This is a genomic window from Kitasatospora sp. NPDC093550 (assembly GCF_044764985.1).
GTDB lineage: Bacteria > Actinomycetota > Actinomycetes > Streptomycetales > Streptomycetaceae > Kitasatospora.
In genome coordinates this window covers 1-57,671 of sequence record NZ_JBIWJF010000004.1, presented here as the reverse complement: position 1 = coordinate 57,671, position 57,671 = coordinate 1, and the positions used below count along the sequence as shown (strand labels likewise).

Annotated in this window: 33 protein-coding genes (1 of these 33 running past the window's edge); 25 read left to right on the top strand and 8 right to left on the bottom strand. The window is 75.2% G+C overall.

Annotation, left to right across the window (positions count from 1 at the left end):
* The 14 genes from ACIRD3_RS07500 to ACIRD3_RS07435 all read left to right on the top strand — a co-directional run.
* On the top strand, positions 1 to 619 hold the end of the coding sequence (locus tag ACIRD3_RS07500; protein ID WP_402212931.1) for a methylaspartate mutase. The gene continues 674 nt to the left of window position 1, outside the view; only the last 619 of its 1,293 coding nucleotides appear in the window; the start codon falls outside the window, past its left edge; it ends in the stop codon at positions 617 to 619.
* Between the two features lie 91 nt (positions 620 to 710).
* Positions 711 to 1,712 (top strand): asparagine synthetase A, encoded by a 1,002-nt coding sequence (locus ACIRD3_RS07495; protein ID WP_402212929.1) that lies wholly within the window; start codon positions 711 to 713, stop codon positions 1,710 to 1,712.
* A 179-nt stretch (positions 1,713 to 1,891) separates the two neighbouring features.
* Positions 1,892 to 3,145: a glutamate synthase-related protein gene (locus tag ACIRD3_RS07490; RefSeq protein WP_402212928.1), complete on the top strand. Its 1,254-nt coding sequence runs from the start codon at positions 1,892 to 1,894 to the stop codon at positions 3,143 to 3,145.
* A gap of 143 nt (positions 3,146 to 3,288) precedes the next feature.
* Positions 3,289 to 8,052 (top strand): amino acid adenylation domain-containing protein, encoded by a 4,764-nt coding sequence (locus ACIRD3_RS07485; RefSeq protein ID WP_402212926.1) that lies wholly within the window; start codon positions 3,289 to 3,291, stop codon positions 8,050 to 8,052.
* Positions 8,053 to 8,084: 32 nt separating this feature from the next.
* Positions 8,085 to 12,578 (top strand): amino acid adenylation domain-containing protein, encoded by a 4,494-nt coding sequence (locus tag ACIRD3_RS07480; protein WP_402212924.1) that lies wholly within the window; start codon positions 8,085 to 8,087, stop codon positions 12,576 to 12,578.
* A 9-nt stretch (positions 12,579 to 12,587) separates the two neighbouring features.
* Entirely contained in the window at positions 12,588 to 14,357 is a 1,770-nt protein-coding gene (locus tag ACIRD3_RS07475) for a non-ribosomal peptide synthetase (RefSeq protein WP_402212922.1), read from the top strand.
* Between the two features lie 7 nt (positions 14,358 to 14,364).
* On the top strand, positions 14,365 to 15,150 hold the full coding sequence (locus ACIRD3_RS07470) for a thioesterase II family protein (RefSeq protein WP_402212920.1): 786 nt from the start codon (positions 14,365 to 14,367) through the stop codon (positions 15,148 to 15,150).
* Positions 15,144 to 16,328: a cytochrome P450 gene (locus ACIRD3_RS07465; RefSeq protein WP_402212918.1), complete on the top strand. Its 1,185-nt coding sequence runs from the start codon at positions 15,144 to 15,146 to the stop codon at positions 16,326 to 16,328. The genes ACIRD3_RS07470 and ACIRD3_RS07465 overlap by 7 nt, the downstream gene beginning before the upstream one ends.
* 110 nt (positions 16,329 to 16,438) lie before the next feature.
* Positions 16,439 to 16,651 (top strand): MbtH family protein, encoded by a 213-nt coding sequence (locus ACIRD3_RS07460; protein ID WP_402212916.1) that lies wholly within the window; start codon positions 16,439 to 16,441, stop codon positions 16,649 to 16,651.
* 8 nt (positions 16,652 to 16,659) lie between these two features.
* The gene (locus tag ACIRD3_RS07455; protein ID WP_402212914.1) at positions 16,660 to 17,655 is read left to right on the top strand and encodes a TauD/TfdA family dioxygenase; all 996 of its coding nucleotides are present in this window, start codon (positions 16,660 to 16,662) and stop codon (positions 17,653 to 17,655) included.
* 72 nt (positions 17,656 to 17,727) lie between these two features.
* Positions 17,728 to 31,008 (top strand): amino acid adenylation domain-containing protein, encoded by a 13,281-nt coding sequence (locus ACIRD3_RS07450; protein ID WP_402212912.1) that lies wholly within the window; start codon positions 17,728 to 17,730, stop codon positions 31,006 to 31,008.
* A gap of 6 nt (positions 31,009 to 31,014) precedes the next feature.
* Entirely contained in the window at positions 31,015 to 32,319 is a 1,305-nt protein-coding gene (locus tag ACIRD3_RS07445) for an MFS transporter (RefSeq protein WP_402212911.1), read from the top strand.
* Between the two features lie 73 nt (positions 32,320 to 32,392).
* The gene (gene ddaH / locus ACIRD3_RS07440) at positions 32,393 to 33,244 is read left to right on the top strand and encodes a dimethylargininase (RefSeq protein WP_402212909.1); all 852 of its coding nucleotides are present in this window, start codon (positions 32,393 to 32,395) and stop codon (positions 33,242 to 33,244) included.
* Between the two features lie 177 nt (positions 33,245 to 33,421).
* The gene (locus ACIRD3_RS07435) at positions 33,422 to 33,661 is read left to right on the top strand and encodes a hypothetical protein (protein WP_402212907.1); all 240 of its coding nucleotides are present in this window, start codon (positions 33,422 to 33,424) and stop codon (positions 33,659 to 33,661) included.
* A gap of 65 nt (positions 33,662 to 33,726) precedes the next feature.
* Here ACIRD3_RS07435 and ACIRD3_RS07430 read toward each other — a convergent pair whose 3' ends face one another.
* Positions 33,727 to 36,900 (bottom strand): AfsR/SARP family transcriptional regulator, encoded by a 3,174-nt coding sequence (locus ACIRD3_RS07430; protein ID WP_402212905.1) that lies wholly within the window; start codon positions 36,898 to 36,900, stop codon positions 33,727 to 33,729.
* Between the two features lie 293 nt (positions 36,901 to 37,193).
* On the opposite strand from ACIRD3_RS07430, the gene ACIRD3_RS07425 reads away from it, so the two are divergent.
* From ACIRD3_RS07425 to ACIRD3_RS07405, 5 genes are all read left to right on the top strand, one after another.
* The gene (locus ACIRD3_RS07425) at positions 37,194 to 38,267 is read left to right on the top strand and encodes a hypothetical protein (protein WP_402212903.1); all 1,074 of its coding nucleotides are present in this window, start codon (positions 37,194 to 37,196) and stop codon (positions 38,265 to 38,267) included.
* 145 nt (positions 38,268 to 38,412) lie between these two features.
* Positions 38,413 to 38,937, top strand: a complete 525-nt coding sequence (locus tag ACIRD3_RS07420; protein ID WP_402212901.1) for a hypothetical protein — start codon at positions 38,413 to 38,415, stop codon at positions 38,935 to 38,937.
* Positions 38,938 to 39,174: 237 nt separating this feature from the next.
* The gene (locus ACIRD3_RS07415) at positions 39,175 to 39,537 is read left to right on the top strand and encodes a DUF1304 domain-containing protein (protein WP_402213468.1); all 363 of its coding nucleotides are present in this window, start codon (positions 39,175 to 39,177) and stop codon (positions 39,535 to 39,537) included.
* Positions 39,534 to 40,133 (top strand): TetR/AcrR family transcriptional regulator, encoded by a 600-nt coding sequence (locus tag ACIRD3_RS07410; protein WP_402212899.1) that lies wholly within the window; start codon positions 39,534 to 39,536, stop codon positions 40,131 to 40,133. The genes ACIRD3_RS07415 and ACIRD3_RS07410 overlap by 4 nt, the downstream gene beginning before the upstream one ends.
* Positions 40,134 to 40,284: 151 nt before the next feature.
* Complete coding sequence (locus ACIRD3_RS07405; RefSeq protein WP_402212898.1) at positions 40,285 to 41,292, top strand: chitinase; 1,008 nt, start codon at positions 40,285 to 40,287, stop codon at positions 41,290 to 41,292.
* 28 nt (positions 41,293 to 41,320) lie between these two features.
* Here ACIRD3_RS07405 and ACIRD3_RS07400 read toward each other — a convergent pair whose 3' ends face one another.
* Positions 41,321 to 42,838 carry an MFS transporter gene (locus tag ACIRD3_RS07400; protein WP_402212896.1) on the bottom strand — a complete coding sequence of 506 codons (1,518 nt, stop codon included), beginning with the start codon at positions 42,836 to 42,838 and terminating at the stop codon, positions 41,321 to 41,323.
* A 244-nt stretch (positions 42,839 to 43,082) separates the two neighbouring features.
* Here ACIRD3_RS07400 and ACIRD3_RS07395 point away from each other — a divergent pair, with 244 nt between their 5' ends.
* Positions 43,083 to 43,796 (top strand): SDR family NAD(P)-dependent oxidoreductase, encoded by a 714-nt coding sequence (locus ACIRD3_RS07395; RefSeq protein WP_402212894.1) that lies wholly within the window; start codon positions 43,083 to 43,085, stop codon positions 43,794 to 43,796.
* 4 nt (positions 43,797 to 43,800) lie between these two features.
* On the opposite strand, the gene ACIRD3_RS07390 is transcribed toward ACIRD3_RS07395, so the two are convergent.
* Together ACIRD3_RS07390 and ACIRD3_RS07385 are read right to left on the bottom strand one after the other, a co-directional pair.
* Positions 43,801 to 44,670: an aldo/keto reductase gene (locus ACIRD3_RS07390; protein ID WP_402213466.1), complete on the bottom strand. Its 870-nt coding sequence runs from the start codon at positions 44,668 to 44,670 to the stop codon at positions 43,801 to 43,803.
* A gap of 83 nt (positions 44,671 to 44,753) precedes the next feature.
* On the bottom strand, positions 44,754 to 45,632 hold the full coding sequence (locus tag ACIRD3_RS07385) for an NAD-dependent epimerase/dehydratase family protein (protein WP_402212892.1): 879 nt from the start codon (positions 45,630 to 45,632) through the stop codon (positions 44,754 to 44,756).
* Between the two features lie 133 nt (positions 45,633 to 45,765).
* On the opposite strand from ACIRD3_RS07385, the gene ACIRD3_RS07380 reads away from it, so the two are divergent.
* The 3 genes from ACIRD3_RS07380 (at position 45,766) to ACIRD3_RS07370 (ending at position 49,351) form a co-directional block, all read left to right on the top strand.
* Positions 45,766 to 46,680, top strand: coding sequence for a LysR family transcriptional regulator (locus tag ACIRD3_RS07380; protein ID WP_402212890.1), 915 nt, complete (start codon positions 45,766 to 45,768; stop codon positions 46,678 to 46,680).
* Between the two features lie 133 nt (positions 46,681 to 46,813).
* On the top strand, positions 46,814 to 48,274 hold the full coding sequence (locus tag ACIRD3_RS07375) for an APC family permease (RefSeq protein WP_402212888.1): 1,461 nt from the start codon (positions 46,814 to 46,816) through the stop codon (positions 48,272 to 48,274).
* 93 nt (positions 48,275 to 48,367) lie between these two features.
* Positions 48,368 to 49,351 carry an ROK family protein gene (locus ACIRD3_RS07370; protein WP_402212887.1) on the top strand — a complete coding sequence of 328 codons (984 nt, stop codon included), beginning with the start codon at positions 48,368 to 48,370 and terminating at the stop codon, positions 49,349 to 49,351.
* A 135-nt stretch (positions 49,352 to 49,486) separates the two neighbouring features.
* Here ACIRD3_RS07370 and ACIRD3_RS07365 read toward each other — a convergent pair whose 3' ends face one another.
* From ACIRD3_RS07365 to ACIRD3_RS07350, 4 genes are all read right to left on the bottom strand, one after another.
* Complete coding sequence (locus tag ACIRD3_RS07365; protein ID WP_402212886.1) at positions 49,487 to 49,840, bottom strand: hypothetical protein; 354 nt, start codon at positions 49,838 to 49,840, stop codon at positions 49,487 to 49,489.
* A 251-nt stretch (positions 49,841 to 50,091) separates the two neighbouring features.
* The gene (locus ACIRD3_RS07360) at positions 50,092 to 51,369 is read right to left on the bottom strand and encodes a sugar ABC transporter permease (RefSeq protein ID WP_402212884.1); all 1,278 of its coding nucleotides are present in this window, start codon (positions 51,367 to 51,369) and stop codon (positions 50,092 to 50,094) included.
* Complete coding sequence (locus ACIRD3_RS07355) at positions 51,366 to 52,154, bottom strand: ATP-binding cassette domain-containing protein (RefSeq protein WP_402212883.1); 789 nt, start codon at positions 52,152 to 52,154, stop codon at positions 51,366 to 51,368. The genes ACIRD3_RS07360 and ACIRD3_RS07355 overlap by 4 nt, the downstream gene beginning before the upstream one ends.
* Before the next feature lie 189 nt (positions 52,155 to 52,343).
* A complete protein-coding gene (locus ACIRD3_RS07350) occupies positions 52,344 to 53,438 on the bottom strand; it encodes a sugar ABC transporter substrate-binding protein (RefSeq protein ID WP_402212882.1) in 1,095 nt (364 codons plus the stop codon).
* 577 nt (positions 53,439 to 54,015) lie between these two features.
* Between ACIRD3_RS07350 and ACIRD3_RS07345 the strand changes: the two genes are divergently transcribed.
* Together ACIRD3_RS07345 and ACIRD3_RS07340 are read left to right on the top strand one after the other, a co-directional pair.
* Positions 54,016 to 54,684, top strand: coding sequence for a cutinase family protein (locus ACIRD3_RS07345; RefSeq protein WP_402212880.1), 669 nt, complete (start codon positions 54,016 to 54,018; stop codon positions 54,682 to 54,684).
* A gap of 245 nt (positions 54,685 to 54,929) precedes the next feature.
* Positions 54,930 to 57,464, top strand: a complete 2,535-nt coding sequence (locus ACIRD3_RS07340; protein ID WP_402212878.1) for a penicillin acylase family protein — start codon at positions 54,930 to 54,932, stop codon at positions 57,462 to 57,464.
* Positions 57,465 to 57,671 lie beyond the last annotated feature (207 nt).

The following is a 57,671-nucleotide window of genomic DNA, read 5'->3' as shown; positions in this document are numbered from 1 at the left end:
CGCGGACGACCTGCTCGCGGACGTCGACCGGCACCTCGTGGTGTACGCCTACATGGGCGTGTACCCGCGCTCGCCCGGCGGAGCCCGGCTGCTGCTCCAGGACGCGGCGCGGCTCGCCGTGCGCGGCGGTGCCGCCCGGCTGATCGTCAAGACCACGGCCGAGGCGCACCGCATCCCGACCGTCGCCGAGAACGTGCGGGCGCTGGAGGCCGCCGCCGCGGCCGCCACCGCCGAGCGCGCCCGCCCCCGGCCCGCCGCCCCGCCGGACACCGGCATCGAGGCCGAGGCCAGGGCGCTGATCGGCGCCGTGCTCGACCTGGACGCCGACCTCGGACGGGCCCTGGTCCGGGCGTTCGCGGCCGGCTACCTGGACGTGCCGTACTGCCTGCACCCCGACAACGCCGGGCGCACGCGCAGCTCGCTGGGCCCGGACGGGCGGCTGTCCTGGTCCGCGATCGGCTCGATGCCGATCGCCGGACTGGTCGAGGGCGGCCGGCCGCCGATCCTCGGCTCGGCCGGGCTGCTGGCCGCGCTCTCCCACGTCCAGCGGCGCTACGACGGCGGGGACGCGCCGTCGGGCGCGGCGCCCGTACCCCGCGGCCTGCCCGCCGCGCGCTGAGCCGGCCACGCACCGGACCACCGCGCGCCGAGCCGCCCACGCCCCCGACGCTTCCCCGACAGACCCTCCCCGAGAGAAGAGGACCCCGACCATGCCCGACTCCACGCCCCAGCCCCCGGTGCCCCCGACCGATCCGGGCCGCCACCTGACCGCGCCGGCCACCCGGAGCACGCTCCGGATCCAGCAGCAGCTGCTCACCGCCGCCCGCGAGTTCCTGCGCGGCCGGGGCTTCACCGAGCTGCTGCCGCCGATCATCGGCCCGGTCACCGACCCCGGCGCGCGCGGCTCCAAGCAGGTGGACATCGACTTCTACGGCCACCGCTACAAGCTGATGACCAGCGCGATCCTGTACAAGCAGGCCTCGCTGCTCGCCTTCGACAAGATCTTCTGCATCGCCCCGAACGTCCGTCTGGAGCCGCTGGAGACCGCCGGGACCAGCCGGCACCTGGCCGAGTTCCACCAGCTGGACGTGGAGGTCGCCGGTGCGAGCCGGGACGACGTCGTCCAGCTGGCCGAGGACCTGGTGGTGCACATGGTCGACAGCGTGCTGCGCGAGCTGCCCAAGGAGTTCGCCGAACTCGGCCGGGACCCGCAGGCGTTCGCCGAGCTGCTCAAGGGCTCCTTCGGCCGGATCCGGCACGCCGAGGCGGTCACCGAGCTGCGCGGCATCGGGCACCCGCAGAGCGCTGACGCCGAACTCGACTGGGAGGGCGAGGCCCTGCTCTCGGCCCGGCGCGACCGGCCGTTCTTCGTCACCGACTACCCGAAGGGCTCGCGCGGCTTCTACGACCGCGAGCACCCGGACGACCCGGGCCTGCTGCGGAACTTCGACCTGCTCGCGCCCGAGGGCTACGGCGAGCTGTGCAGCGGCAGCCAGCGCACCAACGACTACGCGGAGATCATCACCCGGATGCGGGAGACCGGCGAGAACCCGCAGAAGTACCGCTGGTACCTGGACCTGGTGCGCGAGGGCGTGCCGGCCAGCGCGGGCTTCGGCATCGGGGTCGAGCGGCTCACCCGCTACGTCGCCGGGCTGGACGCGGTCTGGCAGGCCAGCGCGTTCCCGAAGGTCGCGGGGGTGGTGTCACCGTGAGTGAGCGTGGGGGGTACCCCCGGCCGGAGGCTGGGGGAGAGCGAACCGTTGGGAGGGGCGAGTGGGCGAACGCCCCTGCCGGGCGCAGCGAGGTGGGCGGCGTGAGGGAGCGAAGCGAGCGAACCGTTGAGAGGGGCGAGTGGGCGAACGCCCCTGCCGAGCGCAGCGAGGTGGGCGGCGTGAGTGACCTGTCGGCGCCCGGGTTTCCCGAGGAGGAGGTCCGGCGGCGGGCCCGGGCCGGTGCGGCGGCGGCGTTCCCGCCCGCCGAGGAGTACGGGCACGTGCTGTTCGGCGCCGACCGTGCGGACCGGGCGGCCGGGACCGGCGCGCCGGACGCCCTGGACGCGCTGCGGATCGTCCCGCCGCTGTTCCTGCCGCAACGGCTCGCCAAGCTGATCGACCTGGGCCGCGAGCCCGACTACCGGGACGTCGAACTCGCCACCGCCATCGGCGGGTTCGCCTCCGCGCTGCCGGTGTACGTGTCCGCGACCGGGTCCACCCGGGCGGCCGGCGGCGATCTGGGGCTGGCCCTGAGCCGGCAGGCCGGGGCGCTCGGGATCCCGATGGTGATCGGCGAGAACGTGGTGCCGGTCAACGGGTACGGCCGGCTCGGCGAGGCCGCCGACCGCACGCTGCTCGGCCGGCTGCGCGCCTACGCGGAGGAACTCCCGGACGGGCTCGGCGGCGTGGCCGTCCAGCAGAGCACCGAGGACGCCGACGCCGAGGTGTGGAACCTCGTGCACAGCGATCCGGCCGCCCTGCCGCTGCTCGAATCGGGCCGCCTGGCCTTCGAGTTGAAGGTCGGCCAGGGGGCCAAGCCGGGCCTGGGCGGGATGACCGTGCTGGACCCCGAGGCGGCCGCCGCGCTCGGCGACCGCTTCGGGCTGGACCCGCTGTTCCCCGACGGCCGGGTGCTGCGCGCCGCGACCCCGGGCACCTTCACCGCGGAGATCCTGCGCCAGCAGATCCGGCTGATGCGCAACAACTACCCGCGGGTGCGGATCTGGGTGAAGCTCTACCCCGGCCGGGACGTGGCCGAGGCCGCCCGGGTGGCGCACGAGGCCGGTGCGGACGCCGTCGTGGTGGACGGCGCCGAGGGCGGCACGGGCTGGGCGCCCGGGGTGTTCCTGCCGCACGTCGGTCTGCCGCTGGCGGAGTGCCTGCGCCGGCTGGCGGCCGACCCGCCGCCGAGCCTGCTGGTCTCCGGGCGGGTCTGGGAGGGGGCCCGGGCGGTCAAGAGCCTGGCGCTGGGGGCCCGTGCGGTGGGCCTCGGACGCGCGGCGCTGTTGGCCGTCGCGGAGGACCGGGAATCCGGCCTCCGGCGTTTCGCGGAATGCCTGGCGCTGGAACTCCGACTGCTGATCAGTTCGCTCGGAAAGTACGCTCCGCAGGCCCTCGACACGGAAGACGTCTGGTCGCCCGAGGGATTCTGAGAATCCTCGGCCGGTAGCTCCGGCCTGCCCGGGAAGCGGCATGAAGAAACTGCCGATTTCCTTCCGCTCATTCTGCCGATAGGGCCTTCCGGTTCCCCCTATCGTCGCTTTCGTCGCCGATTAATCTCACGATCTGGGGTTGGATGATGTCCTCTCGCGGTTTCCCCCTCGAATCCACGGCAAATGAATCCACGGCCACCGAACCCACGGCCACCGAATCCACGGCAGCCGAATCCACCGCCACCGCCTTCGCGCCGTTCGCCGCCGCCGTCCGCCGCTTCCCCGAGCGGCCGGCCGTCCGGACCGGCGGGCGGACCGTCAGCTACCGGGAGCTGGACGGCATGACCGCCGCCCTCGCCGCCCGGCTCGCCCCCGGGCGGACGGTCGCCGTCACCGGCCGCGACCGGCTGGACCACGTGGTCGCGCTGCTGGCGGTCCTGCGGGCGGGTGCCACCTACCTGCCGTTGGACCGGGAGGCCCCCGAGGAGCGCAACCGCTGGATCGCCGAGGACGCCGGGGCCTCCCTCGCCCTCCACGGCGAGGAGCTCACCGCGATCGGGGAGGGGGCGGACGCCGGCGCCGGCTACGTCATCTACACCTCCGGCACCACCGGCCGTCCCAAGGGTGTCCACGTGCCGCTCGCCGCGCTCACCGGCCACCTGGCCGCCGTGGTCGGCGCCTTCGGCCTCACCGAGCGGGACGTGGTGCTGCAGTTCGCCCGCCCGACCGTGGACGTGGCGGTGGAGCAGGTGCTCGGCGCGCTGTCCGCCGGGGCCTGCCTGGTCCTGCCGGAGCAGCAACTCCTCGCCCCGGCCGAGCTGCTGGACCTGCTGGACGCCGAGGGCGTCACCGTCGCCAACCTGGCGGCCGGCTACTTCCAGGACGTGGTGGCGGCGCTCGGCGGCCGGGTGCCGCGCACCCTGCGGCTGATGATCTCGGGCAGCGACAAGCTGGAGCCCGCCACCGCCGCCGCCTGGTGGGCGGCGACCGGGGTGCCGCTGCTCAACGCGTACGGACCGACCGAGACCGTGGTCACCGCCACCACCCACCGGCTGGCCGGCGAGCAGGACGGCCCGGCGGACCGGGTGCCGATCGGCGGCGCGCTCGGCGCCCGGCGGCTCTACGTCCTGGACGAGCGGCTGCGGCCGGTCCCGCCCGGCGAGAGCGGCGAACTGTACGTCGGCGGGCCGCTGTTGGCCTCCGGCTACCTCGGTCGCCCCGGCCTCACCGCCGACCGCTTCGTCGCGGACCCGTTCGCGGACCCGGCTGGCGGAACCGCACGGTCCGGCGCCCGGATGTACCGCACCGGCGACGTGGTGCGCCGCACCGCCGCGGACGGCCCGCTGGAGTTCCTCGGCCGCAGCGACCACCAGGTGAAGATCCGCGGCTTCCGGGTCGAGCCCGGCGAGATCGAGCAGGTGCTGGCCGGGTACCCCGGCGTCACCGGCTGCGTCGTGGTGGCGCACGAGGGCCGGCTGGCCGCGTACGTGACCGGCGCCGCCCCGCAGTACGCCGAGGCCCGGCCCTGGCTGGCCGAGCGGCTGCCCGAGCACATGGTCCCGGCGACGCTCACCGCGCTGGAGGCCTTCCCGCTGACCGCCGGCGGCAAGGTGGACCGCGCGGCCCTGCCCGAGCCACAGGCCGCGCCCGTGGGCAAGCCGGCCGGCCGCCCGCCGCGCACCCCCGCCGAGCAGCTGATCGCCGCGGTCTGGGCGGACGTGCTCGGGGTGCCCGAAGTCGGCGCCGACGACAACTTCTTCCACCTGGGCGGCGATTCGCTGACCGCCGTACGCGTGGTGGGCCGGGTCTTCGACGTCTTCGGCATGGTGTCGCCGTACACCATCTTCGACGCGCCGACCCTGGCCGAGTTCGCCGCCGCGGTGAGTTCCGCGAGCGCGGGCGAGCGCCCGGAACTGGTCCGCACGGGCGCCACCGAGGCGCCGTTGTCCAAGTTCCAGCGGGGACTGTGGTTCCTGGACCAGTGGAACCCGGACGCGCCGACCTACGTGGTGCCCTGGGTGTTCCGCTTCGCCGGCCCGGTCGACCCCGAGCTGCTGCGGCGGGCGCTGGCCGGGGTGGTCGAGCGGCACGAGAGCCTGCGGACGACCTTCGCGCTCGGCGAGGACGGTCCGCGCCAGGTCGTCCACCCCGCCGTGGAGCTGCCGTTCACGCTCGTCGACACCACCGCCGACGCGGTGGACGGGCTGGTCGCCGAGGCCGCGCTGGAGCCCTTCGACCTGGAGCGCGGACCGCTGGTGCGGGCCCGGGTGTTCCGGGCCGAGGGAGCGACCACGCTGCTGCTGCTCCTCCACCACATCGTCTGGGACGAGGGCTCGCTGGCCGTGCTGGAGGCCGAACTCCAGGAGCTGTACGACGCGCTCGCCGAGGGCCGCCCGGCCGAACTGCCGGAACTCGCCGTCCAGTACGGCGACTACGCCGCCTGGCAGTACCGGGACGACACCGCTGAACGCCAACTCGACTACTGGCGAGAGCAGTTGCTCGGCGCCCCGACCGCCCCGGCGCTGGCGCCGGAGTACCCCCGCCCGGAGGAGCAGGCCTTCCGCGGCGCCTTCCACCGCTTCACCATGCCGGACCCGGTGGCCGAGGCCGTCCGCTCGCTCGCCCGCAGTGAGGACGCCACCCCGTTCATGGTGCTGCTCGCCGGGCTGGCGCTCACCCTGCACCGCCGCTCCGGGCAGCGCGACCTGGTGCTCGGCTCGCCGGTGAACGTCCGCGGGCGGGCCGAACTCGACGGCCTGATCGGCTACTTCGTCAACCTGCTGCCGCTGCGGCTGAAGCTGGAGGAGGGCGCCTCCTTCCGCGAGCTGGTCCGGCACGTGCGCGAGGTGTCGATCGGCGGCTACCGGCACCAGGAGGTGCCCTTCGACGACATCGCGAGCGCGGTGCTGGAGGAGCGGCCCGAGGACCGCAACCCGCTCTGCCAGGTGCTGCTGGAGCTGCACCCGCTGGACACCCGGCCGTTCACCGTCGGCGGCCACCCGGTCACCCGCGCCCTGCACTCCAACCCGGTCTCCCGCTTCGACCTGTCGGTCTCGGTGGACGACCTCGGCACCGGCTTCACCGGCCGCTTCGAGTACGACAGCGACCTCTTCGGCGCGGCCACCATGGCCGGTCTGTGCGAGGAGTGGCTGGGCACCCTGGCCGCCGCCGTCGAGGTGCCGGTGCACGCCCTGTTCGAGGCCAGGGCCGCCCGCTCCCCGCAGGCCACCGCCCTGATCGCCGGCGAACGGACCGTGACCTACCGCGAGCTGAACACCGGCGCGAACCGGCTCGCCCGCCATCTGGCCGGCCTCGGCATCGGCCGCGGCGACACCGTGGCCGTCCTGGCCGAACGCGGGCCCGAGCTGGTCACCGCGCTGCTGGCGGTCCTGAAGACCGGCGCCGCCTACACCCTGCTCGACCCGGACTTCCCGGCCGAGCGGCTGGCCGGCGCGGTGGCCGACACCGGCGCCGCCGCGCTGGTCACCCACCGGCACGACGCCGAGCCGTTCACCGTCCGCCACCGGGTGGACCTGGACGCCTCGGCGGCCGAACTCGCCCGGTACGCCGGGCACGACCTGGGCCTGCCGGTCGGCGGCGACGACCTCGCCTGCGTGATGTTCACCTCCGGCTCCACCGGCCGCCCCAAGGGCGTGGCGGTGCCGCACCGGGCGCTCACCACCACCTACCTCGGCCAGGACTACGCCCGCTTCGGCCCCGAGGAGGTCTGGCTGCAGTGCTCGCCGGTCTCCTGGGACGCCTTCGCACTGGAGCTCTACGGCGCGCTCTGCTTCGGCGGTGTCTGCGTCCTGCAGCCCGGCCAGCGGCCCGACCCGCAGACCATCGCGGAGCTGACCCGCCGCCACGGCGTCACCCAGCTCCAGCTCTCCGCCAGCCTGTTCAACTTCCTGCTGGAGGAGTTCCCGGAGACCTACGACGGCCTCAAGCTCGCCTTCACCGCCGGTGAGCGGGCCTCCGTCACCCATGTCGCCAAGGCCCTGGAGAACCACCCGGGCCTGGCGGTGGCCAACGGCTACGGCCCGGTCGAGAGCCTCGGCCTGACCACCTGCCACCGGGTCGACCCGGCCGGACCTACCGGCGGCTCGGTGCCGATCGGCAGCGCGCTGAACGGCAAGGGCATCCACGTCCTGGACGAGAACCTGTGCCCGGTCGAGCCCGGCGCGACCGGCGAGCTGTACGCCTCGGGCGGCGGCCTCGCCCACGGCTATCTCGGCCGGCCCGGCCTCACCGCCGAACGCTTCGTCGCCTCCCCGTTCGGCAGCCCGGGCGAACGCCTCTACCGCACGGGGGACCTGGGGTACGTCAACGCCGAGGGGCTGCTGGAGGTCACCGGCCGGATCGACGACCAGATCAAGATCCGCGGCTTCCGGGTCGAACCCGGCGAGATCGAGGACGCGCTCACCCGCCACCCGGCCGTCCAGGAGGCGGTGGTCACCGTGCACGAGCCCGCCCCGGGCGACCGCCGGCTCGCCGCCTACGTGACCGTCGGCGCCGACGCCCCCGACCCGGACGCCCTGCTCGACCACCTGGCCGCCCTGCTGCCCGAGCACATGGTGCCCGCCACCCTCGACGTCCTGGACGCCCTGCCGCTCAACCACAACGGCAAGGTCGACCGCCGGGCGCTGCCCGCCCCCGCCGGGCGCCGGGCCGCCGCCCCCGACCCGCTGACCGAGGCGGAACGGCTGGTCGCCGAGGCGATGCGCGAGGTGCTCGACCTCGCCGAGGTCGGCCGCGAGGACAACTTCTTCCGGATCGGCGGCAACTCGCTGGCCGCCGTCCGGGTCGCGATGCGGCTGTCCCGGGAGACCGGCACCCGCGTCCCCCCGCAACTGGTGTTCCGGGCCAGGACCGTGAGCGCCATCGCCGAACGGCTGGCCGCCCGATGACGGGCCGAACCGCACACGAAGGGAACGAGGCCGTGAGCCCGTCCGACCACCCGGGGCGCACCGCGCCCGTCTCGGGGCTGCAGCGCGGCCTCTGGTTCCTCGACCGCCTCGACCCGCGGGCCGTCACCTACTGCACCCCCTGGACCCTCGACGTCACCGGCCCGCTCGACCCGGCGCTGCTCCAGGGCGCGCTGGACGCCGTGGTGGCCCGGCACGAGAGCCTGCGCACCACCTTCGCGCTGCACCCCGACGGCCCCCGTCAGCAGGTGCACCCCGCCCTCGCCGTCCCGCTCACGGTGACCGACCTGCGCCCGGCGGCCGACGCCGACGCCGGGGCCGGGTCCGGGTCCGGCGGACAGGCCGAGGACCAGGCCGAGCGCCTGGAGCGGCTGCTCGCCGCCCGCTGCGCCGAACCCTTCGACCTGGCCGCCGGACCGCTGCTGCGCGCCGAGGCCTTCCGGCTCGCGGACGATCGCACCACGGTGCTGTTCACCGTCCACCACATCGTCTGGGACGGCTGGTCCGCCGAGGTCTTCGAGCGCGAACTCGCCGAGCTGTACGGCGCGGCCGTGGCCGGCCGGGAGGCCGTCCTGCCGGAGCTGACGGTCCAGTACGCCGACTACGCGCAGGAGCAGTTCGGCACCTCCTACGAGGAGCACCTGACCTACTGGAAGGAGCAGCTGGACGGCGCGTCCGGTCTGCTGGAGCTGCCCACCGACCGGCCGCGGCCGGCCGAGCGCGGCGCGGCCGGGCGCACCGAGGAGTTCGGTCTCGGCCCCGGGACGGCGGCCGGGGTCCGGGCCCTGGCCGAGGCCGAGGGCGTCACCCCCTTCACCGTCCAGCTGGCCGCCTTCGCCCTGCTGCTGAACCGCTGGACCGGCGCCGACGACCTGGTGATCGGCACTCCCGTCACCACCCGCGACCGCCCCGAACTGGAGCACCTGCTCGGCTACTTCGTCAACCTGCTGCCGCTGCGCCTGCGGCTCGCGCCGACGCTGACCTTCCGCGGCCTGCTGGAGCACGTCCAGGACGTCGCCTTCGAGGCCTACGGCTACCTCGACGTGCCCTTCGACCAGCTGGTCGACCACCTCGGCACCGCCCGCACCGCGCAGCACCCGCCGCTGGTCCAGGTGGTGTTCGGCGCCCACGGCGAGAACCGCACGCCGCTCGCGCTCGGCCCGGCCGAAGCGGTCAGCCGGGTCCGCTCCAACGGCACCAGCAAGTTCGACCTCACCTGGTCGCTCTTCGACGCCGGTGAGACGGGCGACGGGACCGGCGGCGAGCTGCGCGGCGAGGCCGAGTACCGCAGCGAGCTGTTCGACCCGGAGACCGTCCGGCGCCTCGCCGCCGAGTACGGGACGCTGCTCACCGCGGCCCTGGCGGACCCGGATGCCACCGTGCTGCGGCTGACCACCCGCACCGCCGACGCCCCCCGCGCCACCGACACCCCCGGTGAGTGCCTGCACCGGCTGTTCGAGCGGGCCGCCGACACCCACCCCGACCGGCCCGCCGTCAGCGACCCGGACGGCTCGCTGAGCTACGCCGAACTCGACCGCCGGGCCAACCGTCTGGCGCACGCCCTGCGTGCCGCCGGTGCCGGCCCCGGCGACCGGATCGGCATGCTGCTGGACCGCACCGCCGACGTCCTGGTCACCGTCCTCGGCGTGCTCAAGACCGGCGCCGCGTACGTGCCCGTCGACCTGGCCGCGCCCGCCGACCGCGCCGCGCTGGTCTTCGGCGACACCGACGTCACCCTGGTGGTCACCGACCGCGCGGACCGGGTGCCCCGAGGCCCGTGGCGGGCCTACGACCTGAGCGCCGAGGCCGCCGACCTGGCCGCCCGGCCGGACACCCGCCCGCCGGCCGCCGGGCGCCCCGGGGACGTCGCGTACATCATCTTCACCTCCGGCTCCACCGGCCGCCCCAAGGGCGTCGCCGTGGCCCACGAGCACGTCAGCCGGCTGATGGCGGACGGCGAGGCGCACTTCGGCTTCGGCCCGGAGGCGACCTGGACGCTGTTCCACAGCTACGCCTTCGACTGGACGGTCTGGGAGATGTGGGGCGCCCTGCTGCACGGCGCCCGCCTGGTCGTCGTCCCGTACGTGACCAGCCGCTCGCCGGAGGAGTTCGCCCAGCTGCTGGAGGAGGAGGCCGTCTCCCACCTGTGCCTCACCCCCTCGGCGCTGCGCCAGCTGGAGCCCGTGCTGCGCCGCAGCCCGCGCGCCCTGCCCGCCCTGGAGTGGATCATGCTGGGCGGGGAGGCGCTGGACCCGGCCGTCGTCCAGCGCTGGTTCGAGCTCGACCCGCCGCCCCCGGCCCGGCTCTGCAACCTGTACGGCATCACCGAGACCACCGTCCACGTCACCACCCACGACCTGGCCGGCAGCGCCGGCTTCGAGCGCAGCCTGATCGGCGCGCCCATGCCGCACCTCACCGCGCAGGTCCTGGACGACTGGCTGCGGCCCTGCCCGCCCGGGGTGGCCGGCGAGTTGTACATCGGCGGCGGCAGCCTCGCCCACGGCTACTGGGGCCGCCCCGGCCTCACCGCCGGGCGCTTCGTCGCCGACCCGTACGGCCCGCCCGGGGCCCGGCTCTACCGCACCGGCGACGTCGCCCGCCGACTGCCCGACGGCGGCCTGGAGTACATCGGGCGCGCCGACTTCCAGGTCAAGCTGCGCGGCTTCCGGATCGAGCTCGGCGAGATCGAGAACGCGCTCGCCGCCCACCCGGACGTCGACGCCTGCGTGGTCACGGTGCACGAGGACCGGCTCGCCGCGTACGTCACCGGACGCGAACCCGCCGACGTCCGGGCCTTCCTGGGCCGCTCGCTGCCCCCGTACATGGTCCCGGCGAGCTACACCGTGCTGGAGTCGCTGCCGCTCACCGTCAACGGCAAGGTGGACCGGGCCGCGCTGCCCGCCCCCGGCCAGCGCAGCACCGCCACCGGCGGCCGGCACGTCGAGCCGCGCACCCCGGAGGAGGAGGCCTTCGCCGCCGTCTGGACGGAGGTCCTCGGGGTGGACGGCATCGGCGTCCACGACGACTTCTTCCACCTCGGCGGGGACTCCATCCGGGCCGTCCAGCTGGCCGGCGCGCTGCACGAACGCGGCTGGGGGGTGAGCCTGCGGGACGTCTTCAACGCCCCCACCGTCGCCGCCCTGCTGCCGCTGGCGCAGCCCGTCACCGGGGGCGCGGAGGCCCACGAGCCCTTCGCCCTGCTCACCCCGGAGGACCGCGCCGACCTGCCGCCCGGCCTCGCCGACGCCTACCCGATGGTGTCCATGCAGCTCTCCATGGTCTTCCACATGGAGATCGCCGGCGGCACCGACAGCTACCACAACGTCAACTCCTACCGGATCTCCGGCGACCTCGACGAACAGGCCTTCCGCCGCTCCGTCGCCGAGGCGATGGACCGGCACGCCGTCCTGCGCACCGGCCTCGACCTGTCCGGCTACGGCGAACCGCTGCAGCTCGTGCACGGCCAGCTGCCCGCGCCCGTCGAGTTCGCCGACCTGCGCGGCGCGCCGGACCAGGACGCGGCCGTCCGGGAGGTCTTCGACACCCACCGCCGGACGCCGTTCGACCTCACCGCGCCGCCGCTGTTCCGGATCACCGTGCAGCGCCTGGCCGAGGACGCCTTCCAGCTGACCGTCTCCGAGCACCACGCGATCCTGGACGGCTGGAGCTTCACCTCGCTGCTCACCGAGATCCTGGAGCGCCACACCGCCCTCGCCGCCGACCCGCTCGGCGCCCCCACCCCGCCGCCGCGCACCGCCTTCCGCGACTTCGTGGTGGTCGAACGGGAGGCCGCCCGGGACGAGCGCTCGCTCGACTACTGGCGCGAGCGGCTCTCCGGGGCCAGCGGCCAGCTGTTCCCCGGCAGCGAGTCCGTGCACGAGCTCTCCCGCACCGTCGAACGGGTGCTGCCGGAGGCGCCCGAGCAGCTGCGGCTGGTCGCCGAGGCGCTGGCCGTGCCCGTCAAGTCGGTCGCGCTCGCCGCGCACCTGACCGCCCTCGCGGACATCACCGGTCGGCCGCGCGTCACCACCGGCCTGGCCGTCAACGGCCGGCTGGAGCGGCTCGGCGGTACCGAGGTGTACGGGCTGTTCCTGAACACCGTCCCGCTGAGCTGCGAGCCCACCGGGGACCTGCTCGCCCTGGCCCGCGAGGTCCACCGGGAGGAGCTCGACATGATGCCGCACCGCCGGGTGCCCTTCGCCCGGCTCGCCCGGCTGATGGCCGACACCGCGCTGGACAGCCAGTTCGGCTTCCTGCGCTTCCACGCCCTCGGCCGGCTCAGCTCGGCCCGGATCGTGGACGGCCGGATCGGCTGCGAGCCGACCCTGCGCCACGAGCCCAACAGCTTCGCCTTCGGCGCCTCGCTGATCCAGGACCCGGTCTCGCAGCGCGTGCTGCTCGCCGTGGACCACCAGCGCTCGCTGGTCGACGACCGCACCGCCGAGCAGTTCATCGACACCTACACGGCCGCCCTGCACGCCATGGCCGCCGCCGCCCGAGACCTCTGAGGACCCGCCATGACCGACCTGCTGCAGCGCCTGCGCGCCACCGTCGCCGCCCACCCCGAGCGCACCGCCGTCCTCGCCGCCACCGGAGCGGGCGGCACGGAGCGCCTGGACTTCGCCGCGCTCGACCGCCGCACCGCCGCCCTGGCCCGCGCCCTGCGCGCCCTCGGCGTCGGCCGCGGCGACCGGGTCGGCGTCCACCTCGGCCGCACCGCCGACCTGCCGGTCGCCCTGCTCGCCGTCTGGCGGGCCGGCGCCGCCTACGTCCCGCTCGACCCGGCCTACCCCGCCGAGCGCCTCGCCCTCATGGCCGCCGACGCCCGGCTGGCCGCCCTGATCAGCGTGGACGGCCTGCCGGCCGCCGAAGGCGTGCCGGTGCTGCGCCCGGACGCCGCGGCCGACGGGCCCGCGCTGCCGGAGGAGGCGCACCCGCTCGACCCGGCCTACGTCATCTTCACCTCCGGCTCCACCGGCCGTCCCAAGGGCGTCGAGGTCTCCCGCGGCGCCGTCGCCGGGCTGATGGCGAACCTGGAGGCCATCGGCGCCCACCGCGCCGAGCCCGGCGTGGTCGGCTGGAACGCCAGCGTCTCCTTCGACGCCTCCGTCCCGCAGTGGACCAGGATCTGCCGCGGTGACACCGTCCTCGTCATCGGCGACGAGCACCGCGCCGACCCGGCCCGGCTGGCCGCCCTGCTCGCCGAACACGCCGTCACCGACTTCGACCTGACCCCCTCGCACTGGGAGCTGCTGCGCGAGCCGCTGGCCGGCGCCCGGGTGCCGAGGCTGTTCATGGGCGGCGAGGCCGTCCCCGAGCGCATCTGGCGGGAGCTGGCCGACGGCGGCATCGACGCCCTCAACCTGTACGGGCCCACCGAGTGCACCGTCGAGGTCCTCGCCGCGCCGATCAGCGGCCCCGCACCGCACCTGGGCGAGCCGATGCCCGGGCTGCTGCTGCACCTGCTGGACGAGAAGCTCGCCCCGGTCGCCGACGGCGTGGTCGGCGAGCTCTACCTGGCCGGGCCCGGGGTCGCCCACGGCTACGTCCACCGGCCCGGACTGACCGCCGAGCGCTTCGTCGCCGACCCCTACGGCGCGCCCGGCACCCGGATGTACCGCACCGGCGACCAGGCCCGCCGCGGCGAGGGCGGCCGGCTGGAGTACGTCGGCCGGGTGGACCGCCAGGTCAAGCTGCGCGGCTTCCGGGTCGAACTCGGCGAGGTCGAGCACGCCCTGGCCGGGCTGCCGGGCGTGCAGGCCGCCGCCGTCACCGTGCACGAGCCCGCGCCCGGCGACCGCCGGCTGGCCGGCTACGTCACCGGCGCCGTCAGCGCCGCCGAGCTGACCGAGCGGCTGCGGGCCACCGTACCCGCCCACCTCGTCCCCTCGGTGATCACCGTGCTGGACGTCATGCCGCTCACCCCGAACGGCAAGGTCGACCTGGCGGCACTGCCCGCCCCGGCCGCCGGCGCCCCGGCCGCCGAGCAGGCCGCGTCGGGCGGCGCCGAGGGGTCCGACGGCCTGGCGGACCGGGTCGCCGAGGTCTGGAGCACCGTCCTCGGCGTGAGCGGACTGGTGCCCACCGACGACTTCTTCTCGCTCGGCGGCCACTCGCTCGCCGCCCTGCGGGTCGTCCACCTGCTGCGCCGCAAGCTCGGCATCGAGCTCCAGCTGCGCCACCTGCTCGACTCGGCCGACCTGGCCGCCTTCACCGCCACCGTCGAGCGGGCCGTCGCAGCGGGCACCGCCGCGCCCCGCCCCGCCCTGACCGCCCGGGCCCGGTGAGCGGCGCATGACCACCGCCACCCGGGTCCGACCCCGCGTCGAAGGGGACTGGCTCTTCGTCCCCGCGCCCCAACCGCACCGCCCGTTCCGGCTGTTCTGCTTCCCGCACGCCGGGGGCGACGCCACCGCCTACACCCCGCTGGCCCGCGCCCTCGCCCCGACCGCCGAGGTCTGGGCGCTGCGCCCGCCCGCCCGCGGCGGCCGGCTCGGCCACCCGATGCCCGCCAGCTTCGACCTGCTGGTCGACGCCGTCGTGGAGGCCCTCAGCCCGCACCTGACCGGCCGGTTCGGCTTCTACGGGCAGAGCTTCGGCGCCCTGCTCGGCTACGAGGTCGCCCGGGCGCTGCCCGCCGAGCGGCGGCCCGAGCTGGTCGTCGCCGCCTCCGCCTCGCCGCCCGCCGCCTGGGCCGGGCAGGACCGCCCGCGCTACACCGCCGACGACCTGCTGCGCCTGGCCGGCATGGGCGAACTCGTCGAGGGCGAAGCCGACCTGAAGGAACACGCGCTGCGCGGCATCCGCACCGACCTGGACGTGGTCGCGAGCTACCGGCCCCGCCCGCACCCGCCGATCGGCTCCGACCTGCACACCGTGGTCGGCCTCGACGACCCGCTGCTCACCGGCGGCGGCCTCGACGGCTGGGCCGTCCACACCCGCGGCGCCTCGGGCCACCACGTCGTCCCCGGCGGCCACCTGCTCGCCACCGTCGACGGGCCCGGCCCCGTCGACCTGCTGACCTCCCTCATCGCGCGGCCCGGTGCCGCCCCCCAGCCCACCACGGAGTCCTCATGCTGACCACCACCGCGGTCGACCTCACCGATCCCGACCTGTGGGCCCGGCCCGACACCCCCGCCCTGATCGCGGAACTGCGCGCGGAGGCGTCCGTCCACCGCACCGACACCGTCGACGACGGGCCGGTCTGGTCGGTGCTCTCCTACCGCCACGCCGCCGAAGTCCTGCGCGACGCCCGCCTCTACAGCTCCGAACAGGGCTCCCTGCTCGGCGCCGGCGAGGGCAACGTCCCGGTCGGCTCCGGCCGGATGATGGCCCTCACCGACCCGCCCCGGCACCGCGAACTCCGGGCCCCCGCCAACCCGTTCTTCGGGCCGGGCCCGGTGCGCGGAGCCGCCCCCGGCATCACCGGCCTCGCCACCGCGATCGTCGACAAGGCCGTCGAACTCGGCGAGGTCGACCTCGTCGACGCCGTCTCCGCCCTCCCGCTGTCGGTCATGTGCGACCTGCTGGACGTCCCCGAGCAGGACCGCGAGATGGTCGAGCGGGTCTGCGACGTCGCCTTCCTCGGCAACACCCCGGAGGAGCGCCGGGCCGGCCACCAGCAGCTCATCCCGTACCTGCTGCACCAGGTGATGCTGCGCCGCACGAACCCGAAGGACGACCTGATCAGCAAGATGGCGACCTACCGGGTCGGCGGCAAGCTGCTGCCGGTCGAGGACGTCGTGCTCAACCTGGACAACATCGTCGTCGGCGGCGTCCAGACGGTCCGCCACACCGCCGCCATGGGCCTCTACACGCTGAGCCGACGCCCGGAGCTGTGGCGGCGGTTGCAGCGCGGCGAGGTCGGCATGGACTCGGCCCTGGACGAACTCCTGCGCTGGACCTCGGTCGGCCTGCACACCCTGCGCACCGCCAGCCGGGACACCGAACTCGACGGCCACGCCATCCGGCGCGGCGACCGGGTCGCCGTCTGGGTGTGGTCCGCCAACCGGGACCCGGAGGCCTTCGACCGGCCCGAGGAGATCCTGCTCGACCGCAGCCCCAACAAGCACCTCGCGCTCGGCCTCGGCGCCCACTACTGCATCGGCGCCCCGCTGGCCAAGGCCGAACTCGGCGCCCTGTTCACGGCGATGCTGGAGCGCGTCGACACCATCGAGCCGACCGGCCCGGTCACCCACAACCGCTCGATCATCAACTTCGGCCTGGACCGCTTCCCGGTCCGCCTCCTCCCGCGCTGACCGACCGGCAGCGGCAGTCCGCCGCACCGAACTGCCGCGTTCCTGCCTCGCCTCCTGCCGTTGCGGGCCCCGGGTCGCCCATACCTTCGAAGCAACCCAAGGAGGACACCATGAGCAACCCGTTCGAGGACGACAACGCCGGCTACCTGGTGCTGGCCAACGACGAGAACCAGCACTCGCTGTGGCCGGTCTGGATCGAGGTCCCCGCCGGCTGGACCACCGTCCACGGCGAGGACACCCGCCAGGGCTGCCTCGACTACATCGAGGCGAACTGGACCGACATCAGGCCCGCGAGCCTGGTCGCCTCCCTCGCGCAGCAGTGAGCGCCACCATGCCGACCTGGGACCTGAACCCCGGCCGCCCGGCCCTCGCCCACGCCCCGCGCACCGCGGGCATCGGCGAGGCCTGCGAGTGGCTGCGCGAGAACGAGGCCGAGCTCACCTCGGCCCTGCACCGCCACGGCACGATCTTCCTGCGCGGCCTGCCGGTCGCGAGCACCGAGGACGTCGCGGCCGTGCGCGACGTCCTCATCCCCGAGCGCACCCCCTACCGCGAGAAGGCCACCCCGCGCAGCGACTACGGCAACGGGGTCTTCTCCTCGACCGACCTGCCGCCGGCCCAGCCGATCCGGATGCACAACGAGAACAGCTACACCCTCACGTTCCCCGGCCGGCTGCTCTTCGCCTGCCTGACCGCCCCCGAGGAGGGCGGCGCCACCCCGACCGCTGACTGCCGCCGGGTGCTGGAGCACCTGCCGGCCCACCTGGTCGAGCGGATGCGGACCACCGGCTGGACGCTCACCCGCAACTACTCCGACTACGTCTCGCTCGGCTGGCGCACCGCCTTCGCCACCGAGGACCGCTCCGAGGTGGAGGCCTACTGCCGCGAGAACGGCATCACCTGCGCGTGGCAGCCGGACGGCAACCTGCGCACCAGCCAGCTGCGCCCCGGCACCATCCACCACCCGGTGACCGGCGAGGAGGTCTGGTTCAACCACCTCGCGTTCTGGAACGAGTGGTCGCTGGACCCGGACATCCGCGAGGCGATGATCGACGAATTCGGCCCGGACGGCCTGCCGTTCAACACCGGGTTCGGCGACGCCGAACCGCTCGGGCGCGCCGACGTCGACGCCCTCAACGAGGCGTACCACGCCGCCACGGTGCGCGAGCGCTGGCAGGTCGGCGACGTGATGCTGGTCGACAACGTGCTCTGCGCGCACGGCCGGGACCCGTACCGCGGCGACCGCAGGATCGCCGTCTCGATGGGGCAGCCCGTCGACGTCCTGGACTGCCGGCCCAGCGTCCGGCCGGACCTGGCCGCCGTCTGACCGCCCCGCCCGCCCCCGGGCGGACGAACACCCCGTGCCGTGACGTGAGTAGACGTGAGTAGAGGAAGCACCGTGATCCCGGTTTCGTACGCCCAACAGCGTCTCTGGCTGATCGACCAGATCGAGGGGCCGACCGCGCTGTACAACCTGCCGTTCGCCCTGCGCCTGCGCGGCGAGCTCGACACCGCCGCGCTGCGCGCCGCGACGGCGGACGTGGTCGCCCGGCACGAGGCCCTGCGCACGGTGTTCCCGGTGGTCGGGGGAGTGCCGGTGCAGCGGATCCTGCCCGCCGAGGAGGCGCAGCCGCGCTTCCTGGTGGTGGACCGCGCACCGGCCGACTACCCCGCCCACCGGGACGCGGCCGCCGCCGAGACCTTCGACCTGAGCCGCGAACTGCCCATCCGGGTCACGGTGTTCACCCTCTCTCCGACCGAGCACGTGCTGCTCGTCGTCCTGCACCACATCGCCGGCGACGGCTGGTCGCTCGGCCCGCTGCTGCGCGACCTCGCCACCGCCTACCGGGCCCGGCTCACCGGCCGCGCCCCCGACTGGGAACCGCTGCCGATCCAGTACGCCGACTACGCCCTCTGGCAGCGCGAGCTGCTCGGCGACGAACACGACCCCGACAGCCTGCTCGCCCGCCAGGTCGACCACTGGCGCACCGCCCTGGCCGGGCTGCCGGAGGAACTGGAGCTGCCCACCGACCGACCCCGACCGCCCGCCCCCACCGGCGCCGCCGACTCCGTCGACCTCGCCTGGGGCGCCGGGCTGCACACCGCCCTGCTCGACCTCGCCCGCACCCACCGCACCACCCTGTTCACCGTGCTCCAGGCCGGTCTGGCCGCGCTGTTCACCCGGCTCGGCGCCGGCACCGACATCCCGCTCGGCACCGGCGTCGCCGGACGCTCCGACGAGGCCCTGGACGACCTGGTCGGCTTCTTCGTCAACTCCCTGGTGCTGCGGGCCGACACCTCCGGCGACCCGAGCTTCACCGAGCTGCTCGGCCGGGTCCGGGAGGCCCAACTCGACGCCTTCGCCCACCAGGAGGTGCCCTTCGAGCGGCTCGTCGAGGAGCTCAACCCGCCCCGGGCGCTCGGCCGCCACCCGCTGTTCCAGACCCTGCTGGTGCTGCAGAACCACGGGCAGGACGCCGAACTCGACCTGCCCGGGCTGGAGCCCGCCCCCGAACCGATCGGCCTGCGGGTCGCCAAGTTCGACCTCAACATCGGCATCGCCGAGCACCACGGCCCCGACGGCGCCCCCGCCGGGCTCACCGGCTCGATCGAGTACGCCGCCGACCTCTACGACCGCCCCACCGTCGCCGCCCTGGCCGAACGGCTCGGCCGGCTGCTGGCCGGCGCCGCCGCCGACCCGCACGCCCCGATCGGCACCCTCGACGTGCTCGGCGACGAGGAGCGCACCCGCATCCTCGTCGAGTGGAACGCCACCGGAGCCCCGCGCTGGGAGGGCACCCTCGCCGAGTCCTTCGAGCGGCAGGCCGACCGCACCCCGCAGGCCGTCGCCCTCGCCCACGACGGCGGCACCCTCTCCTACGCCGAACTCGACGCCCGCGCCAACCGCCTCGCCCACCACCTGACCGCCCTCGGCGTCGGCACCGAGACCCCCGTCGCGATGCTGATGGAACGCTCCGTCGAGGTCGTCGTCGCCACCCTGGCGATCCTCAAGGCCGGCGGCTGGTACGTCCCCATGCACCCCGGCCTGCCGCCCGAGCGGATGGCCGACGTGCTCGCCGACACCGGCGCGCCCGTGCTGCTCACCGACCGCGCCGACCCCGGCTTCCGGCACGCGGCCGCCGTGGTCCGCCCGGGCGACGAGGCCGGCGCCCCGGACCACCGCCCCGGTCTGCCCGTCCACCCGGACCAGCTCGCCTACGCGATGTTCACCTCCGGCTCCACCGGCCGCCCCAAGGGCGTCGCCGTGCGCCACCGCGACGTCCTCGACCTCGCCGCCGACCGCCGCTGGCGCGACGGGCGCCACCGGCGCGTCCTGCTGCACTCCCCGCACGCCTTCGACGCCGCCACCTACGAGATCTGGACGCCCCTGCTGGCCGGCGGCACCGTCGTGGTCGCCCCGCCCGGCGCCCTGGACGCCGCCGCCCTGCACGCCGTCACCACCCGGCACGAGGTCACCGCGGCCTTCCTCACCAAGGCCCTGTTCGACCTCGTCGCCGAGCAGGCGCCGGAGACCTTCGCCGCCCTGCGCGTGGTGTGCACCGGCGGCGAGGCCGCCTCCGGCGTGCTGCTGCGGCGCGTCCTGGACGCCTGCCCCGACCTGCTGCTCGCCCACGTCTACGGCCCCACCGAGACCACCACCTTCGCCACCCACCACCCGCTCACCCCGGCCGACCTGACCGGCCCCCGGGTCCCGATCGGCGCCCCGCTGGACAACATGCGCAGCCACGTCCTCGACGCCCGGTTGCGCCCCGTCCCGCCCGGCGTCCCGGGCGAGCTGTACATCGCCGGCGCCGGTCTGGCCCGCGGCTACCTCAACCGGCCCGGCCTGACCGCCGAACGCTTCGTCGCCTGCCCGTACGGCGAGCCCGGCGAGCGGATGTACCGCACCGGGGACCTGGTGCGGCTGCGGGCCGACGGCGCGGTGGAGTTCCTCGGCCGGATCGACGGCCAGGTCAAGCTGCGCGGCTTCCGGATCGAGCTCGGCGAGATCGAGGCGGCGCTCTCCCGCCACCCCGCCGTGCGCCAGGTCATCGTGATCGCCCGCGAGGACCGCCCGGGCGACACCCGGCTGGTCGCCTACTGCACCGCCGACGCCACGCTCACCCCCGACGAGCTGCGCTCCTTCGCCGGCACCACGCTGCCCGGCTACATGGTCCCCGCGGCGGTCGTCCTGCTCGACGCCCTGCCGCTCAACGCCAACGGCAAGGTCGACCGCCGCGCCCTGCCCGCCCCCGACCTCGCCGCCGACGGCAGCGGCCGCGCCCCGCGCGACGAGCGCGAACGGGCCCTGTGCGAGCTCTTCGGCGACCTGCTCGGCATCGACGACATCACCATCGACGACGACTTCTTCGCGCTCGGCGGCCACTCCCTGCTCGCCACCCGCCTCACCGGCCGGGCCCGCGCCGAGCTCGGTGTCGAACTCTCCATCGGCGACCTCTTCCAGGCCCCGACCGTCGCCGGACTGGTCGAGCGGCTCGCCGACCGCGCCCCCGGCGCCCCGGCCCGCCCGGCGCTGCGCCCGGCCGTCCGGCCCGAGCGGGTGCCGCTGTCCTTCGCCCAGCGCCGGCTCTGGTTCCTCGCGCAGGCCGAGGGCCCCTCGGCGACCTACAACGTCACCCTCGCGCTGCGGCTGAGCGGCCGGCTCGACGCCGCCGCCCTGGAGGCCGCCCTCGGCGACGTCGTGGAGCGCCACGAGGCGCTGCGCACCGTCTTCGGCGAGCAGGACGGCACCCCGTACCAGCGCGTCCTGGACGCCCCCGCCGGCGGCCTGCTCACCCGCACCGACCGCCCGACCGACGAGCTGGCCGGCCACACCTTCGACCTCGCCGCGGACCTCCCGGTGCACGCCTACCTGCGCTCCGAGGGCGCCGAGGAGCACGTGCTGGTCCTGGTCGTCCACCACATCGCCGGGGACGGCGCCTCGCTGGGCCCGCTCTACCGCGACCTCGCCGAGGCCTACGCGGCCCGCCTCGACGGCGCCGCGCCCCAGTGGACGCCGCTGCCCGTCCAGTACGCCGACTACGCGCTCTGGCAGCACGAGCTGCTCGGCGACGAGGACGACCCGCAGAGCCTGCTCTCCGGTCAACTCGCCCACTGGCGCGAGGCGCTGGCCGGTGCGCCGGAGGAGCTGCCGCTGCCGCTGGACCGCCCCCGGCCGCCGGTCGCCTCGCACCGCGGCGCGATCGTCCCGCTGGAGTTCGACGCGGCCCTGCACGCCCGGCTCGGCGCGCTCGCCGCCGACCACGGCGTGACCCTCTTCATGGTCCTGCGGGCCGCGTACGCCACCCTGCTGCACCGCTTCGGCGCCGGCACCGACCTGCCGATCGGCACCCCGCTGGCCGGCCGCCTGGACGAGGCCACCCGGGAGCTGGTCGGCTTCTTCGCCAACACCCTGGTGCTGCGCACCGACCTGTCCGGCCGCCCCGGCTTCGCCGAGCTGCTGGGCCGGATCCGGGAGACCGACCCGGCCGCCCACGCCCACCAGGACCTGCCCTTCGAGCGCCTGGTGGAGGAGCTGAACCCGACCCGCTCGACCGCCTGCACCCCGCTGTTCCAGGTGATGTTCGCCTTCGCCGGGGACGCCGAGGACGGGCCGGACCTCGCCGGGCTGACGGTCACCGAGGAGCCGGTGGACTTCGGCACCGCCACCTTCGACCTCAGCCTGCGCCTGGTCGAGCGCCACGGTGCCGACGGCGCGGCGGCGGGGCTGGCCGGTGTCCTGGAGTACGCCACCGACCTCTTCGACCGCGCGACCGCCGAACAGCTCGCCGTCGCCCTCGACCTGATCCTGCGCCAGGTCGCCGCCGACCCGGGCCGGTCGGTCGCCGAGCTGGACCTGCTGCCCGCCGGGCAGCGGGCCGACGCCGCGCTCGCCCGCACGCCGCTGCCCGAGCCCGTGCCACTGGTGCCGGCCGCCTTCGAGGCGCAGGCCGCCGAGACGCCGGCGGCCGTGGCCCTGGTCTGCGGCGACCTCGCCCTGACGTACGCGGAGCTGAACGCCCGGGCGAACGGACTGGCGCACCGGCTGATCGCCGCCGGCATCGGCCCCGAGCAGGTGGTGGCCCTCGCGCTGCCGCGCTCGGCGGAGACGGTGGTCGCCATCCTCGCGGTGCTCAAGGCCGGCGGCGCCTACCTGCCGCTGGACGCCGAGTACCCGGCCGACCGCACCGCCGACACCCTGGCGCAGGCCGCGCCGGCGCTGGTGCTGACCGACGACCGCTGGCCGCTGCCCGAGGTGCTCGACGGGCTCCCCACGCTGGACGTCGCCGAGCCGGACGGGGCCGGTCCGCGGACCGACCCGGCCCCGCGCGCGACGGCCTCCGACGCCGCGTACCTGATCTTCACCTCCGGCTCCACCGGCCGCCCCAAGGGCGTCGTGGTCCAGCACGGCAGCATCGCCGCGCTGCTCGCCGCCCACCGCACGGGAGTGCTGGCCGGGACCGCCCGGCAGCGGGTCGCGCTGACCGCCTCGCTCTGCTTCGACGCCTCCTGGGACGGCCTGCTCTGGCTGGTTGCCGGCCACGAGCTGCACCTGATCGGCGGCGACGTGCGCCGCGACGCCCGGGCCCTGGTCGGCCACGTGCGGGAGCACGGCATCGGCGTGCTGGAGGTGACGCCCTCCTACGCCGAGCAGCTGATCGAGGAGGGCCTGCTGGAGGAGCCCGCGCCCGCCCTGGTGCTGCTCGGTGGCGAGGCCGTCGGCCAGGCGCTGTGGACCCGGCTGCGCGAGGCGCCGGGGACCACGGCCCACAACCTGTACGGCCCGACCGAGTGCACGGTCGACGCCCTGACCCACCCGCTGGACGCCACCGAGCGGCCCGTCCTCGGCCGCACCGTCGCGGGCACCCGCGGCCACGTCCTGGACGAGTACCTCCAGCCCGTCCCGCCCGGGGTGCCCGGCGAGCTCTACCTGGCCGGCGCCGGTCTGGCCCGCGGCTACCTCGACCGGCCCGGCCTGACGGCGGAGCGCTTCGTCGCCTGCCCGTTCGGCGAGCCCGGGGAGCGGATGTACCGCACCGGGGACCTGGTCCGCCGCACCCGCGACGGCGAGCTGGAATACCTCGGCCGCACCGACCACCAGGTGAAGATCCGCGGCTTCCGGGTCGAACTCGGCGAGATCGAGCGCGCCCTGACCGCGCACCCCCGGGTGCTCCAGGCCGCCGTCCTGCCGGACGGCGACGGGCTGCGCCTGGTCGCCTACCTGGTCACCGACGGCCCGCTCGACCCGGCCGAGGCACGGGCCACCGCCGCCCGGACGCTGCCCGGCTACATGCTGCCGGCCGCGATCGTGCCGCTGGACGCCCTGCCGCTGACCGCCAACGGCAAGCTCGACCGCAGCGCCCTCCCCGCGCCGGACTTCGCCGCGCTGTCGGCGGGCCGGGCGGCGCGCACGCCGCAGGAGGAGATCCTCTGCGGGCTGTTCGCCGAGGTGCTCGGCCTCGACGGCGTCGGCATCGACGACGACTTCTTCGACCTCGGCGGGCACTCGCTGCTGGCGACCAAGCTGCTCAGCCGGGTGCGGTCGGCGCTGGGCGCGGAGCTGGGCATCCGGGACGTCTTCGAGGCGCCGAGCGTGGCCGGTCTGGCCGTCCGGCTGGGCACCGGCGCGCGGCGTCCGGCGCTGGCGGCGGGCGGTGAGCGCCCGGAGCGGGTGCCGCTGTCCTTCGCGCAGCAGCGGCTCTGGCTGATCGACCGGATGGAGGGCCCCAGCGCCCTCTACAACGCCCCGCTGGCGTTGCGCCTGGCCGGGGAGCTGGACCCCGCCGCGCTGGAGCGGGCGCTCGGCGACGTGGTCGCCCGGCACGAGAGCCTGCGCACCCTGATCGGCGAGTCCGACGGCACCCCGTACCAGCGCGTCCTGCCCGCCGAGCGGGCCGCGCTGCCGCTGGACACCCGGGACTGCCCGGCCGCCGAGGTGGCCGCCACCGTCGCCGCACTGTGCCGCCGCGCCTTCGACCTGCGCACCGAACTCCCCGTTCGCGCGGCCCTGTTGCGCGTCTCGGCCGAGGAGCACGTGCTGGTCCTGGCGCTGCACCACATCGCCAGCGACGGCTGGTCGCTCGGCCCGCTGGTCCGCGACCTCACCACCGCCTACGCCGCCCGCGCCGGCGGCGCCGCCCCCGACTGGGCGCCGCTGCCCGTCCAGTACGCCGACTACGCGCTCTGGCAGCGCGGACTGCTCGGCGAGGAGAGCGACCCGGAGAGCCTGCTCTCCCGCCAACTCGACTACTGGCGCCGGACCCTGGCCGACCTCCCGGACGAGGCGACGCTGCCGCTGGACCGCGCCCGCCCGCCGGTCGCCTCGCACCGCGGCGACCGGGTCGCGCTCAGCCTCGGCGCCGACTGCCACCGCGACCTGGTCGCGCTCGCCCGGGCCCACCGGGTCACCCTCTTCATGACCGTCCAGGCCGCGCTGGCCGCGCTGCTCACCCGGCTCGGCGCGGGCACCGACGTGCCGATCGGCTCGGTGGTGGCCGGGCGCTCCGACGAGGCGCTGGACGACCTGGTCGGCTTCTTCGTCAACACCCTGGTGCTGCGCACCGACACCTCGGGCAACCCCAGCTTCGCCGACCTGCTCGGCCGGGCCCGGGAGACCGCCCTCGGTGCCTACGCCCACCAGGACGTGCCCTTCGAGCGCCTGGTCGAGGAGCTCAAGCCGACCCGGTCGCTGGCCCGGCACCCGCTGTTCCAGATCATGCTGGTGCTGCAGAGCAACGAGCAGGCCGACCCCGCCACCGCCGGCCTGCGGGTCGAGGCCCTCCCGGCGGCCACCGGCTCCGCCAAGTTCGACCTCAGCCTGATCGCCGAGGAGTCCTTCGGCGCCGACGGCGAGCCCACCGGGATCGACTGCGCCTTCGACTTCGCCACCGACCTGTTCGACCGGGAGACGGTCGAGGCGGTCGCCGTCCGGCTCGGGCGGCTGCTGGCGGCGGTGGCCGCCCGGCCGGAGCTGCCGATCGGGCGGATCGAGCTGCTCTCGGCGGAGGAGCGCGCCGTGCTCCCGGCCGCCGGCGGCGCGCTGCCGGCCGAGGTCCCGCTGCTGCCGGCCGCCTTCGCGGCCCGGGCCGCCGAGACCCCGGAGGCCGTCGCCCTGGTCTGCGGGGACACCGCGCTGACCTTCGCCGAGCTGAACGCCCGGGCCAACCGGCTCGCCCACCGGCTGATCGCGGCCGGCGCGGGGCGGGAGTCCGTGGTGGCCCTCGCGCTGCCGCGCTCGGCGGAGACGGTGGTCGCCATGCTGGCCGTGCTCAAGGCCGGTGGCGCCTACCTGCCGCTGGACGCCGAGTACCCGGCCGACCGCACCGCCCACATGCTCGCCGACGCCCGCCCGTCGCTGGTGCTCACCGACGGCCGCTGGCCGCTGCCCGAGGTGCTCCACGGGCTGCGCACCCTGGACGTCGCCGAGCCGTCCGAGGCCCCCGAGACCGATCCGCGGCGGGCCGTCGACCCGGGCGACGCCGCCTACGTCATCTACACCTCCGGCTCCACCGGCCGCCCCAAGGGCGTCGTGGTCCCGCACGGCGCCGTCGCGAACCTGCTGGCCGCCCACCGGGCCGCGCTGATCGACGCCACCGGGCGGGACCACGGCCGGCAGCGGATCGCGCTCACCGCCTCGCTCTGCTTCGACGCCTCCCTGGAGCCGGTGCTCTGGATGTACGCGGGGCACGAGCTGCACCTGATCGGCGACGAGCTGCGCCGCGACCCGGCGGCGCTGGTCCGCCACACCGCCGGGGCGGGCATCGACGCCCTGCACCTCACCCCGTCCTACACCGAGCAGCTGATCGAGGAGGGGCTGCTGGACGCACCCGCGCCGCGCCTGCTGCTGCTCGGTGGCGAGGCCGTCGGCCAGGCGCTGTGGCAGCGGCTGCGGGAGCACCCCGACACCGCCGGCCACAACTTCTACGGCCCGACCGAGGCCACCGTCTACGCGCTCACCCAGCCGCTCGACGCGGCGGAACGCCCCGGGCTCGGCGGCCCGATCGCCGGGGTGCGGGCGTACCTCCTGGACGAGTACCTCAACCCCGTCCCGGCCGGCGTGCCCGGGGAGCTGTACCTGGCCGGCGCCGGTCTGGCCCGCGGCTACCTGCACCGGCCCGGCCTGACCGCCGAGCGCTTCCTCGCCGACCCGTACGGCGAGCCGGGCGCGCGGATGTACCGCACCGGGGACCTGGCACGGCGCACCCGCGACGGCGGTCTGGAGTACCTCGGCCGCACCGACCACCAGGTGAAGATCCGCGGCTTCCGGGTCGAACTCGGTGAGATCGAGCAGGTGCTGGCCCGCCACCCCGCCGTCCGGCAGGCCGTGGTCACCGTGCGGGAGAGCGACACCGGCGACCGCCGGCTGGTCGGCTACTGCACGGTCGGCCGGGAGGCTCCCGAACTCGCCGTCGAACTGCGGCGGTTCGCCGCCGAGTCGCTGCCCGGCTACATGGTGCCGGCCGCCGTCGTCCTGCTGGCCGCGCTGCCGTTGACCGGCAGCGGCAAGGTGGACCACCGGGCGCTCCCCGCGCCGGACTTCGCCGCGCTGTCGGCGGGCCGGGCGGCGCGCACGCCGCAGGAGGAGATCCTCTGCGGGTTGTTCGCCGAGGTGCTGGGCCTGGACGCGGTCGGTGCCGACGACGACTTCTTCGACCTGGGCGGGCACTCGCTGCTGGCGACCAAGCTGCTCAGCCGGGTGCGGTCGGCGCTGGGCGCGGAGCTGGGCATCCGGGACGTCTTCGAGGCGCCGAGTGTGGAGGGGCTGGCCGTCCGGCTGGGCACCGGTGCGCGGCGTCCGGTGCTGACGGCGGGTGGTGAGCGCCCGGAGCGGGTGCCGCTGTCCTTCGCGCAGCAGCGGCTCTGGCTGATCGACCGGATGGAGGGCCCCAGCGCCCTCTACAACCTGCCCCTGGTCCTGCGCGTGACGGGGGAGTTGGACCCGGCGGCCCTGGAGCGGGCGCTCGGCGACGTGGTCGCCCGGCACGAGAGCCTGCGCACCCTGATCGGCGAGTCCGACGGCACCCCGTACCAGCGGATCCTGCCCGCCGAGCGGGCCCGGGTCGGCGTCGAGCTGCTGCCGCCGGGCACCGCGCCGCAGGCGTGCACGGCCCGCCCCTTCGACCTGGCCGCCGAACTGCCCGTCCGGGCCCACCTCATCCCGGCCGCGGACGGCGGGCACCTGCTCGTCCTCGTCCTGCACCACATCGCCGGCGACGGCTGGTCGATGGGCCCGCTGCTGCGCGACCTCGCCACCGCCTACGCGGCCCGCACCGGCGGCACGGCCCCCGACTGGGCGCCGCTGCCCGTCCAGTACGCCGACTACGCGCTCTGGCAGCGCGGACTGCTCGGCGAGGAGAGCGACCCGGAGAGCCTGCTCTCCCGCCAACTCGGCTACTGGCGCCGGGCCCTGGCCGGACTGCCGGAGGAGCTGTCGCTGCCGCTGGACCGGCCGCGCCGGGCGGCCGCCAGCCACCGCGGCGAGCGCGTCGTCGTCCCCTACGGCGCGGAACTCCACCGGGCGCTCGCCGCGTTGTCCCGCGAGCACCGGGTGACGATGTTCATGACGTTGCAGGCCGCGCTGGCCGCGCTGCTCACCCGGCTCGGTGCGGGCACCGACGTGCCGATCGGCTCGGTGGTGGCCGGGCGCTCCGACGAGGCGCTGGACGACCTGGTCGGCTTCTTCGTCAACACCCTGGTGCTGCGCACCGACACCAGCGGCGACCCCGGCTTCACCGAGCTGCTGGCCCGGGTCCGGGAGGCCCAGCTCGACGCCCACGCCCACCAGGACGTGCCCTTCGAGCGCCTGGTCGAGGAGCTCAACCCGGCCCGCTCGCTGGCCCGGCACCCGCTCTTCCAGGTGATCCTGCTGCTGGAGGGCGCGGGGGAGTCGGCGCCGCTCGCCGGGGCCGGACTGGACGCCACCGTGGAGTCCTCCGGCGGATCGGTCGCCAAGTTCGACCTCTGCGTGGGCTTCGGCGAGTCCTTCGACGCCGACGGCGCCCCCGCCGGGCTGGAGTGCGCGATCGACTTCGCCACCGACCTGTTCGACCGGGAGACGGTCGAGGCGGTCGCCGTCCGGCTCGGGCGGCTGCTGGCGGCGGTGGCCGCCCGGCCGGAGCTGCCGATCGGGCGGATCGAGCTGCTCTCGGCGGAGGAGCACGCCGCCCTCCCGACCGCGGGTGACGCGCTGCCGGCCGAGGTCCCGCTGCTGCCGGCCGCCTTCGCGGCCCGGGCCGCCGAGACCCCGGAGGCCGTCGCCCTGGTCTGCGGGGACACCGCGCTGACCTTCGCCGAGCTGAACGCCCGGGCCAACCGGCTCGCCCACCGGCTGATCGCGGCCGGCACCGGCCCGGAGTCCGTGGTGGCGCTGGCCCTGCCGAGGTCGGTGGAGAGCGTGGTGGCGATCCTGGCCGTGCTCAAGGCCGGCGGCGCCTACCTGCCGCTGGACGCCGACCACCCGGCCGACCGCACCGCCCGCACCCTCGCCGATGCGGCCCCCGCCCTCGTCCTCACCGACGAGCGGTGGCCGAAGCCCGAGGCGCTGGCCGGCCTGCCCACCCTGTCCGTCACCGCCTCCCGCGAGCCCGAGGGCCGTACCGAGGGCCGGACGGACGACCCGGCTCCGCGCGCCGGGGCCGGCCACGCCGCCTACCTGATCTACACCTCCGGCTCCACCGGCCGCCCCAAGGGCGTGGTGGTCCAGCACGGCAGCATCGCCGCGCTGCTGGCCGCGCACCGCCGCGGAGTGGTCGGCCCGGCCGAGGCCGCGCACGGCCGACTGCGCGTCGCGCTCACCGCCTCGCTCTCCTTCGACGGATCGCTGGAGCCCCTGCTCTGGCTGTTCGCCGGGCACGAGCTGCACCTGATCGACGACGAGCTGCGCCGTGACCCGGCCGCCCTCGTCCGGCACGTCCGCGCCGCGGGCATCGGGGTCATGGACCTCACCCCCTCGTACGCCGAACAGCTCGTGGCGGAGGGCCTGTTGGAGGAGGCCGCGCCCGCGGTGCTGGTGCTCGGCGGCGAGGCCGTCGGCCAGCAGCTGTGGACCACCCTGCGGGAGGCGCCGGACACCCTGGCCCACAACCTGTACGGCCCGACCGAGGCCACCGTCTACACCCTCGGCCGGCCGGTCGACGCCGCGGAGCGCCCCGGCCTCGGCGGCCCGATCCCCGGCATCAGGGCCTACGTCCTGGACGAGCACCTCCACCCCGTCCCGCCGGGCGTGCCCGGGGAGCTGTACCTGGCCGGTTCCGGTCTGGCCCGCGGCTACCTGCACCGGCCCGGCCTGACCGCCGAGCGCTTCCTCGCCGACCCGTACGGCGAGCCGGGCACCCGGATGTACCGCACCGGGGACCTGGCCCGGCGCACCCGCGACGGCGGTCTGGAGTACCTCGGCCGCACCGACCACCAGGTGAAGATCCGCGGCTTCCGGATCGAACTCGGCGAGATCGAGCACGTGCTGACGCTCCACCCGGACGTGTCCGCCGCCGCCGTGCTGCCCGCCGAGGACGGGCTGCGCCTGGTCGCGTACCTGGTCGCCGACGGCCGGCCGGACCCGGCCGAACTGCGCGCCTTCGCCGCCGAGCACCTGCCCGGCTACATGCTCCCCGCGGCCTTCGTCCCGCTGCCCGCCCTGCCGCTCACCGGCAGCGGCAAGCTCGACCGCGCGGCGCTGCCCGCACCGGACTTCGGGCAGCTCACCGGTGGCCGCGCCGCCCGCACCCCCCAGGAGGAGCTGCTCTGCGCCCTGTTCGCCGAGACCCTCGGCCTGGAGCGGGTCGGCATCGACGACGACTTCTTCGACCTCGGCGGCCACTCGCTGCTGGCCATGAAGCTGCTCGCCGGCGTCCGCGCCGTCCTCGGCACGGACCCGGGCATGCGGGCCCTGTTCGAGGCGCCCACCGTGGCCGGGCTGGCCCGCCGGCTCGGGCAGGGCCAGGCCGCCGACGCCCTGGACGTCCTGCTGCCGCTGCGCACCGGCGGCGACCGGGCCCCGCTGTTCTGCGTCCACCCGGCGGCCGGCATCAGCTGGGTCTACTCCGGGCTGCTGCGCCACCTCGGCCCCGAGCAGCCGGTGTACGGCCTGCAGTCCCGCGGCCTGCGCGGCGGGGCGCCGGCGAGCGTCGCCGAGATCGCCGAGGACTACGTGCGGCAGATCCGCGCCGTGCGGCCCACCGGCCCCTACCACCTGCTCGGCTGGTCCTTCGGGGCCGTGGTCGCGCAGGAGATGGCGGTGCGGCTGCGGGCCGAGGGCGCCGAGGTCGGCCTGCTGGCGCTGCTGGACGGCGCCCCGGCGTCGCCCACCGCCGCCGCCCCGGTCGTCGAACCCGCCGACACCCTGGACGAGTTGCTGCGCTCGCTCGGCCACGATCCGGCGGACGAACGCGGCCTGGCGGGCCTGCAGGCGGTGCTCGGCGAGGCCGTGGCCGTCCTGCCCGAGGTCTTCGACCGGCACCGCAAGCTGATGGCCGAGCACGTGCCGGACCGCTACCGGGGGGACGCCGTGTTCTTCGGGGCGACCACCGGCAAGCCCGCGGACTGGCCGTACGAGCGGGCGTGGCTGCCGCACCTGGACGGCCGGATCGAAGCCCACCGCCTCGCCTGCGCGCACGGCGAACTGACCCAGCCGGAACCCCTCGCACGGATCGCCGCCGTGCTGGCCGAGAAGCTCGGAGCGTGACCCGCGATGACCACCACCGTCCCGATCGAGTCACCGGCGCCGCCGGAGCGCCCGCGCGGCCGCTGGGGCCTGTGGGCCCAGGGGGACTTCCGCCGGCTGTGGATCGGTGAGACCACCAGCACCCTCGGCACCGCCGTCGGCAGCGTGGCGCTGTCCCTGGTGGCCGTGGTCACCCTCGGCGCCGGCCCGCTCGCCGTCGGCGGGATCAACGCCGCCGCCTGGCTGCCCTGGCTGTTCCTCGGCCTGCCGGCCGGCGCCTGGGTGGACCGCTGGCCCCGGCTGCGGGTGATGCTGGTCTGCGACCTGCTGCTGCTGGTGCTGTTCGGCAGCGTCCCGGTGGCCGGCTGGCTGGGGGTGCTCTCCCTCGCCCAGCTGGTGGTGGTGGCCCTGTTCACCGGCGCGGTGAAGGTGTTCTTCTCCACCGCGTACGGGGCGGTCCTGCCGACCCTGGTGGCCCGGGCCGACCTGCTGGAGGCCAACGTCAAACTGCGCTCCGGCGCCTCGGCGGCGGAGATCGCCGGCCCCGGCGCGGCCGGTCTGCTCTCCCAGGCCTTCGGCGCCGCCAGCGGGATGCTCGCCGACTCGCTCACCTACCTGGTCTCGGCGATCTGCCTGCGGCGGATCAGGACCGAGGAGCACCCGCCGCCGGTCTCCGAGCGGCGCGGCATCCCGCGCGAGATCGGCGAGGGCGTCCGCTTCCTGCTGCGGGATCCGTACCTGCGCACCTTCGCCTGCTTCGCCGCGGTCGGCAACCTCGGCCTGAACGGCATCCAGGCGGTGCAGACGGTCTTCCTGGTGCGCAGCGTCGGGATCCAACCCGGTGCGGTGGGCGGGGTGTTCGCGCTGGTGAGCGTCGGAGGACTGGCCGGGGCGATGCTGGCCGGGCGGATCGCCCGCCGGCTGGGCACCGCGCGCGCCCTGCTGGTCTGCGAGCTGGTGGTCGCGCCCTTCATCCTGCTGCTGCCGCTGGCGGGGGAGCGGCTGCCGCTCCTGGTCAGCGCGCTCGCCTGGGCCGTCGCGGTCTGCGGCGTGGTGGCGGGCAACGTCCTGGCCGGCAGCTTCTCCCAGGCCTACTGCCCGCCCGAGCTGATCGGCCGGGTCCGCGCCAGCTCCGCGACCGTCAACTACAGCGCGATCCCGGTGGGCGCCCTGCTCGGCGGCTGGCTCGGCGAGGTGATCGGCGCCCGCGGCACCATCTGGCTGATGGCGGGCGTGCTGCTCTCGGCCGGCCTGGTGCTGCTGGCCAGCCCGCTGCGCGGCCTGCGCGACTTCCCGACCCGGCCGACGGCCCCCGAGGCCCCCGCGGCCTGACCCGCTCCCGTCCCCGCACCCCCTGCTTCCCGCACCCCACTGCTTCCCGCACGTCCCCGATCCGGAGGATCCGATGACCAGCACCGCCCGTCCCACCGCCACCGCCCGTCCGGCCCGCACCGCCCGTCCGCGCCGCTACCTGATGTGCCGTCCGGAGCACTTCGAGGTCACCTACGCGATCAACCCCTGGATGGACCCGGCCAAGCCGGTGGACACCGACCTCGCCGTCGCCCAGTGGGAGCGGCTGTACGCCCTGTACGGCGAGCTCGGCCACCAGGTCGACCTGATCGACCCGCTGCCCGGACTGCCCGACATGGTCTACGCGGCCAACGGCGCCACCGTGGTGGACGGCCGGGTGCTCGGGGCGCGCTTCCGCAACGTCGAGCGGGCCGCCGAGGGCCCCGCCTACCTGGAGTGGTTCCGCGACCGGGGCTTCGCGACGCACGACCCGGAACACGTCAACGAGGGCGAGGGGGACCTCCTGCTGACCGGGAGCTACGTGCTGGCCGGGCGGGGCTTCCGCAGCGTGGCCGAGGGGCACGCGGAGGCGCAGGAGTTCTTCGGCCGCCCGGTGGTCGGCCTGGAGCTGGTCGACCCGCGCTTCTACCACCTGGACACCGCGCTCTCGGTGCTCGACGGCGACGAGATCATGTACTACCCGGAGGCGTTCTCGCCCGGCAGCCGCACGGTGCTGCGCCGGCTCTTCCCGGACGCCCTGCTGGTGAGCGAGGCGGACGCCGAGGTGTTCGGGCTCAACGCGGTGAGCGACGGCCTGCACGTGGTGCTGCCGGAGGCGGCCGTGGGCCTGGCGGCGCGGCTGCGGGAGCGCGGGTTCCGGCCGATCGGGATGGACCTCAGCGAGCTGCTCAAGGGCGGGGGCAGCGTGAAGTGCTGCACCCTGGAGATCCGTGCGGCGGCGGCCTGAGCCCGCCGACCACCGCCCGGTGCGCACCGCCCGGTCCTCACCGGTGCGCACCGGTGGTCAGCGGTGATCAGCGGTGCTCCGCCGTAGATCGGCCGTTGACCGGCCCCCGCAAGACTGGTGCCACACCACGACGGAGACCTTCCCCACCAGGGGGAAGCGACTGAAGGAGCACCAGAGATGACGCAGCGTCCGGCCACCGCCTCCGCCCGCCTCCGGCTGCTCACCGTCGGCCTCGGGGTGGCCGTCGCCCTGGGGGCCGGCCTCTCCGTCACGGCCGCGGTGGCGGAGTCGTCCGGCACCGGCACGGCGACGACGGTGGTGGTGGGCGACGCCACGCCGACCCCCACCCCCGTCGTCCCCACGCCGTCCCCCACCGGGCACGGCAGCACCGGTGACTGGAACAGCACCGGCTCCTGACCGACCGGGGCCAAGCAGGAACGGTCCGCAGGAACGATTCCTCCCGGCCGCCCGTCAGTCCCCGGTCAGTACCGACCGGTCAGCGGCACGGCCGCCGCCTCCCGCCGGTCCTCCCGCTCCTCCCCCCGCTGCTGCTCCTCCGGCCGTTCCTCCCGCCGCCCGTCCCGCGCCGACGGGACGCCGTCCCGGCCCCGGGTGAGCAGCCCCGCCACCTCGGCGGCGTCCGGCAGCCCCAGGCGGACGAAGATCGCGTGCGCCTCCCGCCAGCGGTCCCGCGCCTCGGCCTCCCGACCGAGGTCCGCCAGCGTCCGGCCCAGCACCACCAGCGCCTGCCCGTGGTCCCGCTCGGCCCCCAGCTCCTCGCACAGCGCCAGCGCCCGTCCGGCGTGCTCCAGCGCCTCCTCGGTCCGGCCCAGCGACCGCAGACTGTCCGCCAGCCGGTAGTGGGCGTGCGCGGCCCGGGCCTGCAGACCGGCGGCCGTGGCCACCGCCAGGCACTCGCCGAACCAGGTGACCGCCTCCTCGTGCCGCTCCAGCCCGTGCAGCGCCAGCCCCAGCACGTACAGCGTGTACGCCCGGCCGGGATCGTCGTCGCGGGTGCGCAGTTCGGCCAGCGCCTCGTGGCAGATCGCGACCGCCTCGGCGGCCCGGCCGCTGCGCACCCGGGCCAGCGCGGCGTTCACCGTCGTCACCAGCGCCCCCGAGCGGTGGCCGAGTTCGCGGGCCAGCAGCAGCGCCTCGTCGTAGAGCTCCACGGCCTCGTCGTAGCGGCTGAGGAACTGGCAGACCAGGCCGAGGTCGTTCAGCGCCTGGCGCAGGATCACCGTGTCGCCGGCCGCGCGGGAGGCGTCCACGGCCAGCCGGGCGGCCGCCTCGGCCTCCTCCAGCCGGGTGGCGGCCAGCGCGACGTTGCCCCGCAGGAAGTGCGCGCGACCGGCTGCCCGGCGGTCGGCGCGGTGCACCGCCGCGGCGGCGAGCGCCTCGGCGGTGGTGGCCAGGTGCCGTCCGGGTGGGGCGAGGGCGAAGGGGGTGAGCGCGATCAGCAGGTCGATCGCGGCGCGCAGCGGGTCCGGCAGGGCGTCCCGCTCGACGGCACCGGAGGCATCGGCACCGGCGGCGTCGGGGCCGGAGGCGTCGGCGGGGGAGGGCGCCTCGGCCAGCGTCCAGGCGGCGACCTGGGCGGCCAGCGCGATCGCCCCGGAGCCCTCCGCCTCGGCCCAGGCCCGGGCGCCGTCCGGGCCGCCCAGCTCCACCCCGGCGCTGCGGGCGGGCCCGAGCGCCCCGGCCGCCGGATCCCCGGGCACGGCGTGCTGGAAGGCCGCGCAGGCGGTGGCCAGCAGGTGGTCCAGCAGCCGGTCGCGGGCCTGGACGGCGGCGCCCGGGTCGTCGGGTCGTCGCCGGGCGAAGGCGCGCAGCAGGTCGTGGTAGCGGTAGCGGCCGGGGAAGGGCGACTCCATCATCGCCACGTCGACCAGGGCCTCCAGCAGGTCCTCGGCGTCGTACTCGTCGAGGTCCAGCAGGGCGGCCGCGGCGGCCAGACCGATGTCCGGGCAGTCCACCGAGGCGACCAGCCGGAAGGCCCGGGCCTGGGCGGGCGTCAACTGGCGGTAGCTCAGTTCGAAGGCGGCCTCGACGGCCAGGTCGCCGATCCGCAGCTCGTCGATCCGCCGCCGCTCGACCGCCAGCCGGCGGCCCAGCGTCTGGACCGTCCAGCTCGGCCGGGCGGCCAGCCGGGCCGCCACGATTCGCACCGCGAGCGGCAGGTGGCCGCAGACCTGCAGCAGGTCCCGGGCGGCCTCGGCCTCGGCGGCCAGCCGGTCGGCGCCGATGGTCCGGGCGAGCAGTTCGAGCGCCTCGGCGGGCTCGAAGACGTCGAGGTCGGTCTGGACGGTCGCGGGCAGGCCGGAGAGCCGGGTGCGGCTGGTGGTGAGCACGGCGCAGCCGACCGCGCCCGGCAGCAGCGGCCGGATCTGCGCGGTGTCGTGGACGTTGTCGAGGACCAGCAGCAGCCGCCGGCCGTCCACCACCGAGCGGAACAGCGCCGAGCGGGCGTCCAGCCCCTCCGGCACCGCGTCGGCCGGCACCCCGAGCGCCAGCAGGAAGCCGCTGAGCACCGCCTCCGGGTCGGCCGGGGTGGTGTCGGCGCCCCGCAGGTCGACGTAGAGCTGGCCGTCGGGGTAGGCGTCGCGGACCCGGTGGGCGACGTGCAGGGCCAGCGCGGTCTTGCCGACCCCGCCCATGCCGACCACGGTGGCGATCACCAGGGCCTGCTGCTCCGAGGTGCCGAGGGCCCGGCCGAGCCGTTCGACCAGGACCGTACGGCCGGTGAAGTCAGCTGCGTCCGGCGGGAGTTGGGCCGGTCTAGGAGCCGCCGCCACCGGTTCGACCGGCGGCTCCTGCGGCGGCGCGGGCTCGGCCGCGACCGGCTCCACGGGCTCCGCCGACGGCGCGACGCCCGTGGTGGCCACCCCGGCCGGGGCGGTGAAGACCGGGGCGGCGAGGACCGGGGCGGCGAGCGCCGGGTCGCCCTCCAGGATCCGTCGGTGCAGCAGGTCCAGCTCCGCCCCCGGCTCCACCCCCAGCTCGGCCAGGAACAACTGACGCACGCTCCGGAAGACCGCCAGGGCGTCCGCCTGCCGCCCGGCCTGGTACAGCGCGCGCATCAGCAGCCCGTACGCCCGCTCGTGCAGCGGGTGCTCGGTGGTCAGCGCGGTCAGTTCCGGGATGCACCGGGAGAACCGGCCCAGCGCCAGGTCCAGCGCGATCCGCTCCTCCAGCAGTGTCAGCCGCAGCTCCTCCAGCCGCTGGCGCTGGCGCTGCGCGAAGGGCCCGGGGATGCCGGCCAGCGGCTCGCCCTGCCACAGGTCCAGCGCCTGGTTCAGCAGGTCGCGGGCCTGCTGCGGCTGCCCGGCGGCCGCCGTCCGCTCGGCCTGCGCCGCCAGCTCCTCGGCCTGCGCCGCGTCCACGGCGTGCTTGGGCAGCACCAGCCGGTAGCCGTCGCCGACCGAGGTCAGCACGGTCGGCGCGCCCGGCTCCTCACCGTGGAGGATCTTGCGCCACCGCCAGGCGTACGTGCGCACCGTCGTCATCGCGGTGCCCGGCGGCTCCTCACCCCACAGGGCGTCGATCAGGTCCGTGGCGCTCGCACCGTGCCCCGGACGCAGCAGCAGCACCGCCAGCATCGCCTGCTGCTGTGGACTTCCGACCTTCAGGACGGCGGTGCCTCGTTGTGCCCGCATCAGTCCCAGCACGGAGAACCGGAAATCTCCCACTCCTGCACCTGCCCGCCTCATGTGCTCGCCCCCGCCCGCGCACGTGCTTCCCCCCGATTGATGAGCCCCTATCAACCCACGCCACCCCGGCAGCTGTCGAGAGATCGTCGACCGGGTGGTGATCCGGTGTTGATCGACCGTCACCACAATCAGTGGTGTGGCTCCCCTGCCGTCGGCCCGGCACGACCACCGGGCCCGCCACACCCCCGGCCGCCGGACCGCAGCCCGGCGACCACCCCAGCTCTCGGAGGCGGACGCCCGTGAACACCGACCTGCTCTACCGGCTGCTCGACCTCGATCCGGACGCCGGACCGGTCGAACTGCTCCAACGCGCCCGCGAGGTCAGCCACTTGTCCTACCTGGTGCTCGCCGCGCTGGCCCGGGAGGACGTCCGGATGGGCGCGCACGCCCGGGCCGAACTGCGGCGCGCCCGGGACCGCTCCGACGGCTACGCCCGGCTCGCCGCCGAGCTCGCCGACGCCACCGGGGTGCGGCCGATCCGCGACCTCCCGCTGGCCGGCCACTACCCGGCCGACCTGCCCCGGCCGCTCGGCGAGCTCACCCTGGTCAGCCCCACCGAGGCGGCGCTCTGGCAGGCCGTCAACCGGCTGGTCACCGAACACCCGGTGGAGTCGGTCGAGGTCACCCTGCTCGGCGAGCGCCCCCGGCACACCACCGTCACCCTGCGCTGGCCGGCCGAGGACCCGCTGCTCGACCCCTGGTACCGGGTACGGCTCGGCACCGCCGCGCTCCCCGGCGACCGGGCCGGCGTCCCGATCCGCCCCTACCTGGCCGCCGACGACCACGTCGAGTGCCTGATCGCCCTCGCCGAGGAGGGCCTCGGCCGCGCCTTCCACCCCGGCGACGTGCTCGACGTCGCCCACCTCGCCGGGCAGCCCTTCGAGCCGGTCGAGACCGCCGCCGTGGTCGCCGCCTACCGGCTCGCCCCCGAAGCCGTCGCCCTGCTCGACCTCGCCGCCGAGCACGTGCCGCTCGGCCCCCTGGCGGGCGTGCGCACCGTCCTGGAAGCCGAGGTCGCCCCCGAACTGCGCCGCCGCCGGGACACCGCCCCCCCGGCCCGGCCGCGCCACGGCACCCTGCTGCGCCGCACCGTCACCCGGCACGAATGGGACGAGGCCGTGCTGCTCCCCTCCGGAGCCGGCACCCTGCTGCTCACCCCGGTCGCCGACTACCTCCTCGCCCCGGAGGGCACCCGGCCGACGGCGCCCGACCGCACCACCGCCCTCGCCGCCCTGCGTGCCTGGGACGCGATGGCCCCCGGCGCCCCCGGCCCGGCCCCCTGTCCCGGCCTGTCGCGGACCCGCCGACGGTGAGCCCCGGGCGAACGGAGACCTGGCGTCGGGGCCTCGGGCCGGAGGTCCGGGCAGGTCGAACCCCGGAGGGGGCGCCGTCCGTGCTATCCGCTGAGACCGGTCGTCGGCCGGCGGTCGGCGCGAGGACGGACGAGGGAGGACCGCGATGGCCTGGTACCAGGGGGCGAGCCGGATCACGGTGACGGCGGTGGAGGGGCGGTTCCCGCAGCGCGCGGTGGTGACCGCCCGGGGTGCCGCGCCGGTGGAGATCCCCGGCGAGGTCGGCGCCGTCCACGTCGTCGAGGCGGAGAGCTGGCAGCTCGACCTGGAGCACTGCGACCAGGGTGAGTGGTGTGCCAACGTCCGCGCGGTGCAGGGCCGTTGGCAGGAGATCCGGGGCGTGCGGACCCAGGTCGTGCACAGCCGCAACCGGGACCGGGCCGGTGACCGGCAGGGCCGCGACCTGGTGCTGCGGATCGAGCGGCTCGCCCCGGGCGGCGACGAGCCCGCGCCGGTGGCCGTCGCCACCGCGCGCCGGACCACCGCCGCCCAGCCCGCCCCGGCGGTCTCCGCGGGCCGGGCGGCGCCGCGCACCTCGGCCGGTCCGGGGAGCGGCGGCACCGCCGCGGGCGGTCGGACGACCACCCCGGCCGAGCCGGGCACCACGACGACCGGCTCCTGGAGCGGCTGACCCGTCGGTCCTCCGCCGGTCGTCCCGTCGGGGAAGCGGCACGCCGGCCGGGCCCGCACCAGCCGCACCCGGCAGGTCATCCGCGCCTGCCCGGCGGCGCGTTCCAGGGCCCGTTCCCAGGGGCGGCGCGCCCAGGCCCGCTGCCCCCGGTCGTCCGGCGCCCGCCCCACCGACTGGACTTCCTGGACAGGTGTCGATAAATTATGGACATCTGTCCATGAAGTCCGGGAGTCGATGATGCGCGTGACCGCCGATGTCCTGGTGGCCCTGGTGGCCGCCCTGCACGGGTACATCCTGGTGCTGGAGATGTTCCTGTGGCAGCGGCCGCCGGGGCGCAGGCTCTCCGGCTTCGACGCCGAATTCGCCCGCGCCACCGCGACGCTGGCCGCCAACCAGGGCCTCTACAACGGCTTCCTCGCCGCCGGACTGGTCTGGGGGCTGGTCGCCGGCGGTACGGTCGGCCGGCCGGTGCAGATCTTCTTCCTGGCCTGCGTGGTGGTGGCCGGCCTGTACGGCGCCGCCACCGCGAACCGCCGCATCCTGGTCGCCCAGGCGCTGCCCGGGGCGCTGGCGCTCGGCGCCGTGCTGCTCGCCGGATGAGCGCCGCCCCGGACCCGCGTGCCGACCGGGACCCGCGGCCCGCGCAGGACCCGCGCACCGAGCGCACCCGGGCCAGGCTGCGCCGGGCGCTGCTGGAGGAGTGCGCCGAGCGCCCGCTGGCCGAGGTGAACGTCGCGGCGCTGGTGCGCCGGGCCGGGGTCGGCCGGGCCACCTTCTACGTCCACTACCCCGACCTGGAGGCGCTGGCGGTGGACGCCTGCGCCGACGTGGTCCGCGACGCCGTGGACGCCCTGCACGCCTGGCGCGGCGTGCCCGACCCGGACGCCCCGCCGCCCGCGCTCACCGGGTTCTTCGCCGGACTGGCCCCGCACGCGGCCCTCTACCGGACCCTGCTGGCCCCGGGCGGCGGTGGCCCGCTCGGCCTGGTGCTCACCCGCGACCTGCGCGAGCGCAGCCGCACCGAGCGGGCCCTCGCGGGCGCCCCGGAGCCCGATCTGGTGGCCGCCGCGGTGGCCGGCACCTTCACCGGCGTGCTCGCGGACTGGCTGCACGGCCGGATCGAGGCGGCCCCGGAGCGGATCGCCCACCAGGTCTGGCGGCTGCTGATCTCCCTCCACCGCACGCCGCGGCTCTGAGGGCGCCGGGATTGGCGTACCGTTCGGAAACTTTCCTAACGAAAGCCATTGACCCCGGAGTCCGATGCCCCGATTCTGTGAGACGGCTCCCGCCTCCCTGACCTGCCGTCACCGCTCCCCGGTTCCACTGGATCGACGAAAGTGAGTTGGCATGCGCAAGACCACCGGAGTCCGTCTCACCGCCCCGCTGCTCGCCGCCGCCCTCGGCGCGGCCGGGCTGCTGCTGGCACCCGTGCCCTCCGCCGCCGCGGCCCCCACCGCCGCGGCGGCCGTGCCCGGGATGGCCGCCGCGACGTACGAGTACCTCGGCTGGGGCAACCCGCAGAAGCCGACCGACGTGATGAAGGCCGCCGGGGTCAAGTGGTTCACCCTGGCGTTCATCCTCTCCGACGGCGGGTGCAACCCGGCGTGGGACGGCAGCCGGGCGCTCACCGGGGGCTCCGACGAGGCCGCCGTCGCGTCGATCCGGGCGGCCGGCGGGGACGTCGTGGTCTCGGTCGGCGGGTGGAGCGGGAACAAGCTCGGTGAGAAGTGCTCCAGCGCGAGCGCGCTGGCCGGCGCGTACCAGAAGGTGATCGACGCCTACCGGCTGAAGGCGCTCGACATCGACATCGAGAACACCGAGTTCGGCAGTGCCACGGTCCGTCAGCGGGTGGTCGACGCCCTGAAGATCGTCAAGACCAGGAACCCCGGCATCGTCACCTACGTCACCATGGGCACCACCCCGAGCGGTCCGGACGCCAACGGCAAGGACCTGATCAAGCGCGGCGCGGCGGCCGGGCTGGCGAACGACGGCTGGGTGGTGATGCCCTTCGACTTCGGCGGCCACAGCGGCAGCATGGGCCAGGCGACGGTCGGCGCCCTCGACGGGCTGAAGGCCGCGGTGAAGAGCGCCTACGGCTACGGCGACGACGCGGCGTACCGGCACATCGGCGTCTCCTCCATGAACGGGAGGACCGACGAGGCGGGGGAGACCGTCACCACCGGCGACTTCCGCACCATCCTCGGGTACGCCAAGCAGCACCACCTCGCCCGCTTCGCCTTCTGGGCCGTCAACCGCGACCGCGCCTGCGGCTCCGGCGCGGACGCCGACGCCTGCAGCGGCGTCGCGCAGTCGCCGTACGAGTTCACCAGGATCGTCGTGCAGTACCAGGGCTGACGGGAGTCCGCCGGGAGGGTCCGCCGGATCAGGCCTCCCGGCGGTCGATCTCGTGCTCCCGGACCAGCCAGAGCGCGAGGGCCGCGCCCACCAGGCTGACGATGCCGCCGAGCAGCAGCACCAGGTTGAGGCCGTCCAGGAAGCCGGCCCGGGCGGCGGCCGACGCGGCCGCCCGGGCCGGTGCGGGGAGCTCCGCGAGGGCCTGCGGCAGGCTGCCGGAGGAGGCGGCCTCGATCAGCTCGCGGGGGCGGGGACCCTCCGCGAGCGGTGTGCCCGCCGCCAGTTCACGGACCGTGTGGGAGCCCCGCCCCACGAAGATCGCGCCCCAGACGGCGATGCCGACCGCGATGCCGACCTGCCGGAAGGTGTCGTTGATCCCGGCCGCCATGCCGCTCTTCTCCTTGGGCACCACGCTCACCGCGACATCGGCGATCACCGGGTTGATCAGACCGACGCCCGCGCCGCCGACCAGGAAGCCGGCCAGCAGGCCGGTCCAGCCGTCCTCGGGCTGGATGTCGCCCATCAGCAGCATCCCGGCACCGACCGCGATCAGGCCCACGCAGAGCATCAGCCGGGCCGGCGCCCGGGAGAGCAGCGCCCCGGCCACCGGCGCCACGAAGAAGCTGAGCACGGTGATCGGCAGGTAGCGCACCCCCGCCGCGAACGGGGAGAGGCCGAGGTAGTTCTGCAGGTAGAGCGTCAGGTAGAGGAAGAGCGCGAACAGCGAGCCGGACACGGCGAACGCGGCCAGCTGCACACCGGTGAACGCGTGCCGGCGGAACAGCCCGAGCGGCAGCATCGGCTCCGGGACACGCAGTTCGATCACCACGAAGACGCCGAGCAGGACGGCCGCGCAGGCGAACAGCGTCACGATCAGCGTGCTGCCCCAGCCCTCGGCGTTGCCCCGCACCAGGGCCAGGACGAGCAGGAACAGCGCGCAGCTGAAGGCCACGACCCCGGCCCAGTCGATCCGGGTGGCGTTCGGGTCGCGGCTCTCGGCGAGCTTGAGGTAGGTGACGGCCAGGGCGGCGGCGCCGATCGGCACGTTGAGGTAGAAGATCGACTCCCAGCCGAGCGAATCCGTCAGCGCCCCGCCGACCAGCGGTCCGACGGCGACGGCCATCCCGATCGTCGCCCCGTAGACGCCCATCGCGGTGCCGCGCTCCCGCCCGGGCGGGAACTCCTGGGCGACCAGGGCGAGGGAGACCGCGAACATCACCGCGCCGCCGACGCCCTGCACCGCGCGCGAGACGTTGAGGAAGACCGGGTTCGGCGCCAGGGCGCAGAGCAGCGAGGCCCCGGAGAAGACCACCAGGCCCGCGGCGAAGGCCCGGCGCCGCCCGAGCCGGTCGGCCAGCGAACCGGCCGTCAGCACCAGGGCGGCCAGCGACAGTGCGTAGGCGTCGAACACCCACTGCAGGTCGGTGAAGCTCGCGCCCAGGTCCTTGCGGATGGACGGCAGGGCGACATTGACCACCGTGATGTCGAGCAGCAGCATGAACGTCGCGACCGAGACCGCGATCAGCGTCCACCACTTGCGTTGCACCGGTTCCGGGCTCCTTCGGGGGGATGGCGCACGGCCGACGGCCGCGGTTCGGCGGCGGCGCCGTCGACGCCGTCGACCGTACGCACCGCCCCCGCCCCGACCCGGGCCGACACGGCCGGACGCGGCCGGGGAGGCCCTGTCCGGCGCAGGTCCCGGGGGCGCCGGCGGTGCCGACCGGGGCCGATCCGGGCCGCGCCGGTGGGCTTTGCGTGCGGGGCCGCCGGGCGCCTGCCAGGATGCGGGGATGACCTCACCCCCGCCCCCCGGCCGTCCCCGCACCGCCCTCGTCACCGGCGGCAACCGGGGCATCGGCCTGGAGACCTGCCGCCGGCTGGCCGCCGCCGGCCTCGACGTGGTGCTCGCCGCGCGGGACCGGGAGCGCGGGCGCGCCGCCGCCGAGCAACTCGCCCGGGCGGGGTACCCGGTCCGCAGCGAGCAGCTGGACGTCGCGGACGCGGCGGGCGTGCGGGCGTGCGCGGAGCGGCTGGCGGCCGACGGCGTGGCGGTGGACGTGCTGGTGAACAACGCCGGGGTGTACCCCACGGCGCCGTTCTTCGAGCTGGACGAGGCGACCCTCGGAGAGTCGCTGCAGGTCAACCTGCTCGGGGCGTTCCGCACCTGCCAGGCCTTCGTCCCGGAGATGGTGCGCCGCGGCTACGGGCGGGTGGTGAACGTGTCCTCCGGCGGCGGGGCGCTCACCGACAACGTCCCGTCGCCCGCCGCGTACGGCATCGCCAAGGCCGCGCTCAACGCGCTGACGCTGGTGGTCTCCGCGGCCGTCCCGGCGGCGGTGAAGGTCAACGCGGTGTGCCCGGGCTGGGTCCGCACCGGGATGGGCGGGCCCGGCGCCCCGCTGAGCGTCGAGCAGGGCGCCGACACGGTGGTCTGGCTGGCCCTCCTGCCGGAGACCGGCCCCACCGGTGGCTTCTTCCGCGACCGCCGCCGGATCCCGTGGTGAGTGGCTAAGGCCAAGGCCTGTCCAGCGTGGCCAGTTCCTCTGCGGTCAGCGCGAGGGCGGCCGCCGCCGCCGAGTCGCGGATCGACTCCGGGCGGCGGGCGCCCGGGATCGGGACGACGACCGGGGACTGCGCCAGGTGCCAGGCGAGGCAGACCCGTTGGGGGCTGACGCCGCGGGCGCGCGCCAGGGCGTGGAAGGGGGTGTCCGGCGGCGGTGCGGCGGCGCCCGGGTCGTCGACCGCGCTGGGCGAGATGCCGCCGAGCGGGCTCCACGGCAGGAAGGCCAGGCCGAGCTCGGCGCACAGCTCCAGGGTGTCGCGGGTGGCGCGGTGGGCGGGGGAGAAGCGGTTCTGCACCGAGACCAGCCGCGGGCCGAGGATCTCCCGGGCCGTACGGATCTGCGCGCGGTCCACGTTGGACAGCCCGACCAGGCGGATCGTGCCGGCGTCGGCGAGGTCGCGCAGGGCGCCCACCGAGTCGGCGAAGGGGACCGCCGGGTCTGGCTTGTGCAGCTGGTAGAGGCCGATCGACTCCACGCCGAGCCGGGCCGCCGAGGACTCGGCCGCGCGGCGCAGGTGGTCCGGGCGCCCGTCGACCGTCCACGAGCCGTCGCCGGGGCGCCCACGGCCGCCCTTGGTGGCCACCAGCACCTCCTGTGCGCCGCTGCCGTAGGAGGCCAGCGCGCGGGCGACCAGCCTTTCGTTGTGGCCGCGTTCGCCGGCGTGCCAGTGGTAGGAGTCGGCGGTGTCGATCAGTCGCACGCCCGCGTCGAGCGCCGCGTGGATCGTGGCCACGGCCTGCTCGGAGTCGGGACGCCCCTCGACGGAGAGGGGCATCGCGCCGAGCCCGACGGCGCCGACGTCGGTGCCGCCGATCGTGCGGGCCGCGGGGCCCGTCGTCCGGTTCGTGCCCGGGTCCGTGCCCGTGTCCACGCCCGGGTCCGTGTCCGTGCCCGTGTTCATGCCCGTACTTCCTGGACGGCCCGCGGCAGCCAGTCGGCGACCGAGGAGAAGCGGAAGCCCAGGGCGGCGGCCCGGGCGGTGTCCATCGGGTAGGCGTGCGCGAAGGAGAACGGCGAGGGCGCCTCGCCCGCGCCCGCGACGAGGACGGGTTCGGCGCCGACCGTACGGCCGATCGCGGCGCACAACTCCCGGGCGTCCAGCGTGCCGTGGGCGGCCGCGTTGACCGGACCGGTGAACTCCCCGGCGGCGGCCCAGGCCAGGAAGCGGGCGATCTCCGGTGCGTGGACGAAGGAGGCGGGCTGCGGCGCCGCGTGGACGGCCACCGGCAGGCCGCGCTCGATCCGCTCCACGTAGTGCGCCAGCCGTCCGGTGAAGTCGGCGCCGCCGAGGACGTGCGCGGTGCGGACGGTGACGAGGTCGAAGGCGGCCTCCCGGGTGAGCAGCGCCTCCGCCTGGCGCTTGCCCTCGCCGTACCGGGCCTCCAGGAACTCCCCTTCCGTCCAAGGGAGTTCGAGGTTCACCGGGTGGGTGGCCGGGTCGAAGGCCGACTCCGGCAGGGCCGGACCGCCCGGGCGGCCGAGTTCGGCGTAGACCTCCACGGTGGAGGTCAGCAGATAGCGGTCGGTCAGCGGTGCGAAGACCCGGGCGGCGACGGCGGCCTGGCGCGGGGTGTAGCAGACCTGGTCGATGACGGCGTCGAAGCGGCGGCCGGCCAGCGCGGTGCGCAGCGCCTCCTCGTCGTCGCGGTCGGCACGCAGGTGGGTCACGCCCGGCGGTGCGGGCGTCGAACCCCGGTTGAGGACCGTCACCGCCGCGCCGTCCTCCCGCAGCTCCTCGATCAGCCGCCGCCCGAAGTAGCGGCTTCCTCCGATCACGCACACGTCCATGCTGGTCGGTCCCTTCCCGGTCCGTTGCCGAGCGTTTCCGCTCCGTTCTCGGTGATCAGCCTGCCGCGCCGTGATCTTCAGCGGTAGTGTCGATCGGAAGGACTCGTTTTTAGGAGAACTGTTGATCGACGTCCAGCGGCTGGCGGTGCTGCGCGAGGTGGCCCGCCGCGGCAGCTTCAACCAGGCGGCCACGGTGCTGCACTGCACCCCCTCGGCCGTGTCCCAGCAGATCGCGGCGCTGGAGCGGAGCCTCGGCGCGCCCGTGGTGGAGCGCTCCACGCGCGGGGTGACCCTGACGGACGCCGGCCGCCTGCTGGTGGAGGCCGCCGACGCGATCGCCGCCGAACTGGTCGACACCCAGCAGCGGATCGAGCGGCTCACCGCCGAGCGGACCGCCCTCACCGTCGCCACCTTCGCCAGCGCCGGCCGTCGCCTGCTGCCGCCCGCCCTGGCCGAGTTCGTCGCCCGGCACCCGGAGGTGGAGCTGACCGTCCTGGAGGCGGAGCCCGAGGAGAGCCTGCCGGCCGTCCGCGAGGGACGGGCCGACCTGGCCCTCGCCTACCACCTGGAGGGCCCGCCGCCCGCCCGGCCCGGCGACCGCTCCGGCCTGGACTGGACGCCGCTCGGCGAGGACCCGCTGCGGGTCGTGCTGCCGCGCCGCCACCCGGCGGCGGCCCGTCACCGGGAGCGCCCCGAGCCCCCGCACCTGGCCGAACTCGCCGACCAGCGCTGGATCCTGGGCTGCCACAAGTCCGCCGCCCAGCTGGCCCGCCACGCCGATCTGGCCGGCGTCGAGCTGCGGGTCTCCTGCACCGCGACGGACTACGACTTCGCCCAGTCGCTGGTCCACGCCGGGGTCGGCATCGCCCTGATCCCCGAGATCGGGCTGACCGGGCACCCGGAGCTGGTGGCGCTCCCGCTGGCCGAGCCGAGCCCCCGCCGCCACCTCGGCCTCGCCCTCTCCCGTCGCCGCCGCGGCCACGCGGCCCGGCTGGCCGAGGAGTTGGCGGCGCTGCTCACCGCCGAGCGGGGCTGACGGCGCTGCCGGGCCGGCCCTCGGGGCGCGGGGGCCGGAGTGTGCGCACTCCCTTGACGGATTAAGTTACCTTCCTTAACTTGATCCCCGCGCCGCACCCTCGCGCGCCCGCCCCCACACCCCGGAGCCACCCGTGTCCTCAGGCTTCACCCGAAGAATCGGCCTCTTCCAGGCCACCGCGATCAACATGAGCCAGATGTGCGGCATCGGACCGTTCGTGACGATCCCGCTGATGGTCGCCGCCTTCGGCGGTCCGCAGGCCGTCATCGGCTGGATCGCCGGCGCGCTGCTCGCCCTCGTCGACGGCCTGGTCTGGGCCGAGCTCGGCGCCTCGCTGCCCGGCGCCGGCGGCACCTACGTCTACCTGCGGGAGGCCTTCCAGTACCGCACCGGACGGCTGATGCCGTTCCTGTTCGTCTGGACGGCGATGCTCTTCATCCCGCTGATCATGTCCACCGGGGTCCAGGGCCTGGTGCAGTACCTGGCCTACCTGTGGCCGGGCATGACGACCGGCCAGGGGGACGTGGTCGGCGTCGCCGTGCTCGCCCTGGTCGTGCTGCTGCTGTGGCGCCGGGTCGAGTCCGTCGGCCGGATCACGGTCGCCATGTGGGCCGTGATGATCGTCTCGGTCGGGGCGGTCATCCTCGCCTCCTTCACCGACTTCGATCCCGCGCTCGCCTTCACCTGGCCCGCCCACGCCATCGAACTCACCCACGGCCAGTTCTGGATCGGCTTCGCCGCCGGCCTGACCATCGGCATCTACGACTACCTCGGCTACAACACCGCCTCCTACCTGGGCGCCGAGATCAAGGATCCGGGCCGGGTCATGCCGCGCGCCATCATCCTCTCGATCACCGCCATCATGGGCATCTACCTGCTGATGCAGATCGGCGTCCTCGGCGTGGTCCACTGGCAGGACATGCTCGACCCGGAGAACGCGGCCTCCAAGTCGGTCGCCTCCGCGGTGCTGGAACGGACCTGGGGCAAGGGCGCCGCCGACACCGTCACCGTGCTGATCCTGGTCACCGCCTTCGCCTCCGTCCTCACCGGCCTGCTCGGCGGCTCCCGGGTGCCGTACGACGCCGCCCGCGACGGGATGTTCTTCCGCTCCTTCGCCAGACTGCACCCCCGCCACGGCTTCCCGGTCCTCGGCCTGGTCGCCATGGGCACCGTCACCGCCGCGGGCTTCCTGTTCGCCCGGCACATCGGCAGCTCCTCCGCGCACCCGCCACTGAGCATCCTGATCGCCCTGCTGACCAGCGTCATGGTGCTCGTCCAGGCGCTCGCCCAGATCGCGGCCGTCACGGTGCTCCGCAGGCGCCAGCCCGACCTCGCCCGCCCGTACCGGATGGTGCTCTACCCGCTGCCGAGCATCGTCGCCGCCATCGGCTGGCTGGTCATCTACGGCTACGCGGACCAGGCCAACGACGGCGTCCACCCCATCGAGTGGTCGCTCGCCTGGGTCGCCCTGGGCGGCCTCGCCTACCTGATCTGGTCCACGGTGGAAGGCGCCTGGCCGTTCGGGCCGAAGGAGATCCGCGAGGAGTACCTGGACGCCCAGCGCGCCGACGCGGTGACCACGAACGCCGGGTAGCCACCCTCCCGTCCACCCCTGACCGCCGGTCGGCGGACGGGAGGCGCCGCACCGCCACCCGCCCGCCGACCGGCCACACCCGAGGACTCCTCCGTGCGCACCGACCCCGTCGACCCCCGCCCCCAGGCCCGCGCCGCCCTCGCCGTCACCGGCGCCGATCTCGCCGTCATCGGCATCGACTTCGGCGGCACCAAGACCGAGGTCGCGCTCGCCGACTCCACCGGCACCCCCCTGCGGCGGATCCGCCTCGCCACCCGGGCCGAGCACGGCCCCGACCAGATCCTCGCCCGCGCCGGTGCGGCCGCCCGCGAACTCGCCGACCACGCCCTGGGCGCCCTCGGCCTCCCGGTCGCCGCCCACGCGGCCGTCAGCCCCGGGGTGATCCAGCCGGACCGGATCCTCCTCACCCCGAACCTGCCCGGCTGGGAGAGCCTCGCCCTCGCCGACCGGCTCGCGCGCGAACTCGGCGTGGACGCCGTCGCGGTGGCCAACGACGTCCGGGCCGGCGCCCTCGCCGAACTGCGCCTCGGCGCCCTGCGCGACGCCGACCCCGGGATCTACCTCAGCCTCGGCACCGGCATCGCCGCCGCGCTCACCGTCGGCGGCCGGGTGCTCAGCGGCGCCCACCAGGCGGCCGGCGAGATCGCCTACCTGGACCCCGGGCACCCGGCCGGCGCCCCCACCGCGGTCTTCGCCGACGGCCACGCGCCGCTGGAGGAACTCGTCGGCGGCAAGGCCCTCGGCGAGCGCAGCGCCGCCGAACTCGGCGAGGAACTCACCGCGGAGCGCCTCTTCACCAGCGAGGACCCGGCAGCCCGACGGATCGCCGCACAGGCCCTCGACACCCTGGCGACGGCCGTCGCCAACATGGCCGTCCTGGTGGACCCGGAGCGGATCGTGGTCGGCGGCGGCATGATGGCCGCCGAAGCGGCGATCCTCCCCGCCCTCACCGCCCGGCTCGCCCGTGCCGTCCCCTTCCCCCCGGCCGTCCGACCCGCCCACTTCACCGCCGACGCCTCCCTCCACGGCGCCATCGCCCTCGCCCTCGACCACCTCCCCGCCCGCACGGCGGCCTGAGGCGGGGCGGTACGGGGTTGGGCTGCGCGCGTGCTGCCCGCCCGCGCCGCCGTCGGAGGAGGGGCGATGCGGGAGCGGACACGGGTGCTACGGGGCCCGGGAGTTCCGGGGGCCCCGTAGCGGGGGTGGGGGGTGTCAGTCGCGGAGGACGCTGACGCCGCCGAGGAGGCCCCAGGCGGCGACGTGGACGGTCGGGCCGCCGGGGCGGCTGGGGCCGTCGTCGCTGACGCCGCCGAGGCGGATGCCGCCGACGACCACCCGGACGTCCGGGCGGACCCGCAGCTTGACGCCGCCGATCAGGCTGAGCTTGGTGATCCGCAGTTCGGCACCGTCGGGGAGGTCCACGTCGGTGAGGTCGATGTCGGCGCCGCCGATGAGCGAGGCGGTCACGGTGCGGCTGTGGATCTCGTGGCCCGCGAGGCGGTTGCCACCGAAGATGCTGATCCGGACGTCGGTCTTGTCGCTGTCCGGGGTCCCCGAGTTCGTCATGCCGCCTACCGTAGGGCCCGGTCGGGGCGGCCGGTCAATCCCCCCCGGCGGGCGACGGCCGGGACGGGACCGGCACGCGCCGCCCGCGGCGGTCGCCGCGCGGGTGAACGTCCGTCACGGGCCGGGGCGTTCGCGGTCGAGGCGCGGCGGGCCCGTGGGCACCGCGGCGCCGCCGCGGGAACGGGTTCGGCCGCCGTCCCGGGTGGGACGGCGGCCGAGGCGCCCTCAGGCGCGTACGCGGGGGGCGTCGGTCAGCGGGCCGCGGTCTTGCGGGTGCGGCGGGAGACCGAGTCCAGCACGACGGCGGCGAGCAGGACGGCGCCGGTGATCATGTACTGGACGGACTGGTTGACGTGGACCAGGTCGAGTCCGGTGATGATCGACTGGATGACCAGGATGCCGAGCAGGGCGGACCAGGTCTTGCCGCGCCCGCCGAACAGGCTGGTGCCGCCGATGACGGCCGCGGCGATGGAGTTCATCAGGACGTTGCCGCCACCGAGCAGCTTGTCCGCGGAGCCCTGCTGGGAGGCGATGAACAGACCGCCGAGGGCGGCCATGCCGGCGGAGATCATGAAGACCGAGATCCGCACCCAGTCGACGTTGATGCCCGCGCGGCGGGCGGCCTCGACGCCGCCGCCGACGGCGAAGATCTGCCGGCCGTAGCTGGTGCGGCGCAGCACGAAGTCGGTGATGACGACGACGGACAGGAAGACCAGCAGGGGCAGCGGCAGGCCGCGGTCCTGGTTGAGCTCGTACGCGGCGGCCAGCGCGATGACGGCGATGACGCCGACGCGCAGCGCGATCTCGCTGGTCGGGCGGGCGGCGAGGCCGGCGGCGGTGCGGCGGCGGGCGTCGAGGAGCTGGCCGGCGGCGAAGAGCGCGATGCCGAGGACGGCGAGGCCCCAGGTGAAGGCGATGTCGCCGTCGCCGAGGAAGTAGGTGTCCAGGTTGGCGAGCACGCCGTCGTTGACGACGTTGACGGTGCCCTTGTCGCCGAGGACGTACTGCTGCAGGCCGCTCCAGGCGAGCAGGCCGGCGAGGGTGACCACGAAGGCCGGGACGCCGATCTTGGCGAAGAAGAAGCCGTGCAGGGCGCCGATGGCGACGGCGGCGGCGATCGCGATGAGGCAGGCGACCCACTCGTTGTAGCCCGAGCGCACGGACAGCACGGCGGCGATCGCGGCGGAGACGCCGGAGACCGAGCCGAGGGAGAGGTCGATCTCGCCGAGCAGGAGGACGAAGACGATGCCGACGGCGATCAGGCCCGGGCCGGCGATCCACTTGGTGATGTTGGTGAGGTTGTCGGCGTTGAGGAAGTCGCCGGTGATGCCCTGGAAGATGGCGCCGATCAGGATCAGGCCGAGGACGACGGGCACCGACCCGAGGTCGCCGTTCTTCATCTTCCGCTTGAACTCGGCGAGGTAGCCGGCGAATCCGGCCTCGCGGACGAGGAGCCGGGGGTCCACGGCGGGGGCGGCCGACGCGGGGGGCGCGTCGGGGGTGTCCGGGGTGGTCTGTTCGGTAGTCACTTCGCGTCCTCCGCGAGTCGGGCCTGGCGCCGGGTGACGGCGTTCTCGGTGGCGCCGGTGATGGCGGAGATGATCTCCTCGTGCGAGGTGCCGGCCACCTCGAAGACGCCGTTGTTGCGGCCCAGGCGGAGCACGGCGACGGTGTCCGCGACGGCCTTGACGTCGGCCATGTTGTGGCTGATCAGGATGACGCCGAGGCCGCGGTCGCGCAGGCGCTCGACGAGGTCGAGGACCTGGGCGGTCTGCTCTACGCCGAGGGCGGCGGTGGGCTCGTCCAGGATGACGATCTTGGGGTCGCCGACCAGGGCGCGGGCGATCGCCACCACCTGGCGCTGGCCGCCGGAGAGGGCGGCGATGGGGATGCGCACGCTCGGGATGCGGATGGAGAGGGTGTCGAGCAGCTCGCGGGCGCGCTTCTCCATGGCGACCTCGTCGAGGGTGCCGAAGCGCCTCAACTCGCGGCCGAGGAACAGGTTTCCGACCACGTCGAGGTTGTCGCAGAGCGCGAGGTCCTGGTAGACGGTGGCGACGCCGAGGTTCTGGGCGTCGTGCGGCCGGCCGATCGAGACCGCCTTGCCCTCCCACTCGATCGTGCCCTCGTCGATCGGGTGGACGCCGGCGATGGTCTTCACCAGCGTGGACTTGCCGGCGCCGTTGTCGCCGACCAGGGCGACCACCTCGCCGGCGTGTACCTCCAGGTGCACGTCGGTCAGTGCCTGGACGGCGCCGAAGCGCTTGGAGACCCCGCGCAACGCCAGTACGGGTGCGCCTGTCACGTGAACCATCTCCTTCTTCCCGTGCGCGCCGTTCGGTGGGTGGGCGGCCGGGCTGGCCCGCGCGCCGTGACGGTGCGCGGGCGGGTGAGCGTCGAAAGGGGGTGGCGGGCGGCCGGTGGGGCCTGCCGCGCGGTGCGGGCGGTGCTCCCCGGGGAGGTGGGGAGCTCCGCCCCGCACGCTGCCGGGTCGGGCCGGCGGTTACTTCAGGCCGGCGGTGGCGCAGGCGGCGGCGTAGTCCGCGGTGCAGATGTCGGCGGCCTTGTAGAGACCGTCGGCGATGACGGTGTCGTTGATGTTGGCCTTGGTGACGATCTTGGGGTCGAGCAGCTTGGCCGGGATGCCCTTGTCGGTGGCGCTGTCGACGCTCGCGGTGGCGACGGACTTGACGTCCTTGCCCTGGAGCAGGTCGACGGCCAGCTCGGCGGCGCTGTCGGCGAGCGGCTTGTACGCCTTGTAGATGGTGTACGCCTGGTCGCCGTTGACGATCCGCTGGACGGCGTCGAGACCGGCGTCCTGGCCGCCGACGGGGACCTTGATGCCCGCGGCCTGCAGCTGGGTGATGATGGCGCCGGCCATGCCGTCGTTGGCCGAGTAGACGGCCTGGAAGCCGTCCTTGCCGAGCTGGGTGATCGCGGCACCGATCTTCTGGCCGGCCACGGTGGGCTTCCACTCGCCGGACTGCTCGTAGACGACCTTCTTGACCTTGCCGTCGAGCACCTTGTGCGCGCCGGCCTTGAACTGGCCGGCGTTCGGGTCCGCGTCGTCGCCGTTGATCATGACGATGTTGGCGTCGGCGGCCTTGCCGCCGAGGGCGTCGACCAGGGCCTGGCCCTGGAGCTCGCCGACCTTCTCGTTGTCGAAGGAGGCGTAGGCGGCGACCGGGCCGGTGGCCAGGCGGTCGTAGGCGACGACCTTGACGCCCTTGTCGGCGGCCTCCTTGACCCAGGACTGGGTGGAGGTGGCGTCGAAGGCGTCCAGCACGATGACCTTCACGCCCTGGGCGATCAGGGTGTCGAACTGCTGCTTCTGCTTGGCGGCGCTGCCCTCGGCGTTGTTGTAGAGGACCTTGCAGTCCGCGCACAGCGCCTTGACCTTGGCCTCGATGAACGGCCGGTCGAAGGACTCGTAGCGGGTCGAGGACGCGTTCTCCGGCAGGAGCAGGCCGATGGACTTGGTGTCGCCGGAGGCGGCGGAGTCCTTCTTGTCGCCGCCGGCCTTGCCGCACGCGGCCATGGACAGGGCCATCGAGACGGCCGCGGTGGCGATGACGGCGCGACGCATCATTGCGTTCATGTGGGGGTGCCTCCCTGACGTCGCCGCGACGGTGCGGCGGAGTGGGAGGGAGTCAACCCTCCGGGGCCGGATTGAGTCAAGAAGTAAATCCAAGACGAGCCAATGCGGGTCCTATTCGTTATCTTCCTGAACACATCGCCGGGGTGGCCCAACCGGGCCGCACTGTCGCCGGAGGGTCGGTCCGCCAGGCCCTCCGGCCAGCGCGGCCCGGTTGCGGCGAACCTGCAGGGAGCCGGGCCGGACACCCTCGGTGGCGGGGTGTGTACGGGGCGTATGCCGGATTCGGCCCGCCGGGCCCCGGTCAAGGTCGGACGGAAGTCCGCGAGGGTACTGCGTTCAAGATGTGTCGGCAGCGGGGCCGCGCCCGGACCGCCCTCGGATCTCGTCCGCGTGGCCCCGATTCGGCTGTCATGTCCAGGGATTGACGGATAGTCAGCCGAGGCGTCCCGGGCGTCCCGGGCGGAGGCGGGCTTCATCGGGTTGTCATCGCCCGCTGTCACGGTGGTCGGGAGAACTCGGCCGAGTGCGCGTCGCGTCGCAGGGCGGGCGCGTGGGCCGACCGTGTGGGGAGGAACGCATGCGAGCACGAAGGATCGCGGCCGCGACGGCCGGGCTCCTGATGACCGTCGGGCTGACCGCGGCGCAGGGGGCGACGGCACAGGGCGCCACGGCGCGGGTGACCGCTCCGTGTGAGGGCACCTACACGATCGTCGTCGGGGGCACCGGCAGCTCGTGGAACAACGACGGCTTCACCGGCAACATCCAGCAGCACGTCGGGTACCCCACCCAGATCCCCAACGGGGCGAGCACCCGGGCGGGCGTCAACGAGCTGAACCGGCTGGTCCGCGACCAGCGCGCCGCGTGCCCGTGGCAGCACGTCAAGATGGCCGGGTACTCCCTGGGGGCCGGGGTGGTGCACGTCTGGGTCAGTGAGAACTGGCGGACCTTCGACAACGTCAACGCCATCCTCGTCGCGGACCCCAAGCGCCAGGGCCCTCCCGGCGCCAACGGCGGGGCGGTGCCGTTCGGCGGCATCATCGGCGCCCCGCTCGCCGGGGCGGACCGGAACTTCGGCAACATCCCGGTCAAGACGATCTGCCACTGGGACTACGTCTGCGACGAATCCGCGGGCATCTGGACCTATCCGAACAACCACGTCCGGAACTACCCGGAGGACTTCAACATGGACCACCACAACGACAGCGCCAACGAGCAGTGGTACAACGGCGCCTGGTATCCCGCGTAGCCACGGGCCGTACGCCTCCGCCACCCGTCGGCGGCCGGGAACGCCCGGCGGCCGGCGGGTGGCGGTCCGTCGGGGCCGACCGGTGGCCGGCGGGTGGCGGTCCGTCGGGGCCGACCGGTGGCCGGCGGGTGGCGGTCCGTCGGAGCCGACCGGTGGCGGGCCGACCCGTTTCACCGGGATGTCATCGCCCCTCCCTAGCGTGACCGCGTTCAGACAAAACGCCGAGCGCAGGGAAGGACGGCTCGATGGCACGGAGGAGACTCACCGCGAGGCTGCCGATCGCGGTCATGGCCGCGGTGGCGCTGCTGAGCACCACGGCGGCCGCCGGATCGCCCGCCGCGGCACCGTCGGCCGCACGGGCGGCGAGGGCCGCGGCGGCGCCGGACAAACCGACGATCCGCTACACCGAGTACGGGATCCCGCACATCATCGCCTCCGACTGGGCGGGGCTGGGGGAGGGCTACGGGTACGCCGCGGCCAAGGACAACATCTGCACCCTGGCCGACACCTACCTGATGGTCAACGCCCAGCGCTCCCGCTACCTGGGGCCGGACGGCAGGGCGAGCCCCGGGGAGCACCAGAACACCACCAGCAACCTCAACAGCGACCTGTACTTCCAGCGGATCAACGACGACCGGGTGGTGGAGCGGCTGATCGACCAGCCCGCCCCCAACGGGCCGGAGCCGGAGGTCAAGGAGGGCATCCGCGGCTACGTCCGGGGCTACAACCGGTACCTGGCCGAGACCGGCGTGAACAAGCTCTCCGACCCGGCCTGCCGCGGCGCGGCCTGGGTGCGGCCGATCACCGAGCTGGACGTCTACCGGCACGCGCACGCCGAGATCATCATGGGCAGCGCCGATCCGCTGCTGGACGGCGAGGTGAACGCCGCACCCGCGGTCGGCTCGGGCGCCCCGCCGGCGGCTGGCGCGCCCGCGGCCGGGAGCGAGGCCGCGACCGGGGCCGCCCCGCCGCCGGCGGCCACGCCCGAGGAGACCGCGGCGAAGATCCGCGACGCGATGGCCGCCGCCCGGCAGCAGAGCATGGGCAGCAACGCCCTGGCGGTCGGCGCGCAGGGCGTGGCCGCGGGCACCGGTACCGGCATGCTGCTGGCCAACCCGCACTTCCCGTGGCAGGGCAAGAACCGGATGTGGCAGAGCCAGCTGACCATCCCCGGCAGGATCAACGTCTCCGGCGCCAGCCTGCTCGGACTCCCCGCCGTGAACATCGGGCACACCGACGACGTCGCCTGGAGCCACACCGTCGCCACCGTCGCCCCGTTCGGGCTGTTCGACGTGCAGGTGGACCCGCTGAACCCGACCAACTACCTGGTGGACGGCGGCTGGCAGGCGATGACCTCGCAGCAGGTCGGCGTCGACGTGCTGAACCCGGACGGCTCGCTCGGCCGGGTCACCAGGACGCTGTGGTCCACCCGCTACGGCCCGATCACCACGTCGATGCAGGGCGTCCCGCTGCCCTGGGTGGTGAGCGCGCACGCGGTGCGCGACGCCAACACGGACAACCTGCGGGCCCTGAACACCTGGTTCCACCTCGACCAGGCCAAGGACGTCCACGACGTGGTGAACACCCTGGAGACCACCGAGGGCGTGCCGTTCTTCAACACCGTGGCCGCCGACCGCAAGGGCGAGGCGCTGTACGCGGACATCCAGGCCGCCCCGAACATCACCGACGAGCACGCGCAGTCCTGCCTCACCATGACCGGCCAACTGCTCTTCAACCAGGGGCTGCGCCTGCCCAACGTGCCGCCGATCTCCATCTTCGACGGCAAGCGCAGCGCGTGCGACTGGCCGAACGACCCCAACGCCGTCGCGCCGGGACTGCTGGACCCGCACAAGCAGCCGCGGCTGATCCGCTCCGACTTCGTGGGCAACGCCAACGACAGCGCCTGGCTGGCCAACCCCGAGCAGCCGCTGTCCTTCCCCCGGGTGATGGGCGACACCGCGGCGCCCCGGTCGCTGCGCACCCAGGAACTGGTCCTGACCGCGCAGAACCGGATCTTCGGCACCGACGGCCTGCCGGGCAAGGGCTTCACGCCGGAGACCATGCGGCAGCTGCTCTTCGCCGACCACAGCCGGGCGGCCGACCTGGCCCTCGACGCCACGGTGTCCATGTGCCAGAGCCTGCCCTTCGGGCTCATCCTGGTGGACGGCAACCTGGTCAACGTGAGCGAGGCGTGCCCGGTCCTGGCCGCCTGGAAGGACCACGCGTTCACGGCGGACAGCCGCGGGTCCTGGCTGTTCGAGAACTACTGGTACTTCCTGACCAACGGCCAGGCGATCGAGAAGCTGCCGTGGAAGGTCCCCTTCGACCCCAACGACCCGGTGCACACGCCCAATTCGCTGGACCCGGGGAGCTCCGCCGTCCGCGACGCCTTCGGCCGGGCGGTCCTCGCGCTGCGCAACGCCGGCATCCCGTTGAACGCCGCGCTCTCGGACGTCCAGAAGATCACCCGCAACGGTGAGCAGATCCCGATCCACGGGTCGCTCCACGAACTGGGCGTGCTGAACGTGGTCACGCCCGGCACGGTCGACGGCAAGCTGGACATCGTCTTCGGGTCCAGCTTCATCCAGCAGGTGCGCTTCACCGCCGACGGGCCGCCGCAGGCCGCCTCGGTGCTGGCGTACTCCCAGTCGGCCAACCCGAACTCGCCGCACTACGCCGACCAGACCAAGCTGTTCTCGGCGGGCCGGTGGGTGACCGAACGGTACACCGAGGACCAGATCGCGGCCTCGCCGGCGCTGGAGGTCAAGGTCCTGAACTGAGTTCCGGGACATGAGTTCCGGGACCCGGGTTCCGCTGGTGTCCGGGACCTGACGACCGGGACCCGTGTCCGGACCGCCCGGACGCGGGGGGGGGCCCCCCCCCGGGGGCGGGGGGGCCCCCCCCCCCCCCGGGGGGCGCGGGGGCGGGCCCCCCCCCCCCCCCCGCCGCGCCCCCGCCCCCGCCCCCCCGCGCGCCCCCCGCCGCCC

What these genes read in the sequence shown, in the direction of transcription:
- ACIRD3_RS07495 (WP_402212929.1), top strand. Translation starts at nt 711, where the DNA reads ATGCCCGACTCCACGCCCCAGCCCCCGGTGCCCCCGACCGATCCGGGC.
- ACIRD3_RS07485 (WP_402212926.1), top strand. Translation starts at nt 3,289, where the DNA reads ATGATGTCCTCTCGCGGTTTCCCCCTCGAATCCACGGCAAATGAATCC.
- ACIRD3_RS07475 (WP_402212922.1), top strand. Translation starts at nt 12,588, where the DNA reads ATGACCGACCTGCTGCAGCGCCTGCGCGCCACCGTCGCCGCCCACCCC.
- ACIRD3_RS07470 (WP_402212920.1), top strand. Translation starts at nt 14,365, where the DNA reads ATGACCACCGCCACCCGGGTCCGACCCCGCGTCGAAGGGGACTGGCTC.
- ACIRD3_RS07465 (WP_402212918.1), top strand. Translation starts at nt 15,144, where the DNA reads ATGCTGACCACCACCGCGGTCGACCTCACCGATCCCGACCTGTGGGCC.
- ACIRD3_RS07460 (WP_402212916.1), top strand. Translation starts at nt 16,439, where the DNA reads ATGAGCAACCCGTTCGAGGACGACAACGCCGGCTACCTGGTGCTGGCC.
- ACIRD3_RS07455 (WP_402212914.1), top strand. Translation starts at nt 16,660, where the DNA reads ATGCCGACCTGGGACCTGAACCCCGGCCGCCCGGCCCTCGCCCACGCC.
- ACIRD3_RS07445 (WP_402212911.1), top strand. Translation starts at nt 31,015, where the DNA reads ATGACCACCACCGTCCCGATCGAGTCACCGGCGCCGCCGGAGCGCCCG.
- ddaH (WP_402212909.1), top strand. Translation starts at nt 32,393, where the DNA reads ATGACCAGCACCGCCCGTCCCACCGCCACCGCCCGTCCGGCCCGCACC.
- ACIRD3_RS07435 (WP_402212907.1), top strand. Translation starts at nt 33,422, where the DNA reads ATGACGCAGCGTCCGGCCACCGCCTCCGCCCGCCTCCGGCTGCTCACC.
- ACIRD3_RS07430 (WP_402212905.1), bottom strand. Translation starts at nt 36,900, where the DNA reads ATGCGGGCACAACGAGGCACCGCCGTCCTGAAGGTCGGAAGTCCACAG.
- ACIRD3_RS07420 (WP_402212901.1), top strand. Translation starts at nt 38,413, where the DNA reads ATGGCCTGGTACCAGGGGGCGAGCCGGATCACGGTGACGGCGGTGGAG.
- ACIRD3_RS07415 (WP_402213468.1), top strand. Translation starts at nt 39,175, where the DNA reads ATGCGCGTGACCGCCGATGTCCTGGTGGCCCTGGTGGCCGCCCTGCAC.
- ACIRD3_RS07410 (WP_402212899.1), top strand. Translation starts at nt 39,534, where the DNA reads ATGAGCGCCGCCCCGGACCCGCGTGCCGACCGGGACCCGCGGCCCGCG.
- ACIRD3_RS07405 (WP_402212898.1), top strand. Translation starts at nt 40,285, where the DNA reads ATGCGCAAGACCACCGGAGTCCGTCTCACCGCCCCGCTGCTCGCCGCC.
- ACIRD3_RS07395 (WP_402212894.1), top strand. Translation starts at nt 43,083, where the DNA reads ATGACCTCACCCCCGCCCCCCGGCCGTCCCCGCACCGCCCTCGTCACC.
- ACIRD3_RS07365 (WP_402212886.1), bottom strand. Translation starts at nt 49,840, where the DNA reads ATGACGAACTCGGGGACCCCGGACAGCGACAAGACCGACGTCCGGATC.
- ACIRD3_RS07355 (WP_402212883.1), bottom strand. Translation starts at nt 52,154, where the DNA reads ATGGTTCACGTGACAGGCGCACCCGTACTGGCGTTGCGCGGGGTCTCC.
- ACIRD3_RS07350 (WP_402212882.1), bottom strand. Translation starts at nt 53,438, where the DNA reads ATGAACGCAATGATGCGTCGCGCCGTCATCGCCACCGCGGCCGTCTCG.
- ACIRD3_RS07345 (WP_402212880.1), top strand. Translation starts at nt 54,016, where the DNA reads ATGCGAGCACGAAGGATCGCGGCCGCGACGGCCGGGCTCCTGATGACC.
- ACIRD3_RS07340 (WP_402212878.1), top strand. Translation starts at nt 54,930, where the DNA reads ATGGCACGGAGGAGACTCACCGCGAGGCTGCCGATCGCGGTCATGGCC.